The sequence below is a fragment of the Nonomuraea sp. NPDC052129 genome (assembly GCF_040680095.1).
Lineage (GTDB): Bacteria > Actinomycetota > Actinomycetes > Streptosporangiales > Streptosporangiaceae > Nonomuraea.
This window is the reverse complement of sequence record NZ_JBFAVX010000044.1, coordinates 54,510-106,258: the sequence shown is the minus strand read 5'-3', so window position 1 is coordinate 106,258 and position 51,749 is coordinate 54,510. Positions and strand designations below refer to the sequence as shown.

Here is a 51,749-nt window from a genome sequence, read left to right as displayed (position 1 = left end):
TCATCGAACTCGACATCGCCTATCCAGGCCGCATCAGGTAAAGACCGCTCTCAAGCTCTCAGGAACGATCTTTACACACCTGAAGTGACAACCTCGCGCCGCCGAATTCAGGGTGCGCCGAACCAGCCGGAGAGTGCTTCGCGCAGCGCGGGCACGGCGTCGCCGGCGGGTTCGTCGAGGGTAGCGGCCCAGGCGATGTGGGCGTCCGGCCTGATCAGCAGCACGTCAGCCGGTCGATTGTCGGTCTTGGCGGTGTGGATGTCGACGCGTTGCCGCCAGTCCCTGGCGGTTTGGCGGAGTTCTGGGCGGTCGGCGAGGTCGAGCAGGATCGGCCGGGCAGGGTGCAGGAGGTTGGCGAGGCTGGTCGTGCCCTGGTCGGTGTGCAGGGCGAGGTTGGGGGCGAAGGTGCCGGCCAGCGGGTGGGGGCTGGTGCCGGGCATCGGGTAGCGGATGTCGGTGCCGGCGACCAGTGCTCCCATGCGGCGCAGCGGCTGTTCGTCGGTGAGCAACTCCTGGAAGACCTCCCGTAGGGCTTCGGCGGCCGCGTCGTGCCCGCGCCGTAGCGCGACCTGGGCTCGGGTGTGCAGCATGGTACGGGCGCCGGCGTGGTGGCGTTCGGTGTGGTAGGTGTCCAGCAGGCCGGTCGGTGCCCGGCCGTGGAGGTCGGCGGCCAGTTTCCAGGCCAGGTTGACCGCGTCGAGCATGCCGGCGTTGAGTGCCACTCCGGTGGCCGGGAACAGGTGCGCCGCGTCACCGGCCAGCAGGATCCGCTTGTGCCGGTAGCGTTCGGCCTGGCGGGCTTTGAAGGTGAAGCGCGACAGCCGGTGCGCCTGTTCCACGGGCAGCTCTGCGCCGAGCACGCGGCGGATGCTGTCCTGCAGTTCGGCCACCGTCATCGGTAGGTCGTCGTCGTATTCGGTGCTTTCGTCCTCGATGGTGTAGAGCGAGACGATCTGGGTGCCGGGCGAGGAGCCGCAGCCGAACAGGCCATGGTCGGTCCGGGTGAAACCCGCGCGGATGGTGCCGAAGCCGGGCACGTCGAGATCGCCGTTGCCGAGTACGGTCACCGTCTCGGGCAGGGTCACCTGGGCCAGCCGGTTGACCTCCGGATAGACGGTGCCGGGAAAGCCGATGCCGGCCCGGTCGCGGACCCGGCTGCGCGCGCCGTCACACCCCACAAGGTAGTGGGCGTTCACCCGGTACGGTCCGTCCGGGCCCCGTACGTCCACGGTCACCGCGGCCTCGTCCTGGCTCACCCCGCTCACCTCGTGCCCGCGGCGGACGTCCGCGCCGAGTTCGCCGGCGCGTTCGTCCAGGAGCCGTTCAAGCAGTTGCTGCGGCAGCGGCAGGGCGTGCAGCGGGGGATCGGCCAGCTGGGTGAGGTCCAGGTGCACCCCGCCGAAGGGGAAGCGGGGCGCCGGGACAGGGTCGGTGCAGGCGACTTCGAAGCGTTCCAGCAGGCCCCGGTAGCGCAGCAGCTCCAGGATCTGCCCGCCCAGACCACCGGCTTTCGGGGTTTGTCGGCGCCGCGGCTGCCGCTCCAGCACCAGTGGCCGCACCCCGGCCAGGCGCAGTTCGGCGGCCAGCATCAGGCCGGTCGGGCCGGCACCCACAATGATCACGTCGGCGTCCATCATTGGCCAATCCTCTCGCGGGCTTTCTTCGGGGGTTCTGGCTTCGGCTGACAACGCTGCGGCACGGCCAGGATCTTGCCGCTGGCCGGCGATCTCCTGGACGACGGGGTGGGCGTGATGCCGCACACCGATGGCCCTTCCCTCGTGTCGTTCGCTTCCAGGCCGCTTCTCAACGTGCGACATCGTCGGCCACAGTGGAGGTCGGGGTGCTGAGGATGCCGTCGAACGCGTCGAGGACGGGGGTGTGCAGGTAGGCGCTCTGGATCCGGATGCGGTCGGGGGCCGCGGCAGGGCCGGTCTCGTGGCGGGCGCGCCGGAGGTCGGCGATGCTGAGCCCGAGATCGGCGTCGGCGAAGGCGGCCTCGATGCTGCCCGGCTCGGGCGGCCGCAGCGCGGTGTCGTCGATGGCGAAGCCGAAGCGCGCGTTCTCGTCGGGGCGCATGTCGGCGGTCTGCCCGGTGACGCTGGTCAGGGCGAGGGCGACGTATTCATCGCCCAGCCGGTTGTGCAGGTGCTGTCCCATGGGCAGCCCGGTGAGGTGGCCGTTGAAGGAGACCGGCGTCCGTTGGATGTGGGCGTTGTGGGCCGCCAGCACGATGCGGGTCCCGGGTTCGAAGCGCTCCAGGTGCCACAGGATCGACCCGGCCATGTAGACGTCGCGGGCCGAGGTGTCGGCGGTCAGGCCGTTGCCGGCGAACAGGCCGGCCATGGCACGGAAGCCGTAGTCGGCGTGGCAGGCGGCCTCGAGGCGGCGCAGGGCGATGTCGTAGCTGGGCTGGTCGCCACGGGAGACATACAGCAGCTCAACGGCACGAAACCGGATGAGCAGGCGCATCAGGATCGCGCTGAGAGCGTCCTGCTCGGCGGCGGCCAGCCGGGTCCAGGCCGGAGCGGCCGAGGCCGCGGAGGCGCCGGCGAACGACTCGGCGATCCGCATCGCCTGCTGGATCACCGGTAGGACTTCGGGATCGATCTCGCGCAGGTAGTCGGCGACCGGGGCCAGGGCGGGCAGCAAGGATCCGCCGGCCGCCGGGATGTCGATGCCGGCGAAACGCACCGGCGCCGTGGCTGTGGTGTTGTGCCGGCGCATCCAGCGCAGCGGCTCATCGACGCCCACGGGGATCGCCGCGGCGAGATGGGCCGCCAGCTCATCGTCCGCCCCCTCTCCCTGGGCCCAGGCGTCCAGGGGGAAGCCTTCGCTGAAGCCGTACTCGAAGGCCAGGACGGTGAAACCGCAGCGCTCGGCCAGGAACCGCAGCATGCGCCGGCGCATGAGCGAGAACTCATGGATGAAGTGGGAGTTCTCACCGATCGCGACGACGCGGGCGTCGCCGATGATGTCGCCTAGCGGCTCCAGGTCATCGAGCGGCGCCTCAGGGTCGAGGTGGGTGAGCGGGGCGGCATGGCCGCGAAGCCAGCCGGCGAACGGGTTGGGGTGGGACGAAGCAGGCATGCTGATAGCTCGATTCCGAAGGGCTGGAGCTTTGAAAGGGGAGTCAGATGTCGGCCAGTGGCTGGCGATGGATCGAGTGATCTCGCTCGATTCTCATGTGCTGAGGGCGGGCGCCGTCTTCTCCAGGTCGTCGATGCCGCCGGACATGATCGTGCGGATGTGGTCGGTGATGTGCTGGAGCGGCCAGTCCCACCAGGCCACCGCCAAAAAGCGGTTGATGTCGGCGTCGCTGTAGCGGCGGCGGATGAGCCTGGCCGGGTTGCCGCCGACGATGCCATAGTCGGGGACGTCGTCGACGACGACGGAGCCGCTGGCGATGATCGCTCCGTGGCCGATGCGGACGCCGGGCATCACCATGGACGCGTAGCCGAGCCAGACGTCGTGGCCGACCACGGTGTCACCGCGTCCGCGCAGGCCGGTGATGAGGTCGAAGTGCTCGGCCCAGGAACCGCCCATGATCGGGAAAGGGAACGTCGAGGGCCCGTCCATGCGGTGGTTGGCCCCGTTCATGATGAACCGCACCCCCTCGCCCAGCGCGCAGAACTTCCCGATGACCAGCTTTTCCGGCCCGTAGTGGTAGAGCACGTTGCGAGTCTCGAACGCGGTCGGATCATCCGAGTCGTCGTAATACGAGAACTCCCCGACCTCGATCAGCGGCGAGGTGACCAGCGGTTTCAGCAGCGCCACCCGCGGCTGTTCGGGCATGGGATGCACCACGCTCGGATCGGCAGGAATGGGCATCACAAATCGTTTTCTCTCCGAAGTGGTGGCGGTGGATTTGGAGAACGTCAGACCTCAGGACACATCCCTTGTAGTCCTCGGGGACGGGCGTCGACCTGGCCGCTCTTATCAGTACGGAACGCACCGTGCCGATATGATGATGTCGATTCGGGACTTGTGATGTCAAGTACGGACCGTACCGTACCGATAAGGTGGTGGCATGACCGATACTCCCCACCGTCGCGGCGCCGACCGGACCGAAGCCATCATGCGGACCACGCTGGAGCTCGGCCAGGAGATCGGCTACGCCAAACTGAGCATTGAAGCGGTCGCCGCCCGTGCGGGCGCGAGCAAGCAGACCATCTACCGCCGATGGTCATCCAAGGGAGCCCTGCTGCTCGACTCGCTGTTGTCGCTGAACAAGTCCGGCCTGGACTATCCCGACACCGGCGACATCGTCGCCGACCTGCGCACGCAGATCTACGCGGCCGTCGATCTGCTGGCCGGGCCACCCTTCGGCCCCTTGCTCAAGGCCCTGATCGGCGAGGCCCAGCACGATCCCCAGGTCGCCGCCACGCTCAACGAGCGCCTCATCACCCCGCAGGCGGACAAGACCGTCGCCCGGCTGAGGGCCGCCCGCGACCAGGGCCAGCTGTCACCCGGCTTCGACCTCGACCTGGCGATGGCGATCCTGTCCGGCCCGCTGTACTTCCAGCTCCTGATCACTCAGGAAGAACTGACCCATGAGTACGTCGACCGGATCCTCGACGCTCTGTTCGCCGGGATGGGGCCCCCACCACCCGGGAGACCGCTCTAGCTTGGGGCGCTGCCCGGCCGCGGGGCCGGTGGAAAGAGGGTCTGGACGGCGCGGACGACGGCGGCGCGGCGGGCGGCGAGGGAGGGGTCGGCAGCGGCGCGCTGGGCGAGGGCGGCGAATTCCGGCTGCCCGATCCAGGCGTGTGCGATCTGGGTGACCAGGGACATCACGTCGACCGGGTCCCAGACGGGGTCGAGGTCGCCGGCCTGCTGAGCGCGGCGGATCGTCTCGATCTTGCCGAGAATGGCCTGGCTGTAGGGGTCGGGCGTGCCGTCGGCGGGCCCGGCGCCCAGTTCCAGACGTCCCCAGCTGACGAACCGGTAGCGGTCGGGGTGGGCGGCGAAGTAGTCGAACATCTGCCCCGCGTAGGCGGGCAGGTCGGCCGGGTCCAGGTGGATGGCCTCGGCGGCCACCACCAACTCCTGTGCCGCCACGTACCCGTAGAGCTCCTCCTTGCTGCGGAAGTACGCATAGACGCGTTCCTTGCTGCTGCGGGCGGCTTTGGCGATCCGGTCGACCCGCGCGCCGGCGATCCCGTGCCGGGCGAACTCGGCCTGGGCGGCGGCGACGATGCGGTCGCGGGTGGAGTCGGTACTCGCCATGCCTTTCACCTTAGTGAACCGAACCGTTCGGTTTGACCTGGTGGGTGTGCGGAGTAGTGTGAGCGGGTCAATACCAAACGGTTTGGTTTTGCCTTTGTGGAGGGATCCGCCATGCAGCAGCGCACTCTGGGCCGCCAAGGTCTGGTCACCTCGGCCATCGGTTACGGCGCGATGGGCATCTCCTTCGCCTACGGACCCGGCGACGACGCCGAAGGGGTCGCGGCGATCCAGCGCGCCTACGAGCTGGGCGTCACCCATTTCGACACCGCCGAGCTCTATGGCTGGGGCGCCAACGAGAAGCTCGTCGGCAAGGTCGTCGCGCCGTTCCGGGACGACATCACGATCGCGACGAAGTTCGGCTTCACCCGCGAGTACGGCACCGACTCCCGCCCCGAGCACATCCGCGAGGTGCTCGACAACAGCCTGCGCCATCTCGGCGTCGACCACGTCGACGTGCTCTACCAGCACCGCGTCGACCCCCAGGTGCCGATCGAGGACGTCGCCGGGACCGTGAAGGAACTCATCGAGGCGGGCAAGGTGAAGTACTTCGGCCTGTCGGAGGCGGGCCCGCAGACTCTGCGCAAGGCCCACGCCGTACAGCCGGTGTCGGTCCTGCAGACCGAGTACTCGCTGTTCGAGCGCGAGGTGGAGCAGTTGTTCGGAGTTCTGCGGGAGCTCGGCATCGGGTTCGTGGCCTACTCCCCGCTGGGCCGCGGCTTCCTCACCGGCACCGCCCAGCCCGCCGGCGGCTACGACGCCACCGACATGCGCAACAACGACCCGCGCTGGCAGCCCGGCAACTTCGAGAAGAACCTGGAGGCCGTACGGCAGCTGACCGAGCTGGCCGCCTCCAAGGACGCGACCGTCGCCCAGCTGGCGCTGGCCTGGATCCTCGCCCAGGGCGAGGACATCGTGCCGATCCCCGGCACCCGCGGCCCTCAGCGCGTGGCGGAGAACACCGCCGCCGCCGACCTCACCCTGACCAGCGTCGACCTGGAGGCGATCGCCCAGATCCTGCCGAGTGGCGGCTTCGGCGCCCGCTACACCCAACTGCCCGTCTGGGTCTGACCACCACCTCGCTCAGGACGTCAACGCCTCGTGAAGCCGCTCAGGCCGGATCGGCTGGGCAGAACTCCGACTGAAGCACGTCGGTGAGTGTGCCGATCGGGTTGTTCCAGTCGCCGTTCACATTGCTCACTACCATGCGCTTGCCATCGCGGCTGCCCATCGCGTACGAATACGAGCCGCTGATGGCGCCCGCGGCACCCCACACCGTCACGCCGCACGACAGCTTCTGCGAGAAGACGCCCAGCCCGTACGTGGTGTTGGGGATCCATCCGCCCCCTGTCGAGACGGTGGTGAACATCTCCCGCTGCTCGGCGGGCGCGAGAAGCAGGCCGCGCAGCAGCGCGCTGACGAACCGGTCGAGATCCCTGACCGTCGACACCATGCCGCCGGCTGCCCAGCCCGTGGACGCGTTCATCTCGGTCACGTCGTAGACCTTGGCGTCGGGGCCGGTGACGAACAGGGTCGAGTAGTGCCGCGCGTGTGGCCCGCGGATCACCGTGTCGTCGCCCGGCAAGTACGTCCCGGTCAGAGCCAGCGGGCGGACGATCCGCCGCGAGATCTCGCCGGCGAGCGTCCGGCCGGTCACCCGTTCAATGATCATTCCGGCGAGGATGTAGTTGGTGTTGGAGTACCCGAAGCCCTGGCCCGGCCCGAAGTAGGGTGGATGGGACATGGCGATCTCCACGAGTTGTTCCGGACGGTACTTCTCGTAGCGGTGCTTGAAGAACTCCGGACCCACGAATTTGGCGAACGCTTCCTCGTCATTGCCGTAGTTGAAGATTCCGCTGGAGTGGTTGAGCAGCTGCCTGATGGTGATCTCGCCGCCGTCGTTGCCGTTGCCTTTCACCACCCCGGGCAGCCACTTCTCGACCGGGTCGTCGAGGCTCAGCCGGTGTTCGGCCGAGAGTTGAAGGATCACCGTCGCCGTGAACGCCTTGCTGGCGCTCCCGATGCGGAACCGCTCCTGCGGCAGGCGCTTTCGACCGGTTCGGGTATCGGCCACCCCCGCCGAGCCGAACCAGGACCGGCGGCCGTCACGGACCTCGGCGAGGATGCCGGGAAGACCGCCTTCGGTCACGGCCCGGTCGAGCGCACGCTGGACCTCGGCATGGCCGGGGGCGATGGCCGCCGAGGACGTCTCGGGGGCCGCCATGATGCTCGCCGCCACCGTCGCCATGCTGACGATCACGCGGGCCGTGCGGGTGAGCGAGAAGATCTTTTCCATCGGTCACACCTCGTCCCAGGTGACCGGTAGCCGGTGCACGCCGTACACATCCGAGTGGGCGCGCAGCGGCACGTCCTCCGGCGGGATGGCCAGGCGCAGCGTAGGGAACCGCGTGACCAGCGCGGGGAAGGCGACCCGCATCTCGACGCGGGCCAGCTGCTGGCCGAGGCACTGGTGGACGCCGTGGCCGAAGGAGGTGTGCCCGGCGGCGTTCCGGCGCAGGTCGAGGGTGTCGGGGTCGGCGAACTTCGCCGGGTCGCGGTTGGCGGCCAGGGCCGAGACGACGACCGTGTCACCCGCCTTGATCAGCTGACCGTCCAGCTCGACGTCTTCCAGCGCCGTCCGCATCCCGCTGTGGACGATGCTCAGGTAGCGCAGCAGTTCCTCGACGGCCTGGTCGGTGATGCCCGGGTCGGCGCGCAGGGCGGCGAGCTGGGCGGGGTGGGACAGCAGGGCGAAGGTGCCCAGAGCGAGCATGTTGGCGGTGGTGTCGAGACCGGCGCCCAGCAGCAGCACCCCGATGTTGGTGAGCTCCTCATCGGTCAGGTCGCCGGTGGTCAGGTCGCTGAGCAGGTCGTCGGTGGGTTCGGCGCGCTTGGCGAGTACGAGCTCGCACAGGGTCTCCTGCAGCGCGGCGAAGGCGCCGTAGCGCTCTTCCAGCGTGGTGTCGTTGTCGTTCACCGTCGCCGCGTGACGCTGGAAGGACTCGCGACCGGCAGAGGGGACACCGAGCAGCTCGCAGATCATCAGCGCGGGGATGGGTTGCGCGTACGCCGTCACCAGGTCCACCGACGGACCGTGCCGTTCCATGGCGTCCAGGAGCTCGGCGGTGATCTGCTCGACGCGCTCGGTGAGCAGGCGCATCCGGCGGACGGTGAACTTCGCGGTGAGCAGGCCGCGGTATCGGGTGTGCTCGGGCGGGTCCATCCCGATGAACATCCCGGGCGGCGCGGGCGGGGGCTGGTCCATGGTGCCCGCTTCGGGTACCGGGGAGCGCATGAGCTCGCGCCGCGAGCTGAAGCGGGGGTCGGCCATCACCGCGCGGACCAGGGCGTGGCCGGTGACCAGCCAGCCCATGTGCCCGTCGGGGAAGGCCAGCCGGCTCAGCGGCCGCCGCCGCGTCAGCTCCTCGGGCGGGTCGAAGGGACAGCCTGCGGGGCGCGTCATGGGAAGCCCTGCCAGGTCGGTCATCTTTACCCCTTCCAGTCGCGATAGTACGCCTTTAGAACTCACCAAAAGCTACGTTGCGTTCAATATAAATGTCAATGTATCCAATCGACATTTCGGCGTTTTAACTGATTAAAGGCGGTAAGAATTGCAATGGTTCTGCACCTGAATGCAACTACCAAGTTGCAATGGGGTGCAGGCGAACGCAATAATGTCCATCGGATCGAGCCGCAGGAGGCGAAGACAGATGCCAGGAGGCAGGCTGACCAACCAGGACCGCCGGCAGATCGCCGCGGGACTGGCCGATGGGCTCACCTACGCCGAGATCGCCAGGAGCCTCGGCCGGCCGACGTCGACCATCACGCGGGAGGTCATGCGCAACGGCGGGTCGGGCGGCTATCGGGCCGATCAGGCGCATCAGGCGACCGAAGGGCGCGCGCGCCGGCGCCGGACCCCCTCGGCGCCGGCCGCGCCCGCCGCCACCGCCGCATACGGACGCGACTCCAAAGCGGTGCACGACTTCACCGAACGCGTCACGGCGCTGCTGGTCCAGCAGGGACTCCCGCGAATGATCGCCAGAGTGCTGAGCTGCCTGTACGTCACCGACAGCGGCAGCCTCACCGCCGCCGAGCTGGTCCAGCGGCTACGGGTCAGCCCAGCGTCGATCTCCATGGCCGTCGCTTACCTCGAGGAGCAGGGGCTGATCAGGCGCGAGCGCGACGCCCGGCGGCGGCGTGAGCGCTACATCATCGACGACGACGTCTGGTACCAGGCGTTCCTGATGAGCGCGCAGAGAAACCTCATGCTGGCCAACACCGCCCTGGAGGGAGCCGAGATCCTGGGCGCCACCACACCCGCCGGCGCCCGGTCAGAGTATGTGGGTCAGTTCCTCAAGCACACGAGCGAGGACATGGTTCAGCTGGCCGAGCACTGGCGCGAGACACTCGCGGCGAAGCGGCGCGCCGCGAGCACATGACGTGGACCGTTCACTTCCCGGTGGGCTGGGCGCGGACGTGGAGGCGTTCGCCCTGCGGGCCGAAGAGCGACAGCAGCTCGACCGGCTCGGGGCCGGCGTTGCCGAACCAGTGCGGGATACGCGTGTCGAACTCGGCCACCTCGCCGGGCGTCAGGATCACGTCGTGCTCGCCGAGGACCAGGCGCAGCCGCCCGGCCAGGACGTAAAGCCACTCATAGCCCTCGTGTACGCGGGGATCGGGCTCGGTGCCGGGCCAGTTCGGCGGCATGACCTGCTTGAACGCCTGGAGCCCGCCGGGCCGGCGAGTGAGCGGGATGAAGGTGGAGCCGAAACGCTGGAACGAGCGCAGCTGCACGCGCGGGTCCCCGGTGGGCGGCGCGTCGACGAGCTCGTCCAGTGTCACCTGATGGGCGCGCGCCAGAGGCAGCAACAGCTCCAAGGTCGGTCGGCGCTGCCCGGACTCCAGCCGCGACAACGTGCTGATCGAGATGCCGGTCGACTCCGACAGCTCGGTCAGGGTGGCTCCGCGCTGCTGGCGCAGGTTCCGCAGCCGCGGCCCGACGGCATGCAGAACGCCGTCCAGGGCCGGCCCGTCATCGTCCATGAAATCCACCTTGCCACAACGGCAAACACCTCAGCCGCCTGACTGCGCGCTCACCAGCATCTGCCCGGCGTCCGTACGGTCATAGAACACCGACCGCCCGGCCCGCCGGCGTCGTACCAGCCGGGAGTCGAGCAGGACCTTGAGGTGCCGGCCCACCGAGCCCAGGCCCTGACCGGTCAGCGCGACGAGCTGGGTCGTGCTCTTCGGGGTGTCGAGCAGCATCAGGACGTTGGCCCGCGCGGGCCCGAGCAGCCTGCCCAGCGCCTCGGGCACCGGCGCGCGACCGGATTCGGCCAGCGCCCCGGAGCACGGGTACACCACGGCGTGCCGGTGCGCCGTGTCCCACGAGACCCAGGTCTGGCTCGGGGTGACGGGGACGAACATCAGCCGCGCCCCGGACAGCTCGCGCGGCGGGTAGTCGTACGTGCTGATCTGCAGCCGGTTCTCGCCCAGCCAGCGCATGCCGGGGCGCATGTCGTCGAGGGTCGCCGCCCAGCCGCCCTGGCTCAGCCGCGCGGTGCGGGCGATGACATCGGCCTCGATGATCCGCCGGCGGCGCGGCCATGAGGGGAGCACCGCCTGCGTCCACACCCACTCCAGCACGTCGGCGGTGCGTTGCGGCAGGTCGCCGCGGTGGAGCCGGGCGGGCAGGGGACCGCCGAGCGACACGGTCAGGTCCGCGCGGGCGGCCTCGGGCGGTGTGTCGCGGATGCGTGCGAGCTCCTGCTCGAAGACGGGCTCGGCGTCGTCGGAGGGCGTGGGGGTGAGGAAGTCGGCGTTCCAGCTGCGGCCCAGGGCGGCCCGGATGAGCAGCGTGGTGATCGGGTCACTGGCCTGCCGGGCGCGGTAGGCGGGCAGGTGGGCGTCGAGCCACGCGCGCTCACCCGGATGCGCGGCCGTGCCCCGCTCCAGGGTCTTCAGGCTCGCGATGGCCTCGGCCAGGGTTGAGACGACGAACCGGCTGCCCGCGAGCGTGTCCGCGTTGACCTGCCACCAGCCCATGGTTTCGCCTCCCTGCGAAACATTAACGCCCCGCCGACACGGCCCCGGACACTTTCCGCCATGCGCACCTATCGCGAGCTTTTCCGGACGCCGGAGTTCACGCCGCTGTTCCTGACCGCCGCCGCACAGGGGGCCGGCCACACGGTGAGCGGGCTGGCCCTGGGAACGCTGATCTACTCGGCGACCGGGTCGCCGCTGCTGTCGGCTCTGGCCATGTTCGGCCCGGCCCTGGTTCAGGTGATCGGAGCGGCCACGCTGCTGTCGGCGGCCGACCGGTTACCGCCGCGGGCCGCGCTGACGGGTCTGGCGCTGGTCTTCGGCCTCGTCACCGCCGCGCAGGCCGTTCCGGGGCTGTCGGTGTGGGCCGTCTTCACGCTGCTGCTGGGACAGGGGTTGATCGCCTCGCTGGGCGGGGGAGTGCGCTACGGACTGCTCAACGAGATCCTCACGCGGGAGGGGTACCTGCTCGGCCGCTCGATGTTCAACATGTCCGACGGCGCCGTGCAGATCTGCGGGTACGCGCTCGGCGGTGTGCTCGTGGCCGTCCTGTCGCCGCGCGGCGCGCTCCTGACCGGCGCGGCCCTGTACCTCACCGCGGCGGCCGTGGCCCGCTTCGGCCTCAGCCGCCGGCCGCCGCGGGCCGCCGGACGGCCGTCGATCACCGACACCTGGCGGGACAACGCCCGGCTGTGGTCGGCCAAGCCGCGCCGCTACGTCTACCTCGCCATGTGGGTGCCCAACGGGTTGATCGTCGGCTGCGAGTCCCTTTTCGTGCCGTACGCGCCCGAGCAGGCGGGACTCCTGTTCGCCTGTGCCGCGCTCGGCATGCTGGCCGGTGACGTCGTGGCCGGCCGGTTCGTGCCGCCGCTGTGGAGGGAGCGGCTGCGGGTGCCGCTGTGCCTGCTGCTCGCCCTGCCGTACCTGATCTTCGTCCTGCGCCCGGCGCTGCCCGTCGCGGTGGCGGCGATCGTGCTCGCCTCGGCGGGGTACGCCGCGAGCCTGCTGCTCCAGGAGCGCCTGATGGCGCTGACTCCGGAGGAGCTGAGCGGGCACGCCCTGGGGCTGCACTCCTCGGGGATGGTCACCATGCAGGGCGTGAGTGCCGCGCTCGCGGGTGCCGTCGCGCAGCTGACCTCGCCTGCGACGGCGATAACGGTGCTGGCGGCGGCCTCGGTCGCGGTCACCCTGACGTTGGCCCCCGGGCTGCGGCACCCACGTGACGCCGCCGCCCGGGAAAGCGTCCACGCCTGACCGCAGGCGGTCCCTGCTCGTACGTACGGGCCACGGCCCAGCACACCAGCAACGCCACCCCGAACACCGGCAGCCAGCCCAGTCGGGCCAGCACCCAGCCGAAGTCGTCCGGGGCGGTGTGCAGACCGGGCAACGCGTCGCTCACGAAGAGCCCGGCCACAGTGACCGTGATCAGCGCGGTCTGGTGCCACAGGAAGATCGTCATCGCCGACAGGTTCACCAGCGCCACCGCCGCCCAGGCGGCCGGGCGGCGCAGCGCCCGCCGCAGCGGGCCTCGGAGAAGCAGGGCCGCACCGCACTGGGCGAGGCCGAAGCAGACGGCCGCCAGGGAGGGCGGGTCGAGGTTGGAGACCGGGGCGCCGGGCACCCCGACCATGGCGGCCGGATACCCCGCCCACAGGACGAGCCCGGCCGCGGTGGCCGCGCCGCCGAGCAGCAGCGCCCAGCCCATCCCACGGCCGCTTAGGTCGCCCCGGGCCCAGGCCGCGCCGAGGCAGTACGGCACCAGCCACCCGGCCACCACGTTGACCCAGCCGAGCCAGGCCGGCCCGCCCAGGCCGTAGCGGATCAGGTCGCCGAGCAGGACGGCGGCGAGCGGCCACAGCGGATGCAGCCGGGCCACCAGCGGGGTCAGCGCCGTCAGCGCCGCGAACACCAGCAGGAACCACATCGGCGACAGCACCAGCTTGACCAGCACGCGCACGGTGTCCAGGGCGACCCCGGAGGCCAGCAGCGCGCCCGCGACCACGGCCCACACCACCAGCACGGCCACGACCGGCCGGAACAGCCGGGCCATCCGCCCGCCGAGCCACCGCCCATACGTGATGCCGCGAGCGCGGGCGCTCGTGTAACCCTTCGCCCCCACCTGCCCACCCACCAGGAAGAACACCGCCATAGTCTGGAACACCCAGGAGACGGGGCTGAGCTCGGGCAGGTGCTTGAGCGGGCTGGCGGCGCGTACCGTGCCGTCGCCGACGACCACGGCGGTCACCAGCCAGTGGCCGAGCACCACCCCGAGGATCGCCAGGGCGCGCAGCGCGTCGACGCCCCGGTCGCGGCCGGCCGGCGTGGACGCCTCGATCCGCTGGATGAGCTGGGAGGATGCCATGACGGCGAAGCTACGGATCACCCCTTGTGGTCGGCTTCCCCCTGGGGAGTGCACCCATGGCGTAGCTCCGAAGTAGCAGGTGGGTCAGTCCTCGGCCGGCCCGCCGACTCCTGGCACGTGATCCACTCCGGCTCATAACCTGACCCGCATGAGCGAGGAAACCGATCTGGTCCGGCGCGGCTACGACGCGCTGTCCTACCACTACCGGGGCGACGAGGACGACGACGGCGAATACGCGCCGTGGCTCGAAGAGCTCCATTCCCGGCTGCCGCCACGGGCCCGCGTGCTGGATCTCGGTTGCGGCTGCGGGGTTCCCGTCGCCCGCTCGCTGGCCGCGGCCGGGCACGACGTGACGGGCGTCGACCTCAGTGACGTCCAGATCGAGCGGGCCCGGCGTCTCGTGCCCGCCGCCACCTTCGTCCGGGGCGACGCCACGGCCCTCGACCTGCCGGACGCCTCCTTCGACGCGGTTGTGTGCCTGTACGCCCTCATCCACATGCCGCTGGAGCGCCAGCCCGCGCTCATCGGGCGCGTCGCCGCCTGGCTGCGGCCCTCGGGCCTGCTCCTGGTCACCACCGGCTGGGAGTCCTGGACCGGTACCGAGGGCGGCTGGCTCGGCGGCGCCACGACGATGTGGTGGAGCCACGCGGACGCGGCCACCTACCGGACCTGGCTGCGGGAAGCTGGGCTGGAGGTCACCTCGGAGGCGTTCGTCCCGGAAGGGGACAGCGGGCACGCCCTGTTCTGGGCCCGCAAACCGGCCGGCTGACAAGATTCCGGGTGGGGTGCGGTAATCCGGGAGCGGCCGGAGGGACTACTGGGTGTGGACGATCCTCAAGAACGATTCACCGACCTCTACGACCGGCACTACCGGAGCGTGCTCGGCTACGCGCTGCTGCGCGCCGAGCGTGACGCGGCCGAGGACGTCTCCAGTGAGACGTTCCTCGTCGCCTGGCGGCGGCTGAACGACCTGCCCGAGCCGCCGCTGCCGTGGCTGCTCGGCGTGGCGCGCAACCTGCTGGCCAAACAGCGCGACTCCCGCCACCGCCGGCAGGCTCTGGTCGACCGGATCACGGCGCTGACCACCTCGCGCGACCATGTCGGCTGGGACGTGGCCGACCACGTCATCGACAGGGAGAGCGCGCTGGCCGCGCTGTCGGCCCTGCCGGAGCAGGACGTGGAGGCGATGGTGTTCGCCACCTGGTACGGCCTGCCGCCCGAGCAGGCGGCCGCCGTCATGGGCTGTTCGATCCGGACGTACAACGTGCGACTCCATCGCGCGCGCAAACGGCTCGCCACCGCGCTGCGCCTGGAGCCGGGCGGCACGCGCCCACGTTCAGCACGGACGGCCGGTGGCCGGTTCCAAGAGAGCCCAGAGACCTGATGCCCGCAGCACCCCACCACTCGGAGAATGACATGACCGACCGCTTGTTCGCCCAGCTCAAGCCGATGGAGCTGGACGAGATGACAGAAGAGGCCCACCGGCGGCGCCGCGCGGCCGACCTGGCCGCCGCCTTCCGGACGCCCCGCTCCGCGCACTCGTCCCGACGCCGGATCCCGGCTCCGTTCCTGCTGGTCGCGGGCACGGCCGCGGCCGGAGTGGCCGCGGCGGCCGTGATCGTCGTGACCGGCTCAGGCACTGCTCTCCCGATCGCCACCACGTCTCCCACCACGTCTCCCACCACGGCTTCCACCACGGCTTCCACCGCGCGGACCGCGATCGCGGCCGAGCCGGTGGACGCCCGCACGTTCCTGCTCGCGGCGGCCGTGACCGCGGTGCGTGCGCCGGCCACCTCCGGCCGCTACTGGTACGTCCGCGAGCGCACCTTCGCGAAGGTGCACGTCGTGCCGGGCGACTACATGGCCCAGATCAAGGCCCTGCTGGCAGAGCAGCAGCGAAAGGAGAAAGAGCTCAAGGACAAGCCGGACGAGCTCGCCGCCCTGCGCAAGGAGATCACCGGGAAGATCACCGAGCTCAAGCAATCCGAGCTGCCGTACCTGGCGTTCACCACCGACACACAGGACACCTGGCGCGCGATGAAGCCGGGCGCGGCCAGTCGCTTCGTACGAGACCCGGACGTGAGCGTCACCTTCGGCTCCCCGCAGGACGAGGCCGACTGGAAGGCCGCCGGCTCACCCGCCCTGGCGGAGAAGAGGCCCACCACTCGCGACGACAGCAGCGAGCGGATCCTGTCGATCGACAACCCGACTCTGACGATCCAGAACATCGCGCGGCTGCCCACCGACGAGAACGCGTTGCGGCGCCGCCTGGACGCCCTGTTCAAGCAGAGCCCCAACAGCGCCCGGCTCGACAGAGGCGTCTACTTGTGGCAGACGGGCGTGGACCTGATGACCGCGCCGATCACGCCCGGCACCCGCTCCGCCCTGTTCAAGGTGCTGGCCGGCCAGGACGGCATCACCTCGCGGGGCCGGGTCACCGACGCGGTGGGGCGCACCGGGGTCGCCCTCTCGACGGCGGGGTACGACGGGGTGGAGTTCCGGATGATCATCAATGAGGACACCGCCGAGCTGCTGCAGTACGAGGTCGTGGAGAAGGGACAGCCGCTCTTGCGGGTGGCGCTGGAGCGGATGGGCTGGGCCAACCGTCTGGGAGACGTCCCGGCCTGACGCGCGAGTGTCGAGGCCCGCACGGGGGCACATGCGGGCCTCTGCCTGCTTGCCAGCTCAAGGTCGGTAGGGCTTGTCAGCTCAGGGTCGGTACGGCGCCGCCCTCGGCCCGTTCGACCGTTACACCGGACATGTGCCTGGCCCATCGGCCGGTGATCTCGCTGAGCCGCGCGGCCTCCGGAGGCGTGTGGCCCAGGCCGATCGCGTAGCGGGCCTGTTGGGGGCCGCGCTCGAACGGGCGCGGCCAGGCGTGTACGTCCGGCACCCCGGCCTCTTCCAGCCGGGTCAGCAACTCCAGCATGCGTCCTCTGACGCGGCCGAGCGCCGCGTCGAGCTCTTCGGAGCGTACGGTCAGCACCGCCCAGGCCGCGTGACGGCGGTGGAGGGGCGGTGGGGCGGGCAACTCCGTGGACCGGCCGCTCTCCGTGAGCTCCCATGCCTGGTAGAGCTCCCGGGTGAGCAGGTCCAGGCCGCTGGAGGTGACGTGGCCAGCGCAGTCGCGTACGGGAGCGCTGGGCGTCATCACCGCCATCACGGGCGTCACGGTCGTCGTGGCTGGGAGGAGAGTGACCGGTTCGTGCCAGTCCCAGGCGGCCCACGTGCTGAAGAAGTGGCGTAGGAGATCGGTGTCGGATCCGTCGGCGGTATCGAGGACGGTGCGGGCTGCCAGCACCGCCCAAGCCAGACCGGGCAAGCCGCCGAACGGGCCCGCGTCCAGGCCCTTCGCCCGAGCCCACGCCTTCACCCGGCGGGCGAGGCGGGCGAAACGCTCGTGTGCGGGGCCCACCGCGGCGCGGATCGCGTCCGCGTCGCTGACGGCGCTCAGGGCGATGGCCGCCGCCTCGCCCAGTTCGGTGCGGCGGGACACGAGCTGCGCCGGAGGGAGCCGGCCGGTTGCCACCACGGTCAGGTCGACGTCCAGGCCGGACACTTGCAGGCGCAGGCCCGGCACCCGTGCGCCGATCACCTGCCGCAGCCGGACGGCCTCAGGCAGCGCCGCCCGCACCCGCGCCGCCACGTCCATGCCGGACGCTTCCTCGTCGGGGAGTGCCGCCACCAGGTCCAAGTCGGCTGCGGGGAGCGCGCAGCCCATACGTCGGGAGCCTGCGACGTGCACGATCCCGGGGCGCAGCGCCTCCGCCAGTCGGCGAGTCACGCGATCGGCCAGGTCGTCCAGGCCCGGAACAGGCTCGGGGTCGAGCGCGGACGGGGCGGCGGTGGGCTCGGGTACGAGTAGGGGCGCGGCAGCATCGAGCCCGGAGGCAGGAGGCTCGGGCGAGGTGGGTTCGGGCACCAGCGCGGACGCGGCGGCAGTGCGCTCGGGGACGGTGGGTTCTGGCAGCCAGCGGAGTTCGCCCGTACCCAGGGTGAGCACCGCGCGCGGGCGCATCGGTTCGTCCCCGCGCCGCGACAGCAGCACAACGGCCCCGACGCAGGCGGTCATCGCGTCGAGCCGGATGCCCGCCTGGTTGGGCGCCTTCACGCGGCCCAGGGTCAGGTGCGGCGTGAAGCCATCCGCGCGGCCCACGCAGCGGGGGAAGCGCTGGTGGAGGGCCTGGCGCAGGCGGGCCCACGGGGCGGGATCGGCCGCGGCCGGGTCGAGCCAGACGGTCTCGTCCTGACGGTGCTGGAAGGAGCGGATCCCCTCCAGTCGTACCGCGAACGGCTGGACCTCAGCGGCCGCCGCAGCCAGCAGCGGCGCCGCCGCGTCGAAGGCCGACTCCGGCACGAACCCGAAGAGCAGGTTGACGTGCGGCGGCCACCGGTTCACCTGCGGATCGTGCGCCCGGCGGACCGCCTGGATGGGTGCCCACAGCTCCTCCGGCGGAATCCAGGCCACCGCCGTTCGCGCGGTCGGAGCCATGTCCAGCACCCCGGCGGGCGCACTGCCCGTGACGTCGAGGACGGCCTCCACCCCGTAGTGGTCGGAGACGTACAGCCCACCGGGATCGGGACTGTCTCCGCGCAGACCAGCCGCGACGGTCCGGGAGTGGCCGCGCACCAGTACGCGGTCCAGCCGGGCGGCCCGCCCGGACAGCGAGGACAGCGCCGCCAGCGGGTTGGCGCGCGGGTCGAAGGTGGGCGTGTCGTCGCCGGGCCCGTACGCCTCCGTCCAGACGTCGCGCAGCCCGAGCGCCGACGCGGGGACGTCCGTGCCGTCGTTGAAGTCGCCCATCAGGACCAGGTCACCCTCGACCCCGGCCAGCCCTTCGGCGATCCGGGCGAGCTCGGCCCGCCGCCGCGCCCCGCCGTCGGCGGTGTGGTCGCTGGTCAGATGGGTGGTGGCGACGACGAGCGGGCCAGCGGCGGTCTCGGTCGCGAGGGCGGCGACGGCCTTGTGCGGGCCGAGCCGGTGCCAGGCCGCCTCCCGGACGGGCAACCGGCTGAGCAGCAGCAGCCCGCTGTCGGCGACGTCCTCGCCGCCCGGGTCGGTGCCGACGGTGTAGCGGGCCCGCACCCATGGGGCGGCCAGCAGGAGCGACAGCAGCGCGGGCTCGACCTCCTGCAGCGCGATGACGTCGGCGTCGGCCGCTTCCAGGGCCGCCAGCAGCACGGGACGGCGCCGCGCGGTGTCGATGCGGTCGCTGTCGTAACGGTCCCACAGGGTGTTCCAGGTCAGGACGCGCACGGCCGCACCTGTGGACGCCCGCGCCGCTACCTGCCCCGCGCTGGGCCGCCAGCCGGCGGCCGGGTCCCAGGCGTGCGGGGTTCTGGCGCTGAAGACGGGCGCGCGCAGGCGGCGCGGGGCGCGTACCCGGCCCGCGTCGCAGGTGTCGATCCGGTCCAGTCCGGTGGCGCGGTCCCAGATCAACTCGCCGTCCGCCTCGACGAACAGCACCCGGTGCCACGGAACGTCGCCACCGGGCACGAAGGTGGGCAGCGGGATGCGCTTGGGGGCGGCGTCCCGCTGGCCGACGCCGAGCACGAAACGCGAGGGGTCGAAGCGGGGGTCCCAACGGACCCAGTGGTAGATCTCCTCGCTGGTACGCATCACGCCTCTTCCCCCTCCAAAGCGCCGTCCACGTCGTCGACGGTCCCGGACGCTCCGACGTACCAGGTGTGATGGGCCTGACCGGGATACGGCGGAACGTACCGGCGCACCTGATCGTCCAGCACGTGCGGCGGCACCGGATGGGCGCGGCGGGCGTTGCGCCGGTGCAGTTCGTCCGCCTCCACCAGCGCGACCACGTGCGTCGTCAGCGCGGCGCGGCGGCGCGCCACGGCGTGGACCAGGGAACGCTGATGCTGATTGAGCGAGGTGGCGTCCCATACCACGGTGCCACCGGCCGCCAGGGCGGCATCGAGGCGGTCCAGTCCCTCGCCGAGCACTTCGCGGTTGGCCCGCTGGTTCGCCCGCGAGCCTCTGGCAGCACGCAGATCGTCCAGAGACAGGAACACGGCCCCGTCGATCTCCCGCAGACCGGCCGTCCGCGTCAGACCGGTCAGCTCTGGCAGGCCGGCCGTCTCCCGCAACGCGGCCATCTTCGTCAGACCGCCCGCGAACGTGCTCTTACCGCTGCCTGACGGTCCGACCAGATGTACCAGCCGGGGGAACCGCCCCGACCGCCACCGCCAGGTCGCCGCCACGGCCTCCTCAACCGTGGCGACCCTTCCCCTTGCCCAGGCGTCGCGCGCCTCCGCCCAGCAGCGCTCGGCCGCCTCCCCGCCGAGGTCGGACAATGCCTCGCGCAGACCGGCCCGCAACGGCTCCAGCGGATCGGGCCCGAGCAGCCCGGCGTCCTCGGCGTACAGGGCCGACCATTCGACCTGCTCACGCTCCTGGTCAGCCTCATCGTCCACGCGCGCCGCCGCCACGGCGTGCAGCACGCCCAGGTCAGCGGCCAACGCCATGCGCCCCAGCCCGGCCCGCCGCTCCTCGTCCGGGTACGGCCGGCCCAGCGTGCCGTGCAGCCCGGTCAGATCCGCGACCCGCCGCGCCAGCCGCATGCCCAGCGGCCTGGCCAGCCGGGCCGCCAACCGGGCCCGCGGTACGGCGTGCAGTGCCGTGGCCAGCACGCCCGCCAGCCGGGCGTCGCCGCGCCGGCCGATCGCGTCCAGCCGAGCCGACACCTCGGCCACCGCCTCCGGGGCGATGTGCCCTGCTTCGGCTGGGGCGAGGTCCACCGCGGCCAGCAGCGCGCTCACCTCGCAGTCAGCGCCCGAGCGCACCGACCACAGCGCCGCCCTCGGGCCAAGAGTGTTCGGCACGACGGTCGCGTACATCCAGTGCGTACCGGTCTGGACGTGCTCCCGGCGCACCCACTTGGCCACCCGCCCCGCGAACTCCGCCCGCCCGAATCCCTCGACGGCCCGCACCACGTAGCCCTCTTGCCGCTCCGGGTTCAGTCGCAGCCCCCGCAGCGCCCGCTCGTCGAAGACACCGCGCCACAGCACCGGCGGGACCGGAATCCCCAGGCCGCGCAGGAAGGCGACCGTGCGGTCCCAGTCCAGGCAGCGATCGTCGTCCCAGACCGAGAAGCCGTAGAACCAGCTGTCCAGCTCCTGGTAGGCGATGGAGTGCCGGGCGTACATGTTCTCCCCGCACACCCGCCACCCCGCCGGGATCCGGCCACCGATGCGCCCTTGCAGAGCCTTGACCCACGCTCGGGAGGGATGGTGGGCCGAGTCCAGCGACCGGGCGTGCATCCCGTCCGTATAGAGGGTGGTGTTCTCGCCGTCGAGCTTCTCCGTGACCACGACTTCGCGCCCGCGCAGCCCGGACAGATCTCCCGCGCGAACGTCGTCCGGCGTCACCCCGGGCGACCAGGGCAGGTGAGGGGTGCGCGGATAGTGCACGCGCATGATCCCTCCCCCTTCCGGCTGAGGTCACAGTACAAGCGGCAAGAAGACGCCTCCATCGAATAAACGCCCGCCGACCATTGCAGAATTCTTGACAACTATATTTTTCGGTGGGAGGCTGAGGGCACCTCAGACAAGGAGCACAGCGATGAGAAAGATCGTGGCGGGCCTGTTCATCTCCCTGGACGGCGTCGTGGAGTCCCCGGAGAAGTGGCACTTCCCCTACTTCAACGATGAGATGGGGGAGATCGTCGGCTCGCAGATGGAGCAGGCCGACGTCATGCTCCTCGGACGGCGGACCTACCAGGAGTTCGCCGCCCACTGGCCGCACCAGGACCCGGCCGACAACCCCTTCGCCGACCGCATGAACAACACGCCCAAATACGTCGTGACCAACACCCTCGACACCGCCGGGTGGCAGAACACGACGATCATCAAGGGTGACGTCGTGGCCGGTCTGACCGAGCTCAAGGAGCGGCCCGGCAAGGACATCGGCATCACCGGCAGCGCCGCCCTGGTCCGGTCGCTGCTGGCCGACGGCCTGCTCGACGAGCTGCGCCTGCTGGTCCACCCGATCGTGGTCGGCTCCGGCAAGCGCCTGTTCGAGGAGGGCACCGGGCAGATCCCGCTCCAGCTGGCCGACTCCCGGACGCTCAGCACCGGCGTCCTCTCCCTCACCTACGGCAGGGCGTGACATGGCCGCCAAGACCGTCGCCGACAAGCTGCTCGTCAAGCCGCTGACCGCCGTCTGGATCTCCGACGACGAGCACCGCCCGCTCGTCGAGCCACTGCCCGAGGGCGCGCGGCACGTCGATGACCTGGGCGAGGCGGGCGTGGCGGTGCTGTTCGCCGCCGACACCGCCGCGGTCCGTCGGCTCCTCGACGAGCACCGCGATCGGCTGGCCCGGCCCGCGGCCCTGTGGGTGGCCTACCCGAAGGGCAACAAGGCCGACATCAACCGCGACACACTCTGGCCCATCGTCGCCGAGTACGACCTGCGGCCGAACGGGCAGGTGGCCGTGGACGAGGTCTGGTCGGCGCTGCGCTTCCGTCCGCTCAAGGAAGGCGAGCCGCCTTTCACCGGTGGCCGGTAGCCCCGGGGGGCCAGGCGGCCCACTCGGGAGTGCCGGTCGGCTCAGAGGTGCCGGTCGGCGCGGGGGGCAGGCGCATCAGCAGGCCGTCGCAGCGGCAGGGCGAGCCGCACCGGTGGCAGTGGCAGTCGCCCACCACCGAGGCCTGTTCCCAGTATCGGCGGACGGTGGTCACCGGCTCCCAGCCGGCCGCCTTCAGCACCCCGTCGGCGCGCCCGGGCCGGTCGCGTAGCCACACCATCGCGTACGCCTCGGTGCACCGCTCCCTCAGCCAGGCCGTGCGCTGGACGGCGAGGGCGGTGCCGAGGCCACGACGGCGCACCGACGGCACCACGGCCATGGTGCTCAGGATGCCGACCCGGCGGCCGTCGGCGGACGGCGGCGCGGGGGAGAGGATCCCCGGCGGCATCGGGGCGGTGAACGCGCGATATTCCTCGTCGTCGATCACCTGGGCCAGGGCCGCTCCCACCGGCGTCATCGACCCCTGCGGGAAGGCCGCCAGGAACTGCACCCTCTCGTCATCGCGCATGTGCCGCAGGAGTCGGTCGACGGTGAGCACGCCGTGGCCGAGAGCGGCGTTGACGACGGCGGCGGCCGCCGCGACCCCCCGCTCGTCTCCGAGATGAAGCCGGGCGATGAACCAGCCGGGCGGTGTGATGGGCGAATGCATGCGAGTCACGGTCCTCGTTATATCTGGGTACCGTTCTCGAATTCAGGTGAACGAAATTCACATATCTCCAGCTTAGTACTATGCTCAGAGTGGTTTGAATTCCGATCCAGGAGATACGCATGCGGCAGAACCCGGCACGACGGGCGGCGCTCCTTGACGCCGCCATCGAGGTATTGGCCCGCGAGGGGGCGCGCGGGCTGACCTTCCGTGCCGTCGACGTCGAGGCGCGGGTACCCAACGGCACGGCCTCCAACTACTTCGACAACCGCGACGACCTGCTCACCCAGGTCGGTCACCGCTTCTACGAACGGCTGGAGCCCGAGGCCACGATGGTGGCCGCCGCGCTGGAGGGACCGCGCGACCGCGACCGGGTCACCGAGCTCATGCACGACCTGGTGGACCGGATCAGCCAGTTCCGCTCCGGCTACCTGGCCCTGCTCGAACTCCGCCTGGAGGCCACACGCCGCCCCGAGCTGCGCCGCCTGCTCACCGAACGCATCCGCGCCGACGTCGACGCCAACATCACCGCCCACACGGAGTCCGGCCTGCCCGGCGACGCGACCACCGTGGTCCTGCTCTACCTGGCCCTGAACTGGCTGATCCTCGAAAGGCTCACGCTGCCCGACGTCTTTCCCGGTGACCAGATCCACGACCTGGTCACCGACGTGGTCGAACGCGTCCTGCCCGGTCCCGGACGTTAGCCGCCGGTTCCAGGCCCAGACGGCGCGTCAGCCGAGCCGATGTCCGTGGACGTCAGCCGCGCGTCAGCCGAGCCAATGTCCGTCGCGCATGAGGTCGCGGCCCTCCAGCTCGTCGGCCTCGCGCCAGGCCTGCAGCCGCTGGGGCTGGATCCGGAAATAGAGGTAGGGGCTGCTGAGCCGGCGCGGGTCGAAGCCGGTCTTGGCGGCGAAGGCGTCACCGAGCTGGTCGGAGAGCTCGCCGGCCGGGACCGTCTGGACGCTTCCCTCGATGAGGACCACATCGCGGGTCGGGCCGATGCCGAGACGGACCTTGCCGGTGGCCTGAAGGTTGCGGGCGGTGGGGCTGGCGGCCGGAGTGGAGATGAGCAGGGTGGCACCGTCCCAGAGGAAGGACAGCGGCACCATGTAGGGCGTCCCGCCTTCGCCATCGGCCGTGGCCACCCAGGCGTCGACGTCCTGGGCGAGGCGGTCGAGGGTGTCCTGCTTGCGCTGGTGCAGGGTACGGGGCAAGTCACTCATCGGAAGTTGGGTCCCTTCATGCTCCAAATCAATGCTTGACCCTACAGAACGACCGGACCGCCGTACTGCCCGCAGGCCCGCCCACCGGGGATCCTGGCAGACTGAGACCGGCCGCCATCCCGCCATCCCGAGGAGGACCGGTGCGTTACGTGCTGATGTTGTGCAGCGACGTGTCCGACGAGACGGTCGCCGGGCAGGATCCGGACATGGTCGGCTGCGGCGGCTGGACCGAGGACATGGAGCGCCGCGGGATCCTGCGCGGCGCGATGGGGCTGCGGCCCAGCAGTGACGCGACGACGTTGCGCGTACGCCGTGAGGAGGTCCTGCTGACCGACGGCCCGTTCGCCGAGACGAAGGACCAGATCGGCGGGTTCAGCGTGATCGACTGCGCCGACCTCGACGAGGCCATCGAGCTGGCCGCCGCCCACCCGTGGGCGCGCGTGGGACAGATCGAGATCCGGCCGGTCTGGCAACCATGACAGGCACAGATCGCGACCAGGCCGACCTGACAACCGCGACGGACACAGATCGCGACCAGGCCATTCTGGCGACCGTGACGGACCAGGTCACCGCGGCGGTCGCGACCGCGTTCCGGCAGGAGTGGGGGCAGGTCGTAGCCACGCTCATCCGGATGACCGGCGACTGGGACCTGGCCGAGGAGTGTGCGCAGGACGCCTTCGCCGCGGCGCTCGAACGGTGGCCGCGTGACGGAGTGCCGCGGCGGCCGGGCGCGTGGCTGACCACGACGGCCCGCAACCGCGCGCTCGACCGGCTGCGCCGCGACGCCGTCGGGGCCGAGAAGCTGCGGCAGCTGGCCCTGCTCGACACCCAGGACGGTGAGGGGGATGGCGAGGAGAGCGGGGTGGGTGATGACCGGCTGCGGTTGATGTTCACCTGCTGCCATCCCGCGCTCGCTCTGGAGGCGCAGGTGGCACTGACCCTGCGTACGCTGGCGGGGCTGACGACGGCCGAGATCGCGCGGGCGTTCCTGGTCACGGAGCAGACGATGTCCAGGCGCCTGGTCAGGGCCAAGTCGAAGATCCGCAATGCGGGCATCCCCTACCGGGTGCCACCCGCCCACCTGCTGCCCGAGCGTACGACGGCCGTGCTGGGCGTGGTGTACCTGCTGTTCAACGAGGGATATTCGGCCAGCGCGGGCGCCGATCTGGTGCGGCGCAATCTGTGCGGCGAGGCGATCCGCCTGGCCCGGGTGCTGGCGCGGCTGATGCCCGGGGAGCCGGAGATAGGCGGGCTGCTGGCGCTGATGCTGCTGCACGACGCCCGGCGGGCCACCCGGGTGGACGCCGCCGGTGTGCTGGTGACCCTCGAACACCAGGACCGCGGCCGCTGGGACACCGGCGAGATCGCGGAGGGCGCCGAGATCCTGGAGCGGGCGCTGCTCGAGGGCCGTCCCGGTGCCTACCAGGTGCAGGCGGCCATCGCGGCCTGCCACGCCACCGCGGCCAAGGCCGCCGACACCGACTGGGCGCAGATCGTCGCCCTGTACGACCGGCTCGCCCTACTTGTCCCCTCACCGGTGGTACGCCTGAACCGGGCGGTGGCCGTGGGCATGGCCGATGGCCCCCTGGCCGGGCTGGCGCTGGTGGACGGCTTGGCGGAGTCGGGCGAGCTGGACGGCTACCACCTGCTGCCGGCGACGCGCGCCGACCTGCTGCGACGTCTGGGACGCGACGGCGAGGCGGCCGACGCCTATCGGCAGGCGCTCGACCTGGCCGCCAACGACTCCGAACGCCGCTACCTGGCCGGACGGCTGGCCGAGGTCAGCTGAGGGGAGGCGGGTGTCGGTTCCGGCCTGTCCCGTTCGTCGGTGAGGCGAGATGACCGGCAAGGGAAAGAAGGAATCTCATGCACACCGTGCTCTCAGCCGACGGCACCCGCATCGCGTACGACCGGTCGGGCAGTGGCCCGGCGCTCGTCTATGTGACCGGCGCACTCTGCGACCGCTCGACGGGTGCGCCGCTGGCCGCACTGCTGGCGCCGTACTTCACCGTCTTCACCTATGACCGGCGCGGGCGGGGAGACAGCGGCGACGCGGCGCCGTACCAGGTCGACCGCGAGGTGGAGGACCTGGCGGCGGTCATCGCCGAGGCCGGTGGGGCCGCGGCGGTGTACGGCATGTCGTCGGGGGCGGCGCTGGCGCTGCGGGCGGCCGCCCAGGGGGTGGCGATCACCAGGCTGGCGCTGTTCGAGCCGCCCTACAGTCCCGACGACGCGGACCGGCTGGCGCGGGCCCGCTCCTACGAGACCGAGCTGACCGAACTGCTGAGCGCGGGGCGGCGTGGGGACGCGGTCGCGCTGTTCATGACCACGGTGGGGCTGCCGGCGGAGCTGATCGGCCGCATGCGGGGCGCGCCGATGTGGCCCGCGCTGGAGACGCTGGCGCCCACCCTCGCCTACGACGCGGCCGTGATGGGCAACGGCTCCACGGGCGGCGCGTTGCCCGCCGAGCTGGCGGCCAAGGTGGGCGTGCCCGTCCTGGTGGCCGACGGCGGGGCCAGTCCGGTGTGGATGCGCGACATGGCGCGGCGCCTGGCCGCCGCGCTTCCTGAGGGGCGGCACCGCACGCTGGAGGATCAGACGCACGACGTGGATCCGCAGGTGCTCGCCCCGGTGCTGCGGGAGTTCCTCAGCGATCCCACCTGACGGCGGCCCGTCGGGCAGCAGGCGCGTGGGCAGCAGAACGTCGGCGCGTGGGTAGCAGGCAGGTCGGCGCGTCGACCTCGACAGGGCTCATCGTGGCAGGGCTGACCATCGATCCAGTACCGGCCCACCATATGATCGCCTGATGCTCAAGGACCTGCCGGACGGGACGGCCCGATGATCACTCCCCGGGAGCTCAACCGGGCCACGCTGGCCAGGCAACTCCTGCTCCAGCGGCACGCGATGCCAGCACTACAGGCGGTGGAGCACCTGGTCGGCCTGCAGGCGCAAGCGCCGTTCCCGCCGTACTTCGGGCTCTGGTCGCGCCTCGCGGGGTTCCGGCCGGAGGAGCTGGCGGGGCTGCTGACCGGGCGTGAGGCGGTGCGGATCGTGCTCATGCGCGGCACCGTCCACCTGGTCAGCGCCGCCGACTGCCTGACGTTACGGCCGCTGACGCAGCCGCTGCTCGCCAAATACCTGAACAGCGCGTACGGCCGGCAGCTGGCGAGCCTGGACCTGGCGGCGGTCGTCGAGGCTGGCCGCGAGGCGCTGACCGGCGCACCCCTCACCGCGGCCAAGCTCGGAACGCTGCTGGCCGGTCGCTTCCCCGGCACGAACGCCGCCGATCTGGCGCAGGTCATGCGCATGCTGGCGCCCCTGGTCCAGGTACCGCCCAGGGCGGTGTGGGGCAAGGCCGGGCAGACCGCGTACGCGACGGCCGAGTCGTGGCTGGGCCACGAGCTGCACCCCTCCCCGTCGCTGGAGGACCTGGTCGTGCGCTACCTGGCCGCGTTCGGGCCCGCGACCGTGGCCGACGTACAAGCGTGGTCGGGGCTGACCGGACTGCGCGAGGTGGTCGAACGGCTGCGTCCACGGCTGGTCGAACTGGACAAAGGGCTGTTCGACCTGCCGGACGCGCCCCGGCCGGGCCCGGAGGTGGAGGCGCCGGTGCGGCTGCTGGCGCCGTTCGACAACGTGCTGCTCAGCCATGCCGACCGCACACGGATCATCTCCGACGAACACCGCAAGCGCGTCATCACCATCAACGGGCAGGTGCTCGGAACGGTCCTCGTCGACGGGTTCGTGCGAGGGGTGTGGAAGCGGGACAAGCGGGTGGTGAGCGTCGAGATGTTCGCGCCGGTCTCGCCGGGACAGGCCCAGGAGATCCGGGAGGAGGCGGCCAGGCTGCTCGCCTTCGCCGAACCGGGCCAGGCCGGCGAGGTCAGAGGAATCTGATGGCGGTTTTCCGCAAGGGATGATGAGGGTTTCCGCAATGTGCCGCGGCGGGCGCGGTCCCTAGCGTTGACGGGTGCTTCTGAACACTCTCGCGGCGCTCTACCTGGCCGTACTTCCCGCGCTTCCCGCCCCGCCAACCCCCGCCTCGATCGACGGGTTCATCGCCCAATATCGCGAAGCGACCGGATTGCCGGGTGTGGCGGTGGTGGTCACCAAGGGGACGCAGGTCGTCCATGCCGCGGGCTACGGCCGGACCGCTGCAGGCGAGCCCGTGACCGCCGACACCCCCATGGCGCTCGCGTCGCTCAGCAAGTCCTTCACCTCGCTGGCCGTCCTGCAACTGGTGGAGAAAGGCCGGGTCGAGCTCGACAAGCCGGTTCGCGGTTACCTGCCCGAGTTCCAGATGGCCGATCCCCGGGCGGCCGACATCACGGTGCGCCAGCTGCTCAACCAGACGTCGGGCATGGCCGACTCGGCCTTCCACGAGAAGAGCCTGCCCCAGCCCGACACGCTCCAGGGCTCGGTGCGCCGGCTCAAAGACGCGCGGCTCGCCTCGAAGCCGGGCACCGCCTACAGCTACCACAACACCAACTACCAGGTCGCCGCCCGGCTGGTCGAGGTGGTGAGCGGCGAGCCGTTCGCGGGCTATCTCAAGAAGCACGTGTTCACGCCGCTCGGCATGCGCAACAGCAGCACGATCGACACCGATCGGGACCTGCCGGGCAGCGCCCGGGGTCACCTCTATCTCCTCGGCCAGGCGGTCGCCGTGCCGGAGCCGCGCGGGTTCGGCAACGGCTCCGGCGGCGTGCTCAGCAGCGCCAACGACATGGCCCGCTGGCTGATCGCCCAGAACAGCGACGGCGGCATCCTGTCTCCCGCGAGCGTCAAGGAGATGCGCACGCCCTCCGCCCAGAACCCGGACTACGCCCTCGGCTGGGAGCTCGACCGGACCGCGGGTGGCACTCCCGTCGTACGCCACGGCGGCGACCTGTTCACCTCCACCGCCCAGCAACTGCTGATGCCCGAGTCCGGTTACGGCGTGGCGGTCATGGCCAACACCGGCATGGCCTTCGCCGACAGCGCCGCGCTCATGGACGGACTGGTCGCCCTGATCGAGGGCCGGCGGCCGGACGCGCCCTCCTCTCCTTTCCTGGTCACCGACCTGGTGTTCACGCTGCTGACGCTGGTGACCGTCGCGCTGGCGGTGCGTGGGATCACCCGCTCCCGGCGCTGGGCCGCCCGCCGGACAGGCTGGCAGCGATGGCGGCTGCTGCCGTACTTGTTCCCGCTCCTCCTGTGTACGGCCATCGCCCCGGTCTTCCGGGTGCTCGCCCGAGGCAGCGACATTTCCTGGATCCAGGTGGTCTACCTCTACCCGACGTTCATGATCTGGTTGGTGACGGCCGCGGCGGCGGGGGCGGCGCTGGTGGTCGCGCGCCTCTGGAGGGGCGCGACCAAGTAGACATAACGACTTTCGTTATTTACGATTATCGTTATGTCTACGAAGTGGCTCAACCGACTCGAAATCCTGCTGACCTTCTCGCTGATCATCAGCTGCCTGGGCGCCCTGGCGCTGCTGGCCTTCACCTTGATGATGGCCTTCTTCGGCGCGCCCAACGGCGTGGGCGTGCCGTTGCACGTCTACGACGTGCCGGTCGCGGGCATGGCGGCGCCCGACGCCACGATCTCCGGCGCGAGCGCCGATGTGACGGTCGGCCCCCAGGGCGCCGCGCCACTCGTCGGCCTGCTCTACCTGCTCTTGTGGGGACCGGGTGTCGCGACCACCCTGCTCGCCCTGTTCACCGTCGTGCGCGCGATACGCCGGGCCAGGTCGGGCGACAGGGCGCTGTTCTCCGCCGTCACCGCCGCCCACCTGCGCCGTCTCGGCTGGATCCTGATCATCGGCTCGCTCGCCACGGGCGCGCTCGGCATGGTGGCCGAGCCGATCCTTTCCTCGCTGCTGCTGGCCAAGAGCTACCCGTTCCACCTGGAGGTGGGTGAGGTGCTGGCCGGGGTCGTGACGGGAATGGCGGTGCTGGGCGTGTCGGAGATCGTCCGGCGCGGCGTCGGTCTCCTCGAAGAGGTCGAGGCCACCATCTGATGGCCGAGCCGTCCATCCGCGTACGACTGGATGACGTGCTCAAAGAACGCGGCATGACGCTCACCGAGCTGTCCCACCGGGTCCAGATCACCGTCGTCAACCTGTCGATTCTCAAGAACGGCCACGCCAAGGCGATCCGCTTCTCCACCCTCATGCGCCTGTGCGACGCGCTCGACTGCCAGCCGGGCGACCTGCTCAGCTACGAGCGCTCGTAGCTGAGCAGGTCGGTGGCCATACGGCGATGAGCCGCACTCAGTTGCCCACGCCGAGGTAGGACATGAACGCGGACGGATACCGGTCGCCGCGGGCCGCGCCCAGCGGCACCGCCTTCTCGATCTCGGCGAGTTCGTCCGCGGTGAGGTTCACCTCCATCGCGGGCAGCGCCTCCGCCAGCCGCTCGCGGGTACGAGCGCCGACCAGCGGCACGATGTCCTCGCCCTGTGCGGCCACCCAGGCGATGGCCAACTGGGCGACGGTGTGGCCCTTCGCCTCGGCGACCCGGCGCAGGGCCTCCACGAGGACGAGGTTGTGTTCCACGTTCCCGCTGGAGAATCGCGGGTTGAAGCCGCGGCTGTCGCCGGGGCCGGCGGTGTGGCCGGCCGTCCAGTGCCCGGAGATGAGGCCGCGGGCGAGGATGCCGTACGCGGTCAGGCCGATGCCGAGCTCCCGCAGCGTGGGCAGCACGTCCGCCTCCACCGCGCGGGAGATCAGCGAGTACTCGATCTGCAGGTCGGCGATCGGGTGCACGGCGTGCGCCCGGCGGATCGTCGCCGCGTCGACCTCTGAGAGCCCGATGTGGCGCACGTATCCGGCGTCGATCATCTCCTTGATCGCGCCTACCGTCTCCTCGATCGGCACCGCCGGGTCCAGCCGGGCGGGACGGTAGATGTCGATGTGGTCGGTGCCCAGCCGGGTCAGCGAGTAGGCCAGGAAGTTCTTCACCGCCTCGGGACGGCAGTCATGCCCGCCGAACTCCGAGCCCGGCCCCCGCAGCATGCCGAACTTGACGCTCAGCGCGTAGCTGTCGCGATCCCGGCCGCGCAGCGCCTCGGCCAGCAGCGACTCGTTGTGGCCCATGGCGTAGAAGTCGCCGGTGTCGATCAGTGTGACGCCACTCTCCAGCGCGGCGTGCACGGTGGCGATGCTCTCCGCGCGGTCGGACGTGCCGTAGGCGCCCGACATGCCCAGCCCGCCCAGGCCCAGCGCGGAAACGGCCGGTCCGGTGCGGCCCAGGGTTCGCATCTGCATGACGTACTCCCTCGTCGTTGATGTCGTCGTCGATGTCGTTGTCCTTAACGTCGTCCCCAACCTTGGACCTGGGCCGGGCCGGGCGGGAGCGGAGCGTTCATCGTGGGAGAGCCGCTCCCTGGCTCGGCTCGCCCGCCGTGAGAGACCATGAGGTCATGCAACGTGACCAGCTCGCCGACTTCCTGCGCCGCCGCCGCGAGGCGATCCGCCCGGCCGAGGTGGGTCTCGCCGACGGCCCTCGCCGCCGCACCGTCGGCCTGCGCCGCGAGGAGGTGGCGATGCTCGCCGGCATGTCGGTGGACTATGTCGTACGCCTCGAGCAGGGCCGCAGCAGTCAGCCCTCGACCCAGCTGCTCGGCGCGCTGGCCCGGACGTTGCGCTTGTCCGACGACGAGCGCGACCACCTGTTCCACCTGGCCGGCCACCGGCCCCCGCCCGCCGACGGGGTGGCCCGCCTGGCCCGCGCCGGGCTGATGCGCATGCTCGACCTGCTCGGCGACACCCCGGCCCTGGTGCTGTCGGACCTGGGCGAGGTCCTTGCCCAGAACCGGGCGGACGTCCTGCTGATGGGCGACCACACCGGCTTCTCCGGCGACCGGCGCTACGTCGCATACCGCTGGTTCACCGAGTCCGCCGCGCGCGCCGTTTGCCCGCCCGAGGAGCAGGAGCATCACTCCCGCCAGCTCGTGGCCGACCTGCGCGCGACCGCCGGCCGCCGCTCCGGCGACCCCACGGTCGCCGGACTCCTCGACCGTTTGCGGGCCGCGAGCGCCGACTTCCGGCGGCTTTGGGCCGAACACGAGGTGGCGGTCCGGCGCGCCGACCGCAAGACCATGCTGCACCCGCGGGTGGGCCGCCTGGTGATGGACTGCGAGACCCTGGTCACTCCCGACCAGGGGCAGGAGCTGCTGGTGCTCACCCCGGCGGACGCCGATACCGGCGAACGGCTGGAGCTGCTGCGAGTGCTCGGTATCGAGGAGTTCCCCACGAGGGCAACGGGCACGCCCGCACGGTGAGGCGGCCGATCAGAGGCCGCGCCAAGGCGATGCGGTTCTCACCTTCACGCCCCCGCCACCTGCTCACCGTGTGTCTGGCGCAGGGCTACTGAGGCCGGACGTTGTGGTTGCGGGCGAACAGATTGCCGGGGTCGTACTGACGCTTGACCGCCGCGAGCCGCTCGTAGGTCCGCGTCGGATAGATCGCGGCGACATCCTCCTCGCTGGCAGAAGTGAGGAAGTTGGCGTAGGCGCCGTTGACGTGAGGTGCGAGTCTCGCCCAAACCGCGTCCAGAGCAGGACGCGCGGCCTCGATGACCGGCTGCGGCCCCAGGATGGTGGTCACGAGCATCAACTCCGCCTGGCGATGCGCGTAGGCGGTGGCATCGTCGGGGACTCGGGACACCGCGCCGCCGACGCTGCGAACGGCGATGAACGGCGACCCCTGCGCCGCCCCGACCTCGACGAGCATCCGAAGGACCTCGGGCACCGACGCCTGGTCGACGAACGCGTTTCGGGTCACCAACTGGATGCCCGGCGGCGGGGTGGCGCCGTCCACGAGCGCGTCCGCGTACGGTTTCAGCGTGACATCGTCGCCGATGACCGTGCCGAGCCGCCGGATCGGGTCGATGGCCCGCGCCGCGAGATCCGGGTCATCGCCGTCGAAGGCGAGGCGGATCTCGACCGGCGCTTCGGGCCCTCCCGCGAAGGGATTGGCGAACTCCGCGACGGAGGTGAGCTCTTCGGGGGCGGTGCGCAGGTGCTCCGCCCAGCCCTGGAGCACGGTGGCCGCCTCCGACGCCGGGAAGCTGATCTTGCCGTAGAAGATGTCCGTCGTCGGGTGGGCCGCGAACTCGAAGGCGGTCACGATCCCGAAATTGCCGCCGCCACCGCGAATCGCCCAGAACAGCTCCGGGTTCTCCTTCTCGCTCGCCTGGACGACCTGTCCGCCGGCCGTGACGACCTCGGCGGTGACCAGGTTGTCCAGCGCGAGGCCGTACTTCCTGACCTTCCAGCCGATGCCACCGCTCAGTGTCAGCCCACCGACACCGACGTCCTTGGTGTCGCCCGAGGAGATCGCCAGGCCGTGCGGGGCCAGGCCGGCCACGACCTGACCCCAGGTGGCGCCGCCGCCGATCCGTACGAGGTGTCGTTCCTTGTCGATGACTTCGACGTTCGCGAGCTTGCCGAGGTCGATCACGACGCCGTCGTCGAGGGTGCCAAAGCCCGCGAAGCTGTGGCCGCCGCCTCGTACGGACAGCGAAAGCCCCGCGCCGGCGGCGAATCTGACACCTGCTTGGACGTCTTCGACGCTCTTGGGCCGCAGAACGTAGGCCGGGCTGCCGGAGGCCAATATCGAGCGGCCGGCCGATGGGTACTCGGCCGTGCCCGGTTCGATGATGTCGCCGCCGAAGTCACGGCGAAGGGTTTCAAGACTCATGACGTTCCTTCACAGTTTTCCGAGATAGTCGCCCCGGAGGGGGCGGTGAGCCGGCCCGGATGGAGGGGATCCCGGGCCGGCGGGGATTGGTCTGCCGGTCAGTTCGCCATGCCGTCGAACATGCCGGGCTGGTAGGAGCCCCCCGGGTTGCGCACGATCACGTTGAGCCGGTTGTTGGCGTTGATCATGGCGATCACGGAGACCAGCGCGACGATCTGGTCGTCGTCGTAGTGCTTGCGCACCTGGGCCCAGGTGTCGTCGGACACGCCGTGGTGGGTGTCGGCGAGCCGGGTACCCTCCTCGGTGAGCGCCAGCGCGGCCTGCTCGGCCTCGGTGAACACGGTGGACTCGCGCCAGGCGGCGACCAGGTGGAGCCGGACCGCGCTCTCCCCGGCGGCCGTGGCGTCCTTGGTGTGGTAGTCGACGCAGAAACCGCAGCCGTTGATCTGGCTGGCGCGCAGCATCACCAGGTCCTGGGTGGCCTGGGGGAGCGACGACTGCTGGATCGCCAGGGCGACGTTGTAGATCCGCTTGGCGATCTTGGCGCCGAGCTCGTTGGCCATCAGATCCATACGCTGTTCCATGATGTGGTCCTCATTCGTGGTGGTGCGGGCCGCGTCGATCGTTGGCGCGGCGTCCTGGCGAACAAGAGATCCCGGCGACCCGATCCTTGTGACAGCGCGGCGATGTGACGTGCATCACCGATCCCGGGTGTCACAAAGCGGTGGGGACCGGGATCTCATGCATGGCACGGTCGAGAACGAACAGGCAGGAACCAGCGATGAGCGAACGCAACGAGAAACCGACGGACACGGCCGGGCCCCTCGCTCGTGACAGCCACGTGGACCCCGCCACCGAGGCGTTCCTCACCCACCGCAACCTGCTCTTCACGGTCGCCTACGAGATGCTCGGCTCGGCCGCCGACGCCGAGGACGTCCTGCAGGAGACGTGGTTGCTGTGGGCGGGCGTCGACCTCGGCACGGTACGGGATCAGCGTGCCTACCTGGTCCGGATCACCACCCGACAGGCGCTGAAACGGCTGCGTACGCTCGGCCGCCGCAAGGAGTCCTACGTCGGCCCCTGGCTGCCCGAGCCGCTACTGACCGCGCCCGACGTCGCCGAGGACGTCGAACTCGCCGACAGCGTCTCGACGGCGATGCTGCTGGTGCTGGAGACGCTTCAGCCGACCGAGCGGGCGGTGTTCGTCCTGCGCGAGGTGTTCGATCTGGACTACGACGAGATCGCCGACGCCGTCGGCAAGAGCCCGGCCGCGGTCCGCCAGATCGCCCACCGGGCACGGGGACACGTCGCCGCGCGCCGGCCACGCGACATCGTCTCCCCGACCGAGACCCGAGCCGCGATCAAGGCGTTTCAGAGGGCGATCGAAACGGGCGATCTGCAGCGCCTGCTCGACATCCTCGCGCCGGACGTCGTCCTCCTGACAGATGGCGGCGGACTCAAGCAGGCCGCGCTGGCGCCCGTTGTGGGGGCCGACCAGGTGGCCCACGTGCTGGGCAACCTCACCCCTGTGGCGTTGCTGCAGCCGGCCCAGGTCAACGGCCGCCCGGCATTGATCGTCCGGCTCGACGGCATGATCGACACCGTCGTGACGGTACGCATCGACGGCGGCCTCATCACCGGGCTCTACGCCGTACGCAATCCCGAGAAGCTGTCGCACATGGAGTGGGAGACCACGGTGAGTCGCTGAGCCGGTCGTACTCAGACCATCCATCATGTCCAGCGAGTCTCCGAGCGCCAGCCGCCGCCACGCCGCGACGGCCTCCCGGATCCTGACCCGCACGGCGGGCAGCGTCGTGGTGGTGAGCACGTCCGGCCGGGACAGGTGCCGACTCCGGCACTTCTGATCCACCCAGGTCAGACACTGCTGGTCATCGGCGTCGACCCAGGCGGCGGTGCCGATGCCGGCGACGACGTACTCGGCGAGGACCAACCCGTCCAGGTTCCGGCCGGCCAGGCCCTTCGTGGGCATGCCCCGGGTGATGCGGTCGGCCTCGGCGCTGAGGAAGCCGAAGTCGACGCCGTCGGCGACCAGGTCCCAGAATCCGTTCCGCAGGGGAAGGTAGCCCTCGATGAGGAAGTGCATCAGATCATGGGGAGGCTGGCAGCCGGTTTATTTGCCGTGACCCTCATGCCTGGCCGAGGTCGGTGCAGTAGGTGATCGTCGCGTCGTCCGCCGCCACCGCGTGGCGCGTCTCCGCCTGCCGGACACGATGGATGATGTCGGCGGCCCCGCTCGACGCCAGTACGGCCATGACCCCCGGCCAGTCGGCGAGCTGGAAGGGGTCCACGATGCGGCTGGCTCCATTGCTGAGCAGGACGGCGCCGTTCAGCTCGGAGATCGGGCAGCTTCCGGTGATCGCCTCGTCCGCCGCGCGCGGGTCGTCCTTGGCCACCCAGAAGCCGCCCGGCTGGTTCCGGTTGGCGCGCAGGTCCCGCAGGACGCGGTGGTAGTCCTCGCTGCCCTTGGCGGCGGCCTCGAGCGCGGGCTCGTAGGACCGGCTGATGATCACCTCTCGGGGATCGGAGACGACGAGCGGCGCGTCGTCAGCCCTGTCGAGCACGAGGAACGCGTCACCGAGCACCAGGTACTCGAGGAGGCCGCCGGACAGGCGCAGGACGGCCACGGCCGCCGACGGGCTGATGGGGTTGGCGATGTCGCAGGTGTGGCGGTGCTCGTCCGTCACCTGCTCGATAGCTTCGGCGAGCAGCGCCGGAAGGCCGCGGTCCCCTACGAGTGACAGGAGGTTGGCTCCCAGGCGGCCTGCGTACCAGGCAACGCCGTGTCGGCAGGTCGCTTCGCCGCCGGGGATGCCGGCCCCGTCGACCAGCACCGCCGCCGTCGGCACAGCGCCGGTGAAGTCCTCGTTCGCGCGGGTGGTCCCTTTCGCGACGCTCGTCATCGTCACCCGCATGTCCTCGCGCCGCCTTCCCGTCGCTCAGGTTCCGCTATGAGGTCACCTGAGGGGGGCAGGCCGCAGGCGAGGTCGTGTTCCAGGGTGCGGGCGTAGGACTCGACGGTGGCGACGATGTCGACGGTGTCGGGGTCGAGCAGCCACTGGGTCTGCAGGCCGTCGAGGGTCGCGAGGATCTCGGTGGCCTTGGCCACCGGGTCGATGTCCGGGCGGGCGACGCCGTCTGCCTGGGCGGAGCGGATGTTGTCGGCCACGATGGCGCGCATCGCGCGGTAGCGTTCGACGAAATGTTGGTGGCCGGGCGAGCCCGGCTCGAGGCTCTCCGCCACCAAGACCGTGAACAGTTTGGCCAGCCCGGCCCGCTGCTTGTTGCGGCGCGCGAACTCCGGCAACGCCCGAAGCCGCCCGGAGGGCTCCATGCCGAGCAGTTCCAGGGCGAACGCCTCACTGTCCAGGTCGCGCCGCTCGATCACCGCCAGCAGCAGGCCCGCCTTGCTGCCGAAGTGGTGCAGCAGACCGGGCTCGGTGATGCCGGCCCGGGCCGCGACGTCGGCGAGCGAGGTGCCGCGGAAACCGCCGCGGGCGAACATCTCGCCGGCCGCCGTGATGATCTCCTCCCGCCGCAGGCGAGCGCGTTCCTGCCTGCCGGGTCCTTGCCTGCTCGGGGTCACGGTGTTAAACCTAACGCAACTCACTTACCGAGCACTAGGTAAGTGAACTCCCCTTTGGTACGAGTAGCGAGGTGCGACGATGCCGCCCAGACCCCACCGCATCCGGCCCTTACTGATCATCGCGGTCGCCCTGCTGGGCGGGCTCTGCCCCGGTTCGCCGGCCCAGGGCGCGCAGCGGGAGCCGGTCATCCTGGTTCACGGCTGGAACGGCTCGGCCACCGAGTTCGCCCAGATGCAGACGGCGCTGGAGCAAGCCGGCTACCCGACGTACGCGATCGACCTGCCCGGCGAGGAGAACCTCGCCAACGCCCAGGCCATCGCCGACCTGGTGGAGCAGGCACGCGGCGAACACGGCGGCAGCAAGGTCAGCCTCGTCGGGCACAGCATGGGAGGGCTGTCCGCGCGCTACTACCTCAAATCCCTCGGCGGCGCCGCCAAGACGCTCAGTTACATCTCGATGGGCACCGGGCAGCTCGGCTACTGGCCCGCCTGCCTGCTGCCGGCCGGTCAGGGCGGGCAGATGTGCCCCACCAGCAGCTTCATCACCCAGCTCAACAGCGGCGACCCGACGCCGGATCCGGTCAGGTACACGTTGCTGACGAGCTCGCTCGACGAGACGCGCAACGACGTCATCGCCGGTGTCTGGTGCCGGGCCGAATTCGCCGGCGTGGCGCATGCCGACGAACCGGCGTCACCGGTGTTCATCGACGCCGTCCTCAGCGCCCTTGACGGGCGATGCCCGTCCTAGATGCCTCGTAGAGGGCGAAATTCGGTCGCCGATCGCGCGGGCGGCCAACTACTGTCGCGCGGGTGGGAAGCGATCTTCTGCCGTTGCTGTGGCTGTGCGGGCCGTCAGGCGTCGGGAAGTCCTCACTTGGCTGGGAGGTGTTCGCCCAGCTGAGCCGGGGCGGCGTCCGGGCGGCGTTCGTCGACGCCGACCAGATCAGCCTGTGCTACCCCCTGCCGGAGATCGGCACCCATCGGATCCGGGCCGGGAGCCTGGCCGCGATGTGGCCCAACTTCCGGGAGCAGGCAGCGCAGTGCGTGGTCCTGTCGGGTTTCGTCGACACCGCTGAGGAGATCGGCGAGTACGCGCAGCGTCTCCCGGACGCCGCCTTCACCGTGTGCCGGCTGCGCGTGAGCACCGATGAGCTCAAGGAACGGTTTGTCGGGCGGGGATGGCGTCCCGACCTGGTGGCGGAGGCTGTCGCCGAGGCGGAGTCGCTGGAGGACAGCGACTTCGCCGACCTGTGCCTGGATACCGGCGGGCTGACCGTGCCCGAGGCGGCCCGGATGGTCCGCGAGCGAGCCGGTGGATGGCCGCGTCCCGGCCCACCCGTCGGCCATGTTTCCCGACCGGCCGCACCGCTCGCCGTTGACCCGGTTCCGGTGCTGTGGTTGTCCGGCGCCACCGCGGTGGGGAAGTCGACCGTCGGCTATGAGGTCTTCTCGCAGATCGTCCGGACCGGCGTACGAGCTGCTTATGTGGATCTGAAGCAGATCGGCGTGTTACGTCCCGCCACGGACGACGACCCGGACGGCCATCGCCTCAAGGCGCGCAATCTCGCGGCCCTCATGGCCGGATACCGCGCGGCCGAGGCCAGGTGCCTGATCGTCTCCGGGCACGACGACCGGGACGACACCGTCCGCGCCTACGCCGAGCTGCTTCCCGGCGCGGCGCTGACGGTGTGCCGTCTGCACGCCGGGCCCGCGACGCTGGCCGAGCGCGTCACGCGGCGCGGCCGGGGAGGTGGGCCGGCGATTCCGGGCGATGAGCTGAAGGGACTGGACCCCGAGGCCCTGCGCCGCGTCGCCGAACAGGCGGCACGCGAGGCCTTGTCGCTCGACCGCGCCGGAGCGGGTGACCTGCGTATCGACACGGACGACCGGTCGGCGCAAGAGGTGGCCGACGAGATAAGGGCGCTCATCGGCGACTGGCCGAACTAAGCCAAAGCGAGCCGAACCAAGCGGCCCCGCGCCCAAGGCGCCCGGCCGCTTGACAGCCATCCCCTTTATAGGATAGCTGTGCTATCCAACAGCTAGATAGCGCAACTACCCAATGGGGAGACGTAATGGAGACGAGCATCGTTCTGGTGGTGGCCCTGCTGGGCTTCCGCGCGCTGGGGGCCTTCGGGGCCGGCCGGTTCGCCTCGTGGCCGGTCAGTGCGGCGCATGCGCTGGCCGTCATGCTCTTCATGACGGCCAGCGCGCACTTCGTCCCGGAAAGCGTCACGGTGATGCCCACCCACGCCGATCTCGTACGCATGGTGCCGCCCTTCGTGCCCTTCGCCGACGCGGTGGTCTACCTGACCGGCGCGCTGGAGCTCATGGGCGCGGTGGGGCTGATCATCACCAGGACGCGCTGGTCGGCCGGGATCGGGCTGATCGCGCTCTTCGTGCTCCTGCTGCCGGCCAACATCTACGCCGCGCTGGCCGACGTGCCGTTCAACGGCGGCGAGGCGTCCCCGTTGTGGCTGCGCATTCCCGAGCAGGTCCTCTACATCGCCGTCGCGCTCTGGGGCATCCGCTCGGCACCCCGGGTGTGGCCGCTGCCGTTTCGCGTGGGTTACGGCACTTCGTAGGTGATGTCGTACTTGGCGGCGATGGAGTTGAGCTTGGCCGGGTCGAGCCTGCCGCCCACGCTGACGTACGGCCTGGCCTCGACCAGGTCCTCGACGAAGCACTCCCAGCCGCCCGGCGAGGAGATCTGGATGACCCGCGGAGGAGGGGTGGACCCGCAGCGCAGCGCGTGCGGGACCCCGTGGGGCAGCAGGACGAACTGCCCCTTGCCCACCTTGTCCGTCCGGTCGTCGAACTCGACGATGAGCTCTCCGTCGAGTACGTAGATGCCCTCGTCGGCCTTGTGGTGGACATGGCGGGGAATGTCCTGAGCCACGACCATTTCCAGCAGGGACAGCGTGCCGCCGGTGTCGGTGGCGCGGGCCTTGGCGGCGAAGGCGGGCGGGACTTTGATGCCCCCCGGCCGGGCTTGGCCGGGCCCCAGGACCTAGACCCTGATCGGTACAACAGCTTGCGCGATCATTCCGAAAACGTGCCCAATATCCTGTTGACCTTGTAGGGAATTGGTGGATACGTGAAGGGATGAGCCTCTGGACCCCGGACCCCACGTTCTATCCTTCGCCCAGGGACGCGGCCGGCGCACCCGCCGAGAAACTGGCCTATGTCGTCGCCTTCGACCGGTCGGCGACCAGGCCGGACGCGCTGGCCGTAGTCGACACCGACGCCGACTCGCCGCACTACGGCCAGGTGGTGGGCTGGAGCGAGCTGCCCAACACCGGCGACGAGCTGCACCACTTCGGCTGGAACGCCTGCAGCACCGCCCTGTGCCCCAGCGCCCCGCACCCGCATGTCGAACGCCGCTACCTCATCGTGCCCGGACTGCGCTCCTCACGCATCCACGTCTTCGACACCAAGGACCGCCTCAGCCCGGAACTGGTCAAGGTCATCGAGGCCGACGAACTGGCCAAACGGGCCGGCTACTCCCGGCCCCACACCGTGCACTGCGGGCCCGGCGGGATCTACCTGTCCGCGCTCGGCGGCGCTGACGGCAACGACGGGCCCGGCGGGATCGCGCTGCTCGACCACACCACGTTCGAGGTGCTCGAACGCTGGGAGGTCGACAGAGGACCGCAGTACCTCGCCTACGACTTCTGGTGGCACATCAACCATGACGTGCTGATCACCTCCGAGTGGGGCACCCCGTCGATGATCGAGAACGGCGTGGTGGGAGAGCTGCTGCTCGGCCGCAAGTACGGCCACAAGCTGCACTTCTGGGACCTGCGCAAGCGCAAGCACGTCCAGGAGGTCGACCTGGGCGATGAACACCAGATGGTCCTGGAGCTGCGCCCGGCGCACGACCCCACCCGCACCTACGGCTTCGCCGGCGTCGTCACCAGCACCGCGGACCTGTCGGCCTCGGTCTGGCTCTGGTTCCACGAGGACGGCCGCTGGCAGGCCCGCAAGGTGATCACCATCCCCGCCGAGCCCGCGAGCGCCGACCTGCTGCCACCCGTCCTGCAGCCCTTCGGCGCCGTGCCGCCCCTGGTCACCGACATCGATCTGTCGGTCGACGACCAGCGCCTGTACGTCTCCTGCTGGGGCACCGGCGAGATCAAGCAGTACGACGTGTCGGACCCGGCCAACCCCGCCGAGCTGGGCTCGCTCAGGATCGGCGGCATCGCCCGGCAGGCACCCCACCCCGCCCAGCCGTCACTGCCGCTGCGCGGCGGGCCGCAGATGGTCGAGATCAGCCGCGACGGCCGCCGCCTCTACCTCACCAACTCCCTGTACGGCGCCTGGGACGACCAGTTCTACCCCGAGGGCGTCGGCGCCTGGATGGCCAAGATCGACACCGAGTCCTTCACCTTCGACACCCGCTTCTTCCCGCACGATGAGGCCTTCCGCGGCCTGCGCCCCCACCAGGTACGCCTGCAGGGCGGCGACGCCTCCTCCGACTCCTACTGCTACCCGTGACGATCGCCACCGTGCTCCTGCTGGGCGCCTTCCACGGCCTGAACCCGGCCATGGGCTGGCTCTTCGCCGTGGCCCGCGGCCTGCAGGAGCGCAGCAGGGACCTGCTGCTGCAGTCGCTGCCGGTCATCGCGCTGGGCCACCTGGGCTCGGTCGCCGTGGTCGCGATCGTCGTCGGCCTCACCGGCTCGCTGGTCACCGGCAGGGTGCTGTCGATCGGCGGCGGGGTGGTGCTGGTCGGGTTCGGCCTGTGGCGGCTGCTGTCCAGGCGGCACTTCCGCTGGGTGGGGATGCGGCTGTCGCTGTGGCAGCTGGCCGGCTGGTCGTTCCTGATGTCCTCGGCCCACGGCGCCGGCCTGATGCTGCTGCCCGTCCTCACCGGCCTGCACGCCCCCGGCCATGAGGGTCACGCCCTGTCGGGCGGCCTGGCGGTGGCCGCGCTGCACACGCTGGCGATGTTCGTGGTGGCGGGTGTCATCGCCGTGGTGGTGTACGAGGTGGCCGGGCTCACGGTGCTGCGGCGTGCCTGGTTCAACCTGGACCGCATGTGGGCGCTCGCCCTCGTGGGCGCGGGGGTGATCACCCTGGTCCAGGCATAACCTCGGCGGGAGTTGTCACATCGGTCATGTCCGCTTGGTCAGTGCTATGACTTGCCTTGACGAAGGAATGTGACGATGAATATTGGGACGACGAGCGACGCAGAGTTTCTGGCCGGCCGGTTCGAGGAGCACCGCTCCCATCTGCGGGCCGTGGCCTACCGGATGCTCGGCTCGCTGAGCGAGGCCGAGGACGCCGTACAGGAGGGGTGGATACGGCTCAGCCGCAGCGACACCAGCGAGGTGAACAATCTCGGCGGGTGGCTGACCACGGTCGTGGCCCGGGTGTGCCTGACCATGTTGAGCTCGCGCGAGCGGCGGCGCGAGGACTCCCTGGAGGAGCGCCTGCCCGACCCGGTCGTCAGCCCCGCCGAGGGCGTCGATCCCGAGCACGAGGCACTGGTGGCCGACTCGGTCGGGCTGGCGTTACTGGTGGTGCTGGAGTCGCTCGAGCCGGCCGAGCGGCTGGCGTTCGTGCTGCACGACATGTTCGCGGTGCCGTTCGAGGAGATCGCGACGATCGTGGGGCGTACCCCGGCGGCGGCCAGGCAGCTGGCCAGCCGCGCCCGCCGCCGCGTGCGGGGCACGGCCCCGGTGCCCGATCCGGATCTGGGCCGTCAGCGCCAGGCCGTCGACGCCTTCCTGGCCGCCGCGCGCGATGGAGACTTCGAGGCGCTGGTGCGGGTGCTCGACCCGGATGTCGTGGTCCGTTCCGACCGCGGCGCCGCGGGGGGCGTGCTGGTGGCGCGCGGGGCGGCGGTGGTGGCCAAGCAGGCGATCATGTTCCGCCCGGTCGGCTCGGTGGGACATCCGGTGCTGGTCAACGGGGCCGCCGGATCCGTCGCCTCGGTCGGCGGCCAGGTGGTCTCGCTGGTCGCCTTCACCGTCAGCGGCGGCCTGATCGCCGAGGTCGTCATCATCACCGACGCCGACCGGCTGGCCCGGCTCGACCCGATGTCGGCGACGGGCTGACCCAGAGTGCTTCACGCCTCGGGTCGGCTCGCAGCGGCCCTGACGTCGGCTCTCGGGCGCGGATAACGTTGGCGTGATGGTCCGAACCCCGCCCCCGAGTCTCGACGGCGCGCCGGACGAGGCGCCCGACGCGCCCGGCGTAGGGGCGTTCCTGCCCTTCGTCCTCCTGGCCGTGGGCGCGATCTGGGAGACCGTCGACGGCTCGCTGCGGCCGGGCTGGCTGTCGTGGGCGGGCCTGGCCGCCATGTCCGCCCTGTACGCGCTGACAGTGATCATGGCCTTCCGGCGCCGCACGGTGCCCGCCCGGCTCGCGCTGGCGGGGCTGGCGGCCGTGGTCTTCGGGCTGTCGATCGTGCTGGGCGGCGGCTGGTACTACCTGTTCCCGCTGCTCGGCGTGGCGTGCGGCATCACCCTGCGCGGCCGGGCGGTGCGGGTCGCCACGGCGGCGCTGCCCTTCGGCACGGCGCTGGTGGTGTCGGCCGGCGGCGGCAGCCTGGAGTCGATCCTGGCCTTCTCGTGGGGGACCTTCAGCGCGGGCCTGGTCGTGGCCGTCATCCTGCACCTGCACATGGTCATCGGCGAGCTGAACCAGACCCGGCAACGCCTGGCCGAGGCGGCCGTCGCCGAGGAGCGGCTGCGCTTCTCCCGCGACCTGCACGACCTGCTCGGGCACACCTTGTCGGTCATCGTGGTCAAGGCCGAGGCCGTACGACGGCTGGCCCGCCGCGACCCCGGCCAGGCCGAACGCCAGGCCGCCGACATCGAGGCCGTCGGCCGGCAGGCACTGAGCGAGGTACGCGAGGCGGTCACCGGCTACCGGGCGGGCGGCCTGGCCGACGAGCTCGCCCGCGCCCGCGACGCCCTGGCGGCTGCCGGCGTGCGCGCCCGCATCCGCCGCACCGGGCCGCCACCGGCCGCGCAGGCCGAGGCGCTGCTGGGCTGGGTGGTACGCGAGGGCGTCACCAACATCATCAGGCACAGCGGCGCCACCGAGGCCGAGATCGACCTGGCCGGCCTGACTCTGACGATCCGCGACAACGGCCCCGACGGCCCTCTCCCCACCGAGGGCGGCAGCGGGCTGCGCGGCCTGGCCGAACGGCTCGGCCAGGCGGGCGGCAGCGTCGAGGCGGGCCCTCACCCGGGCGGCGGCTTCCAGCTCACCGCCACCCTTCCGCCCAGCGTTTAGAGAGTGCGGCCGGAGGACCTGGACGGCCCGTGGCGCAAGACGGGCTCACCATTCGGCACAATTGCCGCTGTGAGAGTCGAATTGCTGGGACCGTTCGAGGTCCGAAACCGCGATGGGGCCGTGGTGGAGGTTCCGGGGATTCGGCTGCGCGCACTGCTGGCCGCGCTCGCCCTCGAACCTGGCCGGATCGTCACGCGGGCGAGGCTGGTGGACTGGATCTGGGGCGAACAGCCGCCCGCCGACGAGGTGAATGCCTTGCAGGCGCTGGTGTCCAGGCTGCGCAGGGTGTTGCCGGACGGGGTGATCGAGGCCGATTCCGGCGGATACCGGCTGGCCGTGGCTCCTGATGCCGTGGATGTGTCCAGGTTCGAGCAGCTGGTCGGCCAGGCCCGTGCCGCCGAGCCCGCGGCGCGGGCGGATCTGCTGCGCTCGGCCTTGGCCTTGTGGCGCGGCACCGCCATGGCCGACCTCGCGCTGCAGGGCAGCGACGCCTTCGACGCCGCGGTCGCGCGTCTGGACGAACTCCACGTCGCCGCGCTCGGCGATCGGGTGGATGCCGATATTCGCCTCGGCCGTGGCTCGGAGCTGGTCTCGGAGCTGACCGAGCTGGTCGCCGCGTACCCGCTGCGGGAGGGGTTCGTGGCGGCCTTGATGCGCGCGCTCGCCGAGGCGGGGCGGGGGAGCGAGGCGTTGACGGTGTACCAGCGCACCCGCGAGCGGCTCGCCGAGGAGCTGGGCGTCGATCCGTCGGCCAAGCTCTCCGCTCTGCACACCGCGCTGCTGCGTGGCGAGCTGGGCGAGCGGGCGGACAACCACAAGACGAACCTGCGCGCCGAGCTGACGAGTTTCGTCGGCAAGAAGAATGATGTGTCCGCGGTCGCCGCTCTGGCCGCCAAGCACCGGCTGGTCACCTTGACGGGGGCGGGCGGCTCCGGCAAGACGAGGCTGGCCACCGAGACCGCGCGGACGATGCTCGCCGATCTGCCGGATGGGGCGTGGCTGGTCGAACTGGCCTCCGTTGGGGAAGGCGGTGACCTGGCGCAGGCCGCCCTGACCGCGATCGGCCTGCGTGACCAGGCATTGCTCGGCGGCTCGCGGGGCGGGGAGCCGATGGACCGGCTCATCGCCGCGGTCCGCGAGCGCGCGATCTTGCTCATCCTGGACAACTGCGAGCACGTGATCGAGGCGGCCGCGGCTTTCGCCGACCGGCTGCTGGGGGAGTGCCGCAGGCTGCGGATCGTGGCCACCAGCAGGGAACCGCTCGGCATCACCGGGGAGGTGCTGTGGCAGGTCGAGCCGCTCGCGCTGCCCGCCGGCGGAGCCGACCCCGCCGAGGCCGGGTCCTCGCCCGCGGTGCGGCTGCTGCGCGACCGCGCGGACCTGGTGCGCAAGGACATCGGCTCCGACGCCGACACCGTGGCGGCCATGGTGCGCATCTGCCGGGCGCTGGACGGGATGCCGCTGGCGATCGAACTGGCCGCGGCCCGGCTGCGCACCATGTCCGTCGATCAGCTGGCCCGCCGGCTCGACGACCGGTTCCGGCTGCTGACCAGCGGCAGCCGTACGGTGCTCGCCCGGCACAAGACGCTGCGCGCGGTCGTGGACTGGAGCTGGGACCTGCTGACCGAGACCGAACGTGACGTGCTGCGGCGGCTGTCGGTGTTCTCCGGCGGGGTGAGCCTGGAGGCGGCCGAACAGGTCTGCGGGGAGGAGACGTCCGCCGGGGAGCAGGTGTTCGACGTGCTGACCGCGTTGATCGACAAGTCGCTGCTGCTCGCCGACGGCCAGGGCACGCCGCGCTACCGGATGCTCAACACCATCAGGGAGTACGCGGCGCAGCGGCTGGCCGAAGCCGGGCAGAGCGAGCCGGCGCGCCGGGCGCACCTGGCGTACTTCACCGAGCTGGCCGAGACGGCCGAGCCGCGCCTGCGCCGGGCCGAGCAGGTGGAGTGGCTGTCCAGGCTCGGGGCCGAGCACGACAACATCAGTACGGCCCTGCGCGGCGCCATCGCCGAGGGATGGGCTCAGGAGGCGATGCGGCTGGTCGCGGCCGCGGGCTGGTATTGGTACCTCAGCGGGCACCGGGCCGAGGGCGCCGAGCTGAGCATCGCGGCGGCCTCGCTGCCGGGGGAGGTGTCCGATGAGGTGCGGGCGCTGGCGTACCTCAATGTGACGATCTTCGTGACCGCCGGGGTCACCGGCGATCAGTATCAGGCGCGGGAGTGGATCGAGCAGGCGCATCGCTTCGCCCGGCGCAGCGGGTCTCGCCACCCGCTGCTGGGGTTCGTCGAGCTGCATGAGCGGATGCTGCGCGGCCCGGCGGAGTTCATGCCCGCCTTCGAGCCGCTCATCGCCGACGCCGATCCGTGGGTGCGCGCGCAGGCCAGGCTCAGCCGTGGCCGGCTGCGGCTCACGCTCGGCGGCGACGAGACCGGCGTGGACCTCGACGCCGAGACCGCCCTTGCCGAGTTCCGTACGCTGGGCGACCGGATGGGGATCTCGCTCGCGCTGACCTTCCTGGCCGACCGGCTGGCCATGCGCGGCGAGTTCGCCCGCGCGTGTGAGCACTACGAACAGGCGGCGCTGGCGCTGATGGAGGTGGGCGCGACCGAGGACGTGGTCGGCTTTCGGGCGCGGCAGGCTCAGCTGTACTGGCTGCTCGGCGATGAGCGATCCAGCGCCTGCGCCATGGCCGAGGCGCGGCGGATCGCCGATGGGATCGTCTGGCCGGACGCGCTCGTCGAGCTGGCGCTCGCGCAGGCGCAGCTGGCGCGCTTGCGCGGCGAGCCGGACCAGGCGCGTGAGCACCTGGCCATGGTGCGGGCGGTGCTGGGCGAGGCGGACATGGCCGACTCCATCCGTGTTCACACCATGGATCTGTACGGCTACCTCACCGAGGATCTCGGCAAGGCCCGCGCCTACCGGGCCGAGGCGTTGCGCGCGGCCACGACCGTCGAGCACACCCATCCCCCCACGATCGCCCAGGTGCTGATCGGGATCGCGGATCTCGCGCTGCGCCAGGGAGACCCCGAGCAGGCCGTACGACTGCTCGGGGCGAGCGACGGCGTGCGCGGCACGCCGGACCGTTCGCAGCCGGACGCCGCCAGGATCGCCGCGGACGCGCGCGATCACCTCGGCGAAACCGTGTTCGCCGAGGCGGTCCGTGCCGGGCAGCAGCGGGACTGGCGTGAGCTGGCCGAGATCACGCTCGCTTCGTGAACGTCGCACGAGCCGAGGGAAGCCGACATGGCGTTCATTGCGCGCCGGCCTCCTTGTTCGCGTGAGCGGTAAGGGCGAGGAAGACGTCATCCAGGTCCGGTGTGTGCACCGACAATTCCTCGACTTCCAGGCAATGGGCGTCGAGCCGATCGATCAGCGCGCGCAAGGACCGCGCCCCGCCGTCGCCGGGAACACGCAAGGTCAGCTCTTCGTCGTCTCTTGTGGACTCGTGCAGGACCCGCGCCGCGGCGTCGAGTTCGTGCCGGGCGGTGAACCGTAGCCGGACATGGCTGCCGGGGATGCGGCGCTTGAGCTCATCGGCGGTGCCCTCGGCGACCAGCCGGCCCTGATCGAGTACGGCGATACGGTCGGCGAGCTGGCCGGCCTCCTCCAGATACCGGGTGGTGAGGAAGATGGTCGTGCCCTCGGCGGCCAGTTCCCGGATGATGTCCCACATGGTGCGGCGGCTGCGCGGATCGAGTCCCGTGGTGGGCTCGTCCAGGAAGATGATCTGCGGGTCGCCGACCAGCGTCATGGCCAGGTCCAGCTTGCGGCGCATGCCACCGGAATAGGACACCGCCAGCCTGCCCGCCGCCTCGACCAGATCGAACCTCTCCAGCAGCCGGCCGGCGACACGTTCGCCCTCCGCCTTGGGCAGGTCCAGAAGATCGGCCATCATCCGCAGGTTCTCCTCGCCGGTGAGCAGGTCGTCCACCGAGGCGAACTGCCCGGTGACCCCGATCGCCGCGCGCACCGCCTTGGTCTGCGTGGCCACGTCGTGCCCGGCGACGACCACCTTCCCGGCGTCGGGGGTCAGCAGCGTGGTCAGCACGTTCACCGTCGTGGTCTTGCCGGCGCCGTCGGGCCCGAGCAGGGCGAAGATCGTGCCGGTCCGGACACTCAGGTCGATGCCGTCGAGCACGGTCTTGTCTTCGTATGCCTTGCGCAGCCCCGAGGCCACAATGGCTGAACCGTTCATGGGGTCCAACCTGGCCGACCGCTCTGATATCGGGCCGTCGCCGTCCTGACGTGACCGCTGACACGACGCCGCGCCATTGCGGCCATGCGGTGTCAGCGGCCGTGTCAGGACGGCGACGGTCTCATATCAGAGCGGTCGGCGAGAGTGGACGTCATGGAACACACCGTTACCGCGATGCCGACCGAACGTCAGCCCGGCTGTCCCTTCGACCCGCCCAAGGAGCTGATCGAGGCCCGCGAGCAGAGCCCGATCAGCCGCTTCCCCTTCCCCGACGGGCACCAGGGCTGGCTGGTCACCGGCTACGACCTGGTCCGGTCGGTGCTGGCCGACCCACGGTTCAGCTCCCGCAAGGAGCTCATGAGCCACCACCCGACCATCAACTACGGCGACATCCAGGTGCCCCCGGCGCCGCCCGGCGAGTTCCTGCTCATGGACGAGCCGCAGCACAGCCGTTACCGCAAGCCGCTGGTGGGCAAGTTCACCGTGCGCCGGATGCGGTTGCTCACCGAGCGCGTCGAGCAGGTCACCGCCGAGCACCTGGACGCGATGGAGAAGGCCGGGCCGACGGCGGACCTGGTGACCGCGTTCGCCAAGCCCATCCCCGCCATCGTCATCTGCGAGCTGCTGGGCGTGCCGTACGAGGACCGGGGCCGCTTCCAGGAGAACATCGACAAGTTCCTCGGCGGAGAGGTCAGCGACGAGGAGCTGTTCGCCGCCTACACCGCGACCCAGACCTACCTCGCCGAGCTGGTCGCCGCCAAGCGCGCCAACCCCACCGACGACGTGCTCAGCGACCTGCTCGACAGCGATCTGACCGACGAGGAACTGCAGGGCATGGCCCTGATCCTGCTGTCGGCCGGGTTCGACACCACCGCCAACATGCTGGCCCTGGGCACCTTCGCCCTGCTGCGGAACCCGGAGCAGCTCGCCGCGCTGCGCGCCGACCCCGCTCTCACCGAACAGGCCGTGGAGGAGCTGCTGCGGTATCTGAGCGTCGCCAAGCAGTTCTCCAGGGTCGCGCTGGAGGACGTCGAGCTGGGCGGCCACACCATCACGGCCGGCACCACCGTCATCCTGTCCCTCAACACCGCCAACCGCGACCCCGAGCGCTTCTCCGACCCCCAAACCCTCGACCTGCGCAGGCAGGACGGCGGGCACCTGGCCTTCAGCCACGGCATCCACCAGTGCCTGGGCCAGCAGCTGGCCCGCGTCGAGATGCGGGTCGCCTTCCCCGCGCTGCTCAACCGCTTCCCCACGCTGCGCCTGGCCGTACCGGCCGAAGAGGTCGCCCTGCGCCCGGAGGCCGCCGACATCTACGGGGTCAAGAGCCTGCCGGTCACCTGGGACGTGTGACCGCCGGCAGTTCGATCCGCGCTGTTGCCGAAATCTGGGATAAATGACCGATTTGTGGCAATGAGTTTGACGCGTGGTGAACTAGCAGGCCGCGACCACTCCATAGTTTGGTGAGATGGAAAAGCTGACAGGGATCATCAGGGCGGCTGTGTTCGTCGCCCTGACCTTGGCCGCTTCTGCCGCCGGCTTGACCGGGACCGCGCTGTTGACCCGCGACGAAGCGCCCCCGAGTCTCCCGATCACCGCGTCGATCTCCGGCTCCGGTTCAAGCGCGCAGAAAGGCGCGATGGACGCCTGGCGGGTCGACTTCCAAGGGCTGCACCCCGACCTGCGGGTGGACTACAACGCCAACGGCTCGGGCGCCGGCATCCGCGACTTCATCACCGGCGTCACCGCGTTCGCCGGCTCCGACGTCGCGATGCACCCCGCCGAACAACAGCTGGCCGACAGACGCTGCCGCAGCCGCGCGGTACACCTGCCCATGGTGGTGGGCCCCATCGCCCTGGCCTACAACCTGCCGTCCGCGCCGGAACTGAAGCTCTCGCCCACCACCCTGACCGGCATCTTCAGCGGCCGCATCACCCGATGGGACGCCGCGCAGATCGCCGCCGACAACCGCGGCGCGAACCTGCCGCGCACCGGCATCCGGCTCTTCCACCGCTCCGACGACTCGGGCACGACCTACAACTTCACCGCCTATCTCAAGGAGGCGGGCCGCTGGCCGTACGAGCCTGCCAGGAAGTTCCCCGTCACCGGGCAAGGCGTGACCGGCTCGGCGGGCATCACCGAGGCCATCCGGCGCACCGAGGGCTCCATCGGCTACGTGGAATACGCCTACGCCAGTGACGCCGCCCTGCCCACGGCCAAGATACGCAACGCCGCCGGCCAGTTCGTCGCCCTCTCGCCCCAGAGCGCCACCAAAGCCCTGGAAGGTGCCCGGATCACCGGCCACAACGGCGACCTGATCGTCAAGTTCGGCTACCTGACCAAGAACAAGGACGCCTACCCCATCATCCTGGTCACCTACGAGATCGCCTGCTCCCAGCACTCAGACCCGCTGGTGCGCACCTTCCTGACCTACACCGCCAGCGACGCCGGCCAGTCCTACCTGTCCCTGTACGGCTACGCCCCGCTCCCGCACGATCTCCTGGCCAAGGTACGTGCCCAGCTCGGCGTCACCACCTGAACGGGAACCCCCCGCCGCTCACCGGTGTAGGAAAGACGTGAGCACCATCACCAGACGCCAAGCCCTGGCGCTCGGCGCGGCGGCCGCCGTCTCGGCCTGCGCCACCACCCCGCCGCCCCCCAAGGCGGCGCCCCCCGCCCCGCGCGGCAGGCTGCTCGCCGAGACCGCCGACGGGCTGTCCCTGGTCGAGCTGCCCACCGGCGCGGTGACGGCCACCTACCCCGGCGCGGTGCCCGGCCCCCGCTGGCAGCGCCTCTACCAGCTCGACCACGACCGGCTGCGCACCTACGACGCCGCCACGGGCCACCTCGTCGAGCAGGCCGACGCTCCCGGCGAGCGGATCAAGGCCGTCTCCGACCGGGTCGTCGCCCTCGGCCCCGGGCCCGGCCCGCGCAGCCGTACCACCATCACCCTGACCGGCGCCGACGGCAACCGGACGCTTCAT

The 51,749-nt window shown here is 70.9% G+C and carries 51 protein-coding genes (1 of these 51 only partly in view); 31 read left to right on the top strand and 20 right to left on the bottom strand.

The window, feature by feature from the left end; translation table 11 throughout:
* Nucleotides 1-107 precede the first annotated feature (107 nt).
* The 3 genes from AB0L53_RS52910 to AB0L53_RS52900 all read right to left on the bottom strand — a co-directional run bounded on the left by AB0L53_RS52910 (nt 108) and on the right by AB0L53_RS52900 (nt 3,792).
* A complete protein-coding gene (locus AB0L53_RS52910) occupies nt 108-1,637 on the bottom strand; it encodes an FAD-dependent monooxygenase (protein ID WP_364012609.1) in 1,530 nt (509 codons plus the stop codon).
* A gap of 166 nt (nt 1,638-1,803) precedes the next feature.
* On the bottom strand, nt 1,804-3,087 hold the full coding sequence (locus tag AB0L53_RS52905; RefSeq protein WP_364012606.1) for an erythromycin esterase family protein: 1,284 nt from the start codon (nt 3,085-3,087) through the stop codon (nt 1,804-1,806).
* A 93-nt stretch (nt 3,088-3,180) separates the two neighbouring features.
* On the bottom strand, nt 3,181-3,792 hold the full coding sequence (locus AB0L53_RS52900; protein WP_364012603.1) for a CatB-related O-acetyltransferase: 612 nt from the start codon (nt 3,790-3,792) through the stop codon (nt 3,181-3,183).
* Nucleotides 3,793-4,027: 235 nt separating this feature from the next.
* Between AB0L53_RS52900 and AB0L53_RS52895 the strand changes: the two genes are divergently transcribed.
* Nucleotides 4,028-4,624, top strand: a complete 597-nt coding sequence (locus AB0L53_RS52895; protein ID WP_364012600.1) for a TetR/AcrR family transcriptional regulator — start codon at nt 4,028-4,030, stop codon at nt 4,622-4,624.
* Here the strand turns inward: AB0L53_RS52895 and AB0L53_RS52890 are convergent.
* Nucleotides 4,621-5,226: a TetR family transcriptional regulator gene (locus AB0L53_RS52890; protein WP_364012597.1), complete on the bottom strand. Its 606-nt coding sequence runs from the start codon at nt 5,224-5,226 to the stop codon at nt 4,621-4,623. The genes AB0L53_RS52895 and AB0L53_RS52890 overlap by 4 nt on opposite strands.
* 111 nt (nt 5,227-5,337) lie before the next feature.
* Here AB0L53_RS52890 and AB0L53_RS52885 point away from each other — a divergent pair, with 111 nt between their 5' ends.
* The gene (locus AB0L53_RS52885) at nt 5,338-6,294 is read left to right on the top strand and encodes an aldo/keto reductase (protein ID WP_364012594.1); all 957 of its coding nucleotides are present in this window, start codon (nt 5,338-5,340) and stop codon (nt 6,292-6,294) included.
* A gap of 40 nt (nt 6,295-6,334) precedes the next feature.
* On the opposite strand, the gene AB0L53_RS52880 is transcribed toward AB0L53_RS52885, so the two are convergent.
* Nucleotides 6,335-7,519 (bottom strand): serine hydrolase domain-containing protein, encoded by a 1,185-nt coding sequence (locus AB0L53_RS52880; RefSeq protein ID WP_364012591.1) that lies wholly within the window; start codon nt 7,517-7,519, stop codon nt 6,335-6,337.
* Between the two features lie 3 nt (nt 7,520-7,522).
* Entirely contained in the window at nt 7,523-8,710 is a 1,188-nt protein-coding gene (locus tag AB0L53_RS52875) for a cytochrome P450 (protein WP_364012588.1), read from the bottom strand.
* Between the two features lie 223 nt (nt 8,711-8,933).
* On the opposite strand from AB0L53_RS52875, the gene AB0L53_RS52870 reads away from it, so the two are divergent.
* Nucleotides 8,934-9,662: a helix-turn-helix domain-containing protein gene (locus tag AB0L53_RS52870; protein ID WP_364012585.1), complete on the top strand. Its 729-nt coding sequence runs from the start codon at nt 8,934-8,936 to the stop codon at nt 9,660-9,662.
* A 10-nt stretch (nt 9,663-9,672) separates the two neighbouring features.
* Here AB0L53_RS52870 and AB0L53_RS52865 read toward each other — a convergent pair whose 3' ends face one another.
* Nucleotides 9,673-10,266 (bottom strand): helix-turn-helix transcriptional regulator, encoded by a 594-nt coding sequence (locus tag AB0L53_RS52865; RefSeq protein ID WP_364012582.1) that lies wholly within the window; start codon nt 10,264-10,266, stop codon nt 9,673-9,675.
* 30 nt (nt 10,267-10,296) lie between these two features.
* Nucleotides 10,297-11,268 carry a transcriptional regulator gene (locus AB0L53_RS52860; protein ID WP_364012579.1) on the bottom strand — a complete coding sequence of 324 codons (972 nt, stop codon included), beginning with the start codon at nt 11,266-11,268 and terminating at the stop codon, nt 10,297-10,299.
* 60 nt (nt 11,269-11,328) lie between these two features.
* Between AB0L53_RS52860 and AB0L53_RS52855 the strand changes: the two genes are divergently transcribed.
* Nucleotides 11,329-12,519, top strand: coding sequence for an MFS transporter (locus AB0L53_RS52855; protein ID WP_364012576.1), 1,191 nt, complete (start codon nt 11,329-11,331; stop codon nt 12,517-12,519).
* Here the strand turns inward: AB0L53_RS52855 and AB0L53_RS52850 are convergent.
* Nucleotides 12,449-13,627, bottom strand: a complete 1,179-nt coding sequence (locus tag AB0L53_RS52850) for an acyltransferase (RefSeq protein ID WP_364012573.1) — start codon at nt 13,625-13,627, stop codon at nt 12,449-12,451. The two genes, AB0L53_RS52855 and AB0L53_RS52850, sit on opposite strands and share 71 nt — an antisense overlap.
* Nucleotides 13,628-13,775: 148 nt before the next feature.
* On the opposite strand from AB0L53_RS52850, the gene AB0L53_RS52845 reads away from it, so the two are divergent.
* From AB0L53_RS52845 to AB0L53_RS52835, 3 genes are read left to right on the top strand one after another with little or no spacing between them, the layout of a single operon-like run.
* Nucleotides 13,776-14,396: a class I SAM-dependent methyltransferase gene (locus tag AB0L53_RS52845; protein WP_364012570.1), complete on the top strand. Its 621-nt coding sequence runs from the start codon at nt 13,776-13,778 to the stop codon at nt 14,394-14,396.
* A gap of 54 nt (nt 14,397-14,450) precedes the next feature.
* Complete coding sequence (locus AB0L53_RS52840) at nt 14,451-15,011, top strand: sigma-70 family RNA polymerase sigma factor (RefSeq protein ID WP_364012567.1); 561 nt, start codon at nt 14,451-14,453, stop codon at nt 15,009-15,011.
* Between the two features lie 32 nt (nt 15,012-15,043).
* A complete protein-coding gene (locus AB0L53_RS52835) occupies nt 15,044-16,255 on the top strand; it encodes a hypothetical protein (RefSeq protein WP_364012564.1) in 1,212 nt (403 codons plus the stop codon).
* A gap of 76 nt (nt 16,256-16,331) precedes the next feature.
* Here AB0L53_RS52835 and AB0L53_RS52830 read toward each other — a convergent pair whose 3' ends face one another.
* Both AB0L53_RS52830 and AB0L53_RS52825 read right to left on the bottom strand, forming a co-directional pair.
* The gene (locus tag AB0L53_RS52830) at nt 16,332-19,247 is read right to left on the bottom strand and encodes a poly(A) polymerase (protein ID WP_364012561.1); all 2,916 of its coding nucleotides are present in this window, start codon (nt 19,245-19,247) and stop codon (nt 16,332-16,334) included.
* A complete protein-coding gene (locus AB0L53_RS52825) occupies nt 19,247-21,058 on the bottom strand; it encodes an RNA ligase family protein (protein ID WP_364012558.1) in 1,812 nt (603 codons plus the stop codon). Before AB0L53_RS52825 ends, AB0L53_RS52830 begins: the two co-directional genes overlap by 1 nt.
* A 145-nt stretch (nt 21,059-21,203) precedes the next feature.
* Between AB0L53_RS52825 and AB0L53_RS52820 the strand changes: the two genes are divergently transcribed.
* Together AB0L53_RS52820 and AB0L53_RS52815 are read left to right on the top strand one after the other, a co-directional pair.
* The gene (locus tag AB0L53_RS52820; protein ID WP_364012556.1) at nt 21,204-21,749 is read left to right on the top strand and encodes a dihydrofolate reductase family protein; all 546 of its coding nucleotides are present in this window, start codon (nt 21,204-21,206) and stop codon (nt 21,747-21,749) included.
* Between the two features lies 1 nt (nt 21,750).
* Nucleotides 21,751-22,149, top strand: coding sequence for a hypothetical protein (locus tag AB0L53_RS52815; RefSeq protein ID WP_364012553.1), 399 nt, complete (start codon nt 21,751-21,753; stop codon nt 22,147-22,149).
* Here AB0L53_RS52815 and AB0L53_RS52810 read toward each other — a convergent pair.
* Nucleotides 22,133-22,816, bottom strand: a complete 684-nt coding sequence (locus AB0L53_RS52810) for a GNAT family N-acetyltransferase (RefSeq protein ID WP_364012550.1) — start codon at nt 22,814-22,816, stop codon at nt 22,133-22,135. The genes AB0L53_RS52815 and AB0L53_RS52810 overlap by 17 nt on opposite strands.
* A 119-nt stretch (nt 22,817-22,935) precedes the next feature.
* Between AB0L53_RS52810 and AB0L53_RS52805 the strand changes: the two genes are divergently transcribed.
* Nucleotides 22,936-23,517, top strand: coding sequence for a TetR family transcriptional regulator (locus AB0L53_RS52805; protein WP_364012547.1), 582 nt, complete (start codon nt 22,936-22,938; stop codon nt 23,515-23,517).
* Between the two features lie 63 nt (nt 23,518-23,580).
* On the opposite strand, the gene AB0L53_RS52800 is transcribed toward AB0L53_RS52805, so the two are convergent.
* Complete coding sequence (locus AB0L53_RS52800) at nt 23,581-24,036, bottom strand: pyridoxamine 5'-phosphate oxidase family protein (RefSeq protein WP_364012544.1); 456 nt, start codon at nt 24,034-24,036, stop codon at nt 23,581-23,583.
* A gap of 140 nt (nt 24,037-24,176) precedes the next feature.
* On the opposite strand from AB0L53_RS52800, the gene AB0L53_RS52795 reads away from it, so the two are divergent.
* The 7 genes from AB0L53_RS52795 (at nt 24,177) to AB0L53_RS52765 (ending at nt 30,249) form a co-directional block, all read left to right on the top strand.
* Nucleotides 24,177-24,515: a YciI family protein gene (locus tag AB0L53_RS52795; RefSeq protein ID WP_357956939.1), complete on the top strand. Its 339-nt coding sequence runs from the start codon at nt 24,177-24,179 to the stop codon at nt 24,513-24,515.
* Nucleotides 24,512-25,825 (top strand): RNA polymerase sigma factor, encoded by a 1,314-nt coding sequence (locus AB0L53_RS52790; protein ID WP_364012541.1) that lies wholly within the window; start codon nt 24,512-24,514, stop codon nt 25,823-25,825. The genes AB0L53_RS52795 and AB0L53_RS52790 overlap by 4 nt, the downstream gene beginning before the upstream one ends.
* A gap of 77 nt (nt 25,826-25,902) precedes the next feature.
* Nucleotides 25,903-26,700: an alpha/beta hydrolase gene (locus tag AB0L53_RS52785; protein WP_364012538.1), complete on the top strand. Its 798-nt coding sequence runs from the start codon at nt 25,903-25,905 to the stop codon at nt 26,698-26,700.
* 174 nt (nt 26,701-26,874) lie between these two features.
* Nucleotides 26,875-27,933: a winged helix DNA-binding domain-containing protein gene (locus AB0L53_RS52780; RefSeq protein ID WP_364012535.1), complete on the top strand. Its 1,059-nt coding sequence runs from the start codon at nt 26,875-26,877 to the stop codon at nt 27,931-27,933.
* 73 nt (nt 27,934-28,006) lie between these two features.
* Nucleotides 28,007-29,395 (top strand): serine hydrolase domain-containing protein, encoded by a 1,389-nt coding sequence (locus AB0L53_RS52775; protein WP_364012532.1) that lies wholly within the window; start codon nt 28,007-28,009, stop codon nt 29,393-29,395.
* A 33-nt stretch (nt 29,396-29,428) separates the two neighbouring features.
* Entirely contained in the window at nt 29,429-30,034 is a 606-nt protein-coding gene (locus tag AB0L53_RS52770) for a DUF2975 domain-containing protein (RefSeq protein ID WP_364012529.1), read from the top strand.
* Complete coding sequence (locus AB0L53_RS52765; RefSeq protein WP_364012526.1) at nt 30,034-30,249, top strand: helix-turn-helix transcriptional regulator; 216 nt, start codon at nt 30,034-30,036, stop codon at nt 30,247-30,249. Before AB0L53_RS52770 ends, AB0L53_RS52765 begins: the two co-directional genes overlap by 1 nt.
* 37 nt (nt 30,250-30,286) lie before the next feature.
* On the opposite strand, the gene AB0L53_RS52760 is transcribed toward AB0L53_RS52765, so the two are convergent.
* Entirely contained in the window at nt 30,287-31,282 is a 996-nt protein-coding gene (locus AB0L53_RS52760; RefSeq protein WP_364012524.1) for an aldo/keto reductase, read from the bottom strand.
* 155 nt (nt 31,283-31,437) lie between these two features.
* Here AB0L53_RS52760 and AB0L53_RS52755 point away from each other — a divergent pair, with 155 nt between their 5' ends.
* Nucleotides 31,438-32,298: a helix-turn-helix transcriptional regulator gene (locus AB0L53_RS52755; protein WP_364012521.1), complete on the top strand. Its 861-nt coding sequence runs from the start codon at nt 31,438-31,440 to the stop codon at nt 32,296-32,298.
* 85 nt (nt 32,299-32,383) lie between these two features.
* Here AB0L53_RS52755 and AB0L53_RS52750 read toward each other — a convergent pair whose 3' ends face one another.
* Together AB0L53_RS52750 and AB0L53_RS52745 are read right to left on the bottom strand one after the other, a co-directional pair.
* Nucleotides 32,384-33,718, bottom strand: coding sequence for an FAD-binding oxidoreductase (locus AB0L53_RS52750; protein WP_364012518.1), 1,335 nt, complete (start codon nt 33,716-33,718; stop codon nt 32,384-32,386).
* Between the two features lie 98 nt (nt 33,719-33,816).
* Nucleotides 33,817-34,302, bottom strand: coding sequence for a carboxymuconolactone decarboxylase family protein (locus AB0L53_RS52745; protein ID WP_364012515.1), 486 nt, complete (start codon nt 34,300-34,302; stop codon nt 33,817-33,819).
* 197 nt (nt 34,303-34,499) lie between these two features.
* Here AB0L53_RS52745 and AB0L53_RS52740 point away from each other — a divergent pair, with 197 nt between their 5' ends.
* Together AB0L53_RS52740 and AB0L53_RS52735 are read left to right on the top strand one after the other, a co-directional pair.
* Nucleotides 34,500-35,426: an RNA polymerase sigma-70 factor gene (locus tag AB0L53_RS52740; RefSeq protein ID WP_364012512.1), complete on the top strand. Its 927-nt coding sequence runs from the start codon at nt 34,500-34,502 to the stop codon at nt 35,424-35,426.
* Between the two features lie 25 nt (nt 35,427-35,451).
* Nucleotides 35,452-35,583, top strand: coding sequence for a hypothetical protein (locus AB0L53_RS52735; protein ID WP_364012509.1), 132 nt, complete (start codon nt 35,452-35,454; stop codon nt 35,581-35,583).
* 282 nt (nt 35,584-35,865) lie between these two features.
* Here the strand turns inward: AB0L53_RS52735 and AB0L53_RS52730 are convergent, their stop codons facing one another.
* Complete coding sequence (locus AB0L53_RS52730) at nt 35,866-36,645, bottom strand: integrase (protein ID WP_364012506.1); 780 nt, start codon at nt 36,643-36,645, stop codon at nt 35,866-35,868.
* Complete coding sequence (locus tag AB0L53_RS52725) at nt 36,642-37,322, bottom strand: TetR/AcrR family transcriptional regulator (protein WP_364012503.1); 681 nt, start codon at nt 37,320-37,322, stop codon at nt 36,642-36,644. Before AB0L53_RS52725 ends, AB0L53_RS52730 begins: the two co-directional genes overlap by 4 nt.
* Before the next feature lie 79 nt (nt 37,323-37,401).
* Here AB0L53_RS52725 and AB0L53_RS52720 point away from each other — a divergent pair, with 79 nt between their 5' ends.
* The 3 genes from AB0L53_RS52720 (at nt 37,402) to AB0L53_RS52710 (ending at nt 39,904) form a co-directional block, all read left to right on the top strand.
* Nucleotides 37,402-38,070, top strand: coding sequence for an alpha/beta fold hydrolase (locus AB0L53_RS52720; RefSeq protein ID WP_364012501.1), 669 nt, complete (start codon nt 37,402-37,404; stop codon nt 38,068-38,070).
* Nucleotides 38,071-38,132: 62 nt separating this feature from the next.
* Nucleotides 38,133-39,269: a hypothetical protein gene (locus AB0L53_RS52715; RefSeq protein WP_364012498.1), complete on the top strand. Its 1,137-nt coding sequence runs from the start codon at nt 38,133-38,135 to the stop codon at nt 39,267-39,269.
* Nucleotides 39,270-39,394: 125 nt separating this feature from the next.
* A complete protein-coding gene (locus AB0L53_RS52710) occupies nt 39,395-39,904 on the top strand; it encodes a hypothetical protein (RefSeq protein WP_364012495.1) in 510 nt (169 codons plus the stop codon).
* Here AB0L53_RS52710 and AB0L53_RS52705 read toward each other — a convergent pair.
* Nucleotides 39,889-40,218, bottom strand: coding sequence for a cupin domain-containing protein (locus AB0L53_RS52705; protein ID WP_364012492.1), 330 nt, complete (start codon nt 40,216-40,218; stop codon nt 39,889-39,891). The two genes, AB0L53_RS52710 and AB0L53_RS52705, sit on opposite strands and share 16 nt — an antisense overlap.
* A 206-nt stretch (nt 40,219-40,424) precedes the next feature.
* On the opposite strand from AB0L53_RS52705, the gene AB0L53_RS52700 reads away from it, so the two are divergent.
* The 5 genes from AB0L53_RS52700 to AB0L53_RS52680 all read left to right on the top strand — a co-directional run bounded on the left by AB0L53_RS52700 (nt 40,425) and on the right by AB0L53_RS52680 (nt 47,786).
* Nucleotides 40,425-41,816, top strand: coding sequence for a selenium-binding protein SBP56-related protein (locus AB0L53_RS52700; protein WP_364012489.1), 1,392 nt, complete (start codon nt 40,425-40,427; stop codon nt 41,814-41,816).
* Complete coding sequence (locus tag AB0L53_RS52695) at nt 41,804-42,412, top strand: hypothetical protein (RefSeq protein WP_364012618.1); 609 nt, start codon at nt 41,804-41,806, stop codon at nt 42,410-42,412. The genes AB0L53_RS52700 and AB0L53_RS52695 overlap by 13 nt, the downstream gene beginning before the upstream one ends.
* A gap of 75 nt (nt 42,413-42,487) precedes the next feature.
* Nucleotides 42,488-43,381 (top strand): sigma-70 family RNA polymerase sigma factor, encoded by an 894-nt coding sequence (locus AB0L53_RS52690; RefSeq protein ID WP_364012486.1) that lies wholly within the window; start codon nt 42,488-42,490, stop codon nt 43,379-43,381.
* Nucleotides 43,382-43,457: 76 nt separating this feature from the next.
* The gene (locus AB0L53_RS52685) at nt 43,458-44,567 is read left to right on the top strand and encodes a sensor histidine kinase (protein ID WP_364012483.1); all 1,110 of its coding nucleotides are present in this window, start codon (nt 43,458-43,460) and stop codon (nt 44,565-44,567) included.
* 69 nt (nt 44,568-44,636) lie between these two features.
* Complete coding sequence (locus tag AB0L53_RS52680; RefSeq protein ID WP_364012481.1) at nt 44,637-47,786, top strand: BTAD domain-containing putative transcriptional regulator; 3,150 nt, start codon at nt 44,637-44,639, stop codon at nt 47,784-47,786.
* Nucleotides 47,787-47,820: 34 nt separating this feature from the next.
* Here the strand turns inward: AB0L53_RS52680 and AB0L53_RS52675 are convergent, their stop codons facing one another.
* Nucleotides 47,821-48,765, bottom strand: coding sequence for an ATP-binding cassette domain-containing protein (locus AB0L53_RS52675; protein WP_364012478.1), 945 nt, complete (start codon nt 48,763-48,765; stop codon nt 47,821-47,823).
* A 153-nt stretch (nt 48,766-48,918) separates the two neighbouring features.
* On the opposite strand from AB0L53_RS52675, the gene AB0L53_RS52670 reads away from it, so the two are divergent.
* The 3 genes from AB0L53_RS52670 to AB0L53_RS52660 all read left to right on the top strand — a co-directional run.
* Nucleotides 48,919-50,118: a cytochrome P450 gene (locus tag AB0L53_RS52670; protein WP_364012475.1), complete on the top strand. Its 1,200-nt coding sequence runs from the start codon at nt 48,919-48,921 to the stop codon at nt 50,116-50,118.
* Between the two features lie 115 nt (nt 50,119-50,233).
* A complete protein-coding gene (gene pstS / locus AB0L53_RS52665; RefSeq protein ID WP_364012472.1) occupies nt 50,234-51,304 on the top strand; it encodes a phosphate ABC transporter substrate-binding protein PstS in 1,071 nt (356 codons plus the stop codon).
* 37 nt (nt 51,305-51,341) lie between these two features.
* Nucleotides 51,342-51,749: the 5' end (the start) of a hypothetical protein gene (locus AB0L53_RS52660; RefSeq protein WP_364012470.1), read on the top strand. Its footprint extends 798 nt past the window's final position; the window shows 408 of its 1,206 coding nt (coding positions 1-408); the start codon lies at nt 51,342-51,344; the stop codon falls past the right edge of the window.

What these genes read in the sequence shown, in the direction of transcription:
- AB0L53_RS52910 (WP_364012609.1), bottom strand. Translation starts at nt 1,637, where the DNA reads ATGATGGACGCCGACGTGATCATTGTGGGTGCCGGCCCGACCGGCCTG.
- AB0L53_RS52905 (WP_364012606.1), bottom strand. Translation starts at nt 3,087, where the DNA reads ATGCCTGCTTCGTCCCACCCCAACCCGTTCGCCGGCTGGCTTCGCGGC.
- AB0L53_RS52900 (WP_364012603.1), bottom strand. Translation starts at nt 3,792, where the DNA reads ATGCCCGAACAGCCGCGGGTGGCGCTGCTGAAACCGCTGGTCACCTCG.
- AB0L53_RS52895 (WP_364012600.1), top strand. Translation starts at nt 4,028, where the DNA reads ATGACCGATACTCCCCACCGTCGCGGCGCCGACCGGACCGAAGCCATC.
- AB0L53_RS52890 (WP_364012597.1), bottom strand. Translation starts at nt 5,226, where the DNA reads ATGGCGAGTACCGACTCCACCCGCGACCGCATCGTCGCCGCCGCCCAG.
- AB0L53_RS52885 (WP_364012594.1), top strand. Translation starts at nt 5,338, where the DNA reads ATGCAGCAGCGCACTCTGGGCCGCCAAGGTCTGGTCACCTCGGCCATC.
- AB0L53_RS52880 (WP_364012591.1), bottom strand. Translation starts at nt 7,519, where the DNA reads ATGGAAAAGATCTTCTCGCTCACCCGCACGGCCCGCGTGATCGTCAGC.
- AB0L53_RS52875 (WP_364012588.1), bottom strand. Translation starts at nt 8,710, where the DNA reads ATGACCGACCTGGCAGGGCTTCCCATGACGCGCCCCGCAGGCTGTCCC.
- AB0L53_RS52870 (WP_364012585.1), top strand. Translation starts at nt 8,934, where the DNA reads ATGCCAGGAGGCAGGCTGACCAACCAGGACCGCCGGCAGATCGCCGCG.
- AB0L53_RS52865 (WP_364012582.1), bottom strand. Translation starts at nt 10,266, where the DNA reads ATGGACGATGACGGGCCGGCCCTGGACGGCGTTCTGCATGCCGTCGGG.
- AB0L53_RS52860 (WP_364012579.1), bottom strand. Translation starts at nt 11,268, where the DNA reads ATGGGCTGGTGGCAGGTCAACGCGGACACGCTCGCGGGCAGCCGGTTC.
- AB0L53_RS52855 (WP_364012576.1), top strand. Translation starts at nt 11,329, where the DNA reads ATGCGCACCTATCGCGAGCTTTTCCGGACGCCGGAGTTCACGCCGCTG.
- AB0L53_RS52850 (WP_364012573.1), bottom strand. Translation starts at nt 13,627, where the DNA reads ATGGCATCCTCCCAGCTCATCCAGCGGATCGAGGCGTCCACGCCGGCC.
- AB0L53_RS52845 (WP_364012570.1), top strand. Translation starts at nt 13,776, where the DNA reads ATGAGCGAGGAAACCGATCTGGTCCGGCGCGGCTACGACGCGCTGTCC.
- AB0L53_RS52835 (WP_364012564.1), top strand. Translation starts at nt 15,044, where the DNA reads ATGACCGACCGCTTGTTCGCCCAGCTCAAGCCGATGGAGCTGGACGAG.
- AB0L53_RS52830 (WP_364012561.1), bottom strand. Translation starts at nt 19,247, where the DNA reads ATGCGTACCAGCGAGGAGATCTACCACTGGGTCCGTTGGGACCCCCGC.
- AB0L53_RS52825 (WP_364012558.1), bottom strand. Translation starts at nt 21,058, where the DNA reads ATGCGCGTGCACTATCCGCGCACCCCTCACCTGCCCTGGTCGCCCGGG.
- AB0L53_RS52820 (WP_364012556.1), top strand. Translation starts at nt 21,204, where the DNA reads ATGAGAAAGATCGTGGCGGGCCTGTTCATCTCCCTGGACGGCGTCGTG.
- AB0L53_RS52815 (WP_364012553.1), top strand. Translation starts at nt 21,751, where the DNA reads ATGGCCGCCAAGACCGTCGCCGACAAGCTGCTCGTCAAGCCGCTGACC.
- AB0L53_RS52810 (WP_364012550.1), bottom strand. Translation starts at nt 22,816, where the DNA reads ATGCATTCGCCCATCACACCGCCCGGCTGGTTCATCGCCCGGCTTCAT.
- AB0L53_RS52805 (WP_364012547.1), top strand. Translation starts at nt 22,936, where the DNA reads ATGCGGCAGAACCCGGCACGACGGGCGGCGCTCCTTGACGCCGCCATC.
- AB0L53_RS52800 (WP_364012544.1), bottom strand. Translation starts at nt 24,036, where the DNA reads ATGAGTGACTTGCCCCGTACCCTGCACCAGCGCAAGCAGGACACCCTC.
- AB0L53_RS52790 (WP_364012541.1), top strand. Translation starts at nt 24,512, where the DNA reads ATGACAGGCACAGATCGCGACCAGGCCGACCTGACAACCGCGACGGAC.
- AB0L53_RS52785 (WP_364012538.1), top strand. Translation starts at nt 25,903, where the DNA reads ATGCACACCGTGCTCTCAGCCGACGGCACCCGCATCGCGTACGACCGG.
- AB0L53_RS52780 (WP_364012535.1), top strand. Translation starts at nt 26,875, where the DNA reads ATGATCACTCCCCGGGAGCTCAACCGGGCCACGCTGGCCAGGCAACTC.
- AB0L53_RS52770 (WP_364012529.1), top strand. Translation starts at nt 29,429, where the DNA reads ATGTCTACGAAGTGGCTCAACCGACTCGAAATCCTGCTGACCTTCTCG.
- AB0L53_RS52765 (WP_364012526.1), top strand. Translation starts at nt 30,034, where the DNA reads ATGGCCGAGCCGTCCATCCGCGTACGACTGGATGACGTGCTCAAAGAA.
- AB0L53_RS52760 (WP_364012524.1), bottom strand. Translation starts at nt 31,282, where the DNA reads ATGCAGATGCGAACCCTGGGCCGCACCGGACCGGCCGTTTCCGCGCTG.
- AB0L53_RS52755 (WP_364012521.1), top strand. Translation starts at nt 31,438, where the DNA reads ATGCAACGTGACCAGCTCGCCGACTTCCTGCGCCGCCGCCGCGAGGCG.
- AB0L53_RS52750 (WP_364012518.1), bottom strand. Translation starts at nt 33,718, where the DNA reads ATGAGTCTTGAAACCCTTCGCCGTGACTTCGGCGGCGACATCATCGAA.
- AB0L53_RS52745 (WP_364012515.1), bottom strand. Translation starts at nt 34,302, where the DNA reads ATGGAACAGCGTATGGATCTGATGGCCAACGAGCTCGGCGCCAAGATC.
- AB0L53_RS52740 (WP_364012512.1), top strand. Translation starts at nt 34,500, where the DNA reads ATGAGCGAACGCAACGAGAAACCGACGGACACGGCCGGGCCCCTCGCT.
- AB0L53_RS52735 (WP_364012509.1), top strand. Translation starts at nt 35,452, where the DNA reads ATGTCCAGCGAGTCTCCGAGCGCCAGCCGCCGCCACGCCGCGACGGCC.
- AB0L53_RS52720 (WP_364012501.1), top strand. Translation starts at nt 37,402, where the DNA reads ATGCCGCCCAGACCCCACCGCATCCGGCCCTTACTGATCATCGCGGTC.
- AB0L53_RS52710 (WP_364012495.1), top strand. Translation starts at nt 39,395, where the DNA reads ATGGAGACGAGCATCGTTCTGGTGGTGGCCCTGCTGGGCTTCCGCGCG.
- AB0L53_RS52700 (WP_364012489.1), top strand. Translation starts at nt 40,425, where the DNA reads ATGAGCCTCTGGACCCCGGACCCCACGTTCTATCCTTCGCCCAGGGAC.
- AB0L53_RS52690 (WP_364012486.1), top strand. Translation starts at nt 42,488, where the DNA reads ATGAATATTGGGACGACGAGCGACGCAGAGTTTCTGGCCGGCCGGTTC.
- AB0L53_RS52685 (WP_364012483.1), top strand. Translation starts at nt 43,458, where the DNA reads ATGGTCCGAACCCCGCCCCCGAGTCTCGACGGCGCGCCGGACGAGGCG.
- AB0L53_RS52675 (WP_364012478.1), bottom strand. Translation starts at nt 48,765, where the DNA reads ATGAACGGTTCAGCCATTGTGGCCTCGGGGCTGCGCAAGGCATACGAA.
- AB0L53_RS52670 (WP_364012475.1), top strand. Translation starts at nt 48,919, where the DNA reads ATGGAACACACCGTTACCGCGATGCCGACCGAACGTCAGCCCGGCTGT.
- pstS (WP_364012472.1), top strand. Translation starts at nt 50,234, where the DNA reads ATGGAAAAGCTGACAGGGATCATCAGGGCGGCTGTGTTCGTCGCCCTG.